Raw genomic sequence first — 48,483 nt, 5'->3', positions numbered from 1 at the left:
GCCGTACGCACTGGCTTTATTTCGGAGATGACGCTCGTACTCATATACAGCTATTCCCTAATCCAGCGTCTGATCAGATAACGATCCAGTTGTCCCGTTCTCTCAGCCGAAAGGCGACGGTGAAGCTAGTTAGTTACCAGGGACAGGTTTTACATGCTTATGAATTGAATAATATCGGTCAGTCGTATAAACTGAATCTGCCCACGCTGGCCAAAGGGGTATACCTGGTACTCATAGAGGGAGAGGAGATGCGTGAGCATGTTAAGCTCATGATACAATAATATTTCGAACGAAAAAACGCCTTCAAATTCAACAATTTGAAGGCGTTTCAGTTAATGGCAGCCAAACGATCACCTGTGAACCAACGCTAAATCATCCGTATTCAATAATGGCAACATGGGAACCCCGCCTACCGCTCTATACAATAGAGCAGACAACCTGTAAAGAGAGCTAATGGTAACCGTAGCACATATCGCAATTATCCCCATTCACTGTAACCTGGGAAGCAACCATTAATGGTAACTGAGTAAAATACAAACCTGACTGTCTTTTATCAGCGCCAATAAGAAATAACACTTATATTTAAATTATAATTAATAAATAAACTTTCCTTTCCATGATCCCCTTCATGAAATTTTTAAGCGCCACCAATTGCCCGCTTTATCGTTTTTCTTCCAGCGGTTGCCTGTCATTAACCTGCCTGATTGCATTCACCGGCGGGCTTAAAGCCCAACCATTTTTGGGAACAAATTCTTTTGCAACAGCCAGCACGGTTACCCTGGCAGCAACTGGAGCCTGTACCTCCGACCGTACTGTTACTTATCTCGGTTTTCAGTTTACCCTTCGCTCGGGCGTCAATTGCGCCATGAACAATGCTACAGGCAGCGGTAGCGACGGGCATATTAATTTTATTACAACCCCGCTAACAACGGGTATCTGGCAGGAAGCACGCATTGGTTCATCAGACGGAAGTGAGTTCCGCTTGAACAATTTCCAGTTTGCCGTATTGACAACTCCCTTTGTAGGCAAAACCATAACAGTTACCGGGTATAGAAACGGCTCAATGGTGTCGGGCGCTACCGCGGTATCTTCGGCTATAACCGCAACCGGGTTAACCAATACGGTGACTGTAGACGTTAGCGCCAATGCAGCTTTTTCCAATGTTGATGAAATTCGCCTGGTGCCATCCGGAAGCGATGCACAGGGCACGCTTTCCATTTTGTTGATGACGCTTGCAGCGCCGTCTACTTTACCCCTGCATTTTGTAAAGGTACAGGCAGCGGCTACCTCAACCGGTGTAGCTGTTCAGTTCTTTACAGCAGAAGAAAGCAATGTTAAGGAGTACGAAATACAGGTAAGCGCCAACGGCAGCGATTATACAACACAGGCCATTGTTCCGGCGAAGAACGGTGCGAATAACAGTTATCGCGCTGTTATCAACAGCCTGCCGGGTAAAAATTATATCCGCATTCAATCGACCGATATTGATGGTTCAAAGAATTATTCTTTTGTTATGCTGGTGGGTTCAAAGCAGAACCTGGAGATGGAAGTTTTTCCCAACCCCACAAAAAGGACCGTATTTATTACCGGGGCCTATAATCTGCCGTTTGTATTGTTCGATTTACAGGGCCGGATCATCCGAAGCGGCCGGGTTACAGATGGATCGCTGGATGTGGCAGATCTGCATGCCGGTATGTATTTGCTTCAGATAAACGGAAAAAGCTTTAAACTACAGAAAGAATAACCTGTTGTTCAGGGTTCGCCATGGGCAATAGCTCCATAAAAGAGGCACCCCAGGTATGCCTGAAAATCAAAAAGCCTGCGAACTGAACGATTTCGCAGGCTTTTTAGTTGAATATTGTGCAGCTATTGTTCCGATGTTAGCAGGGTGCAACCCCGCCTATTTTTTTAGTTTGCTTTTAAAAAACTCAATTCGCTTTTTATATTCTTCTTCACTTTGTTGCTTCGTCTTTAAATCCCACTCGGTTCTTTTTTGGTCTAATGAAATAGCAAGAGTAGCACAGTCAATCGCTTCTTTATATTTCATTTGTTTCTCCAGGATGTCAATTTTTTGCCGGTAGTACCAGGATTCATTTTTCATTTTAATTGCTTTATCAATGAGCATTAGAGCCCTGTCCAAATCCCTGTTCAGGAAAAAATAATACTCTGCTGCCGTAGAATACTCGTCAGGATCCGTTGACTTGTCTGTGAATAAATTTTGTTGTATAAAGTCATTCACAACTTTATCAGTTTCTGTTTCTACCTGAAATGAAATTTGGGTCTTCTCCCATGCTATGTAAACAACAGCATTGTTAGGTACCACGTCAATGTCTATTGTCAATGACTCGTAAAACCGGTTTGTTGACTGCGGCTTTGCTTTGAAACGAAGTAAATCTTTTCTTTCGTCATAAGAGGCTATTCCATATAGCGATGTGTCACTATTCAGGATTACAGTCCATTCCTTCGCATTTGGGATCGTAAAGAGCGAGTAAGTGCCTTGGTTTATTTTTATATTGTTAATAATAACAGGCTTGCTGAATGTGATCTTTGTACAATTCCCTGCCCCGGTCCTCCATAATTTTTCATATTTAACCAATTCACCAAATACTTTACGCCCCCGGGCTGCGGGGCGCTCATAGTCAACGGTGATGTTTGTGAGTCCTATCGTTTGTTCGATCCTTCCCTTCGGGCTTAAACCAGGAAAGATTGACTGAGAAAAGGAACTGGTTGACGTTACTAAAAGAACGAATGTTAAAAGTGTCTTCATTTTGTTTTTTGAACAGCTAACTTTCAATTGCACCACACCTGCTATACTTGCATTTCTACTAATATTTACTGCAAGCAGGAAACAATATTACAATTTATTCCTCATGATACTTACGTGCTTCCTTTTCGGAACAAGTCAAATACCTGGTGGGTTCTTTTGTGTAGGGTTCAGATATTACAATTTTACTGCTTAAAGACAAAGTGGTATTGTCAAATATTTTTAACTGGTCGAACCAGTTCTTTATTTCACTATACTTTTTTACTTCACCGGAGAATGATTTGCTGTCATCATCGGGTCTTATAAAGAGCAGTTTATCCGCCTCATAGTCTTTAGACATCAACTCATAAAAGGAAGTCACCATGGCGCCATAGTTCAGCATATGTTTACCCCATTTGTCAAAATAATTTTCTATTGAAAAAGAATCTTGTTCAAAAAAGTAACCTTTATAAAGGTGGCGGTCCTTATAAAGCAGTTGACCCATCGTAGTCGAACCGTAAAATATACTTTGTTTGTTGTTGTTAAAGTTGGGTAATTGATCGGTAAAAGGAATAATGTCAATTTCAATGTACTGCACAAAGAATCTTTTAATTCATTGATGACTGGAACATCAGGCCGCACTAAATGAAAATGTGAAAGCCAACAGCGTTCATATTTCCCTGAATTTCGATGGTGCCGACCAACTTGACAAACAAAAGCTCACAGCCATTGCCGATACTTACATGCAACAATGCCCAGGGAGTGCTGTATGGCATCACCTATATTGACCACCGCAATCAGTGTGATTTTAATGGTAGTGATATTGGAAAAGAATATAGTGCAAAGGCCATACAGGAACGCTGTTTACGACAGGTTGAACAACCTGAGCAAACTTTAAAACCGAAGCAAATTTTACAACAGAAATCCCAATACCAAACTATTAAGGAAAAACCGAAAGTCCTTAATAAAAATACAACTCCAAAAAGTAGCATCCTGGATGATGATTTTAAACACCAGGCTATTGAAAAAGCGGCCGACCTGTTGACTACTTTAAACCAACAAGAACAAACCGATAATCATACGCTGCCAGAATGGATAAAACGTCAAAAAAAGAAAAAACACCGGCATCGCTTGTAGATTTTAAAGTCCCGGATTGAAACATCCGGGACTAAACTTAACGGGTTAGTCTCTTAACCGACCCACCCTGCATATGTACACATTACTCCCTCGCTACATTTAAAGCGTTTTATAAATTTTTTCCAATAAAAAAACGAGAAAAACACCTTTTTATAAAATGGATTTTATATGTAGTCTAGTGTTTTATTAATGATATAAATTTCCTTTTATTAAACATTACTCAACTCATTGTTATGGAATGGAAATTCAGAAAAGATTTTCAAGTCATGCCAGGTATCTATTTAAAATACGGCAAAGGAGGAATTCATACCGAAATCAAACCCCTTGCTACTGACATAGAATTTGAAACCGAAAAACTGAAGCACAGTATTCTTAAACCTTACGAAGCACAACATGAAATCAAAAGTGCATCCATTGACAAATTAACATCCAAAGAACTGCAGGATTTTAAAGCATTGTTATTAGCCTCAGATAAGGCTTCAAATGAAACCAGTTTAATTTTAACCACAAAAACTACACTCCTAAATAATCATACACAAAAGCTAACCAACCTAAAAAAAAGCTTTTTTAAGTTTCTATTCAAAAAGAAGATTAATCTAATGGAACAAGATTTACCATTATTAAACGAAGAAGTCGAAGAACTAAAAGAGCAATTACGATATTCTTCTGTACAATTAGAGATAGATAGCGAAGATACATTCGCTGATCTTTATAAAAATGTAAAGAAGGCATTCAGCCTGCTAAACAGTTCTCAAAAAAAATGGGATTTTACAAGTTCGCGACAAACCAATCGTATCGCAGAAAGAACTTCCGCTGCAAACACAATAACCAGGTCTGAGATTAAAATTTCGGAAAGGCACCTACCAATAATACGAACAGAGGTACCTGCCCTATGCTTTCATAATATAAACGGAGGCGATCTGTTTCTATACCCAGGATTCTTGATAGTATATGAATCAAATGCTGATTTTGCAATAATAAGTTACACAGATCTCAAAATTGATTTCAATCAGGTTCGCTTTATAGAAACAGATCCGATACCGGCTGACACCAAAGTAGTGGACAAAACATGGTTTAAAGTCAACAAAGATGGGTCTCCGGACAAACGATTTTCCAATAACTACCAAATTCCAATAGTAGTGTATGGAGAAATACACTTAAAATCATCATCCGGCTTAAATGAAGTCTACTGCTTTAGTAACACAGAACTAACAAACCTATTCTATATCGCCCTAACTGAATATATTGATGCAATCCAGAAATCACAAGCATTAATCAATGAATTTAAATGAATTGCAGTTTCCAAATTCTTTACCATGGAATTAAACGAACCTTCGTTATGGTTTTTCCTTTCGAGGGCTAAGTAGTCTATCTTGTCACGCATAATGGTATTGTTATATAAGATTCAGGCAACCCTACTTTCTTCAGAAACTCTGTCGCCATTTTTCTTTTTTTAACAAAGTAGGGATCATTGGCATAATCGCTAACCGACGTATTACTGGCTACCTTGGATTTAGCCTTTATCTTTTGTTTATTTATTTTACCCATCATTAATCCTGATTAAATTAATTTTCTTAGTTGATCACTATCTGGCAACACCTGCTGTATTTCTGCTGGCGGTTCACTTGAGTTCATAAATGTGGCAACTCCCATCGGCGTATTCATGTTTCTGATAGAGTATTGTACAATTGAATTCTGTTTTTCTTTGCAAAGAATGATGCCAATACTTGGAAGTTCATCTGGAAGTTTTATTTTGTCATCCAGCACATTCAGGTAAAAATGTAATTGACCTGTGTACTCTGGCTTGAAACGGTCTTTTTTAATTTCAAAAGCTACCAGCCGTCGAAGAATACGATTGTAGAAAAGTAAGTCAATTGAAAATTCATGACCGTCAACATCGAGACGAAACTGATTACCAATAAAAGTAAAGCCTTTTCCCATCTTCAGAATAAACTCGGTTATATTGGAAACGATGCGATGCTCAATTTCGCCCTCGTTATGATCGTCGTCTAATTGAAGATAGTCCAACAGGTACTTATCTTTAAATAGCTCCGCAGCGGTAGTACTGTCAATGGCGTCAATTGTTGCATCAAAATTATGGTTCAGCTTTCCGATTTGCAGAAACAAGTTCTCTTTTATATGATGTTCGAGTACAGAAACTGACCAATACTCTTCCGCAGCCCTTTGTATATAAAACATTCGCTCTTCCTGCGCTTTACATTTATTAAGCAGAATTAAGTGGTGTGTAAAAGTAATAGAGAAAAAATTTGATAAAAGAGAATCCTCCATTTGTATGGTCGCAGTATTCCAACTGTCAGCCTTAACACCTTGTAATTGGACCGTCAGCAACGGCCCAATTATATCACTTTGTTTATCAGCACTTTGCAATTGGACCGTCAGCAACGGTCCAATTGGATGGCTTTCATATGCCGTATAGAATTGTCGCATTTTTTTGAGGCTACTAGCAGAAAACCCTCGTAAGTCGGGCATTTGCTCTTTTAAATCACTTGCTATTTGTTCTAACACTTTATCACCCCAATTTTGCTCAGTGATTTTATCATAAAGTAGTTTACCGACATTAAAATATAACATCAGTTGCTCACGGTTAACTAGCCGAGCGGCAATGTAACGACTGTGCGAAATTCGAACTTTAAGATCTTGTAATAACTGCGTATAATGTTGATTAGTTTCCATATTATTGATTATTGGTATTATTAATTAAAACAACTTAACTACCCTTCTGTACTAACCGAAATCTATCCAATTTTATCCACAGCTCCCAGTAAACGAAGCATTCAATTTTGTAGGATAATTTAATAGAGCACTATAGCGCAGCTAGTATACTAACACTAAATAAACTTACTTTTCAACCCCTTCATATCCTCCCCTATCTTCTTATCCAGGATCTTCGCATAATGCGGTGTAGTTCTTAGGTTCCGGTGGCCCAGCATCTTTGATACCGTTTCAATGGAACTGGACGAATTTGTTTCCATTAAAACATATACAGATCTGAATGCATATTTGAAAGATAAATTTATTAAAGACAAGAATAATTATTTCTTCTTAGACGAAGTGCAGGATTTCGCTCAGACAGCTGACGAATAAAACCGAGCAACAGAATATAACATCAATTACATTAACTTTATTCATCTGTGATTCGGGCTGAACGATCATGGAATACCGCCACAGTACCAAGCCCTGGCCGTTGTGCGAAATTTTCGATAAACCGTAATATGCAAAAGCAATGACCCTCGATGAAATATTAAAGAAGTATAAGGCAATTGAGATAGCGCCATTCGACCCTTTCAGCAATGCCAAGTTATTTGACAATATCCTTCATGGAACAAAAAGGTATAAAAGGCAGCTTATAATAATACTTGAAACAAAAATCAGTAAGCAAGACACACAAGACCTGGAGTTTTATTTAGCTATTGCACATCGGGATGGAATGGACGAAACCTACAAACCGATTTTAAAGCAACTTGTTCTTGCCAAATGGCATGACTATCATGAAGACGTGGTGGATTATATCCGTGAACTCAAGGACGATGATTTTACGGATGATTTGTTCACTGTTGCTGTCACGCCAGAACCTTATAGGCAGTACGACGATGAATTAGAAGCCACACTGAGGAAGTGCGTACATGCGCTAAAGGCAATCAACTCAAAAAAAGCAAACGAACGGTTGGAACAACTGAGTGCTTTAGGTAACAAGAACGTCCAATATGCTTTGGAAATGTACCATTGAAAATTCATACAATAGGGAGTTTGGCGCAAGCAGGACAATAGAACGAAGTATCACCAACTGGCTCAATACTCGGCAGCAATGCGAACCTTTCCCAACGCTGTTGCGCAAAAGAACCGTTTTTTTATACCGCGGGTATGCCAGCCTAACCAATACTTCGAACCCATTAATTATTTGATAGTCAAAGTTTTAATTCAAGAAGGGGCTAATCAAATAAAAATCATTCGAACACAAAAAAACCTTCAAATCCAAAGACTTGAAGGTTTTTCCAATTTTCAGCGGAGAGAGAGGGATTCTCGGTCATACCTTTTTATCTTATTAACTTGCTCATTTGCAACGCCTTCCAAATTTTAATTTTGTTATTCTTATGTGTTTTGTGCCGGATTTAGTGCCGGGTTTATGAATTCGCTGAAAGCCTTATTGGACAAGGGCTTCGCGAGTTTCTTATATTCATTTTTAATAGTTTTTTTGTTGGTTAATTTGAAAATTTAAAGCCTTTTATTAAGAAGTAACGTATACAGTTCTTCTTTACGCTGCTTCTTTGTTTGTGTCTTACTGCCATCTTTATTCGTAGGGTTTACACGTATTAAAAACGGGTTGTAGTCTACTTCCCTTTTGGGGTCTGTAATGGGATTCCAGCCGTTCTGTAAATCGAACTCAATTTCTTTGCGAAGTTCTGCAATAGCGGTGAGCCTGGCGCTCAACTCCATTATTCGGTTAATGCCTTCCCGGCGTTTATACCTATGTATTTTTCCTTCATTTTTGAAACGAAAGAACACATACCAATCTTTTGATAGGTCATTATTATGCCGGCAAATGACTGGTGTTGTATAACGCTTCTTCTTAAAAGAAGGCATATTTTCTTCTTATTTGCAAATATAGGCATTTGGATACATATATGTATCCATAAAATTTTATCAGTAAACGATTTTTGGCCGGTGAAAAATCCGGCATCAATAAAAGCGTTCGCAACACATCTAAGAGTACTTAGGGAAAAAGCCGGTATGTCCCAACAGGAGTTGGCTGATACAGCCGAAGTATCAAAGATTACAATTCAGCGGATTGAAAATGCAAAGTACAGCGTAACATTGGATACGCTAATTTCTATTGCAGAAGCACTAAACGTACCATTAAAAAAATTGGTTGATTATTGAGCAACTATTTACCTTTTAATTACTAATGCCTAACAATTACGGTGTAAAGTTTATTATTTGCCTAGAAATGCTTTTTGTTACCTCCCATAAAATCACGGCATCTTTAGGTTGCATTATTATGCCATGTGATTTTTCCTTAAAAGGATGAATATAATTTCTATAGTCACGCAAAACCTCACCTATATCTTTTTCAGTTTGGGAAATCCAACCAAGTTCATGAGCTACATCAATATAATTGCGTAAAACCCATTCCTTAAATTGTAAAGCGGTTCCGGTTTTGTCTTTCGGGCAACTACTTGCAGTAAAAACTTGCCTTTTATCTGAAAATTGTAAAAACCTTGTTAGAAGCAAGGATTCGAGCAACCCTCCCATCATTACCGTTGCAGATAATGGTGCTTTACTGTTCACACAAATTATACATTCACTCCACCTTCTTTCAAGTATGGTGACCATATCACTATCTCGAACAAGCGCCATAAAATCCGGAGCCTTATCATTACTGGCATTTTTTGTATCCGCCAGTTTAGTTATCGTTTCCGATCGTACTGAGGAAAGATAAGTTTTTAAATCTTTTAAATTTGTATCAAATTTTTTTCTTGAGCCAGATTTATCGCTTAGTGCTAAAATTTTTCTATATATGTTATCAATTACACTTAAAGATTCTTCCCCTATTATATTTACAAGAGGCATTCTGTGATTATTAAACCAACTCAAAGATGTGGCCTTTATTATCGCTTTTTCATCAGCACTCTTTACCTGTACTGCTTTTACTTTTTTCAAGATCGTTCTAAGCCTATCAACCTCATTAATGCATGCCTCAATCGTAGATTGTGCGTCGTTCATGTATTATTTTACTTTTTCTTACCTGCTTTTTTTGAACTCTTTTTAGTTGCGGCCCTTTTACTATTTGACTTTCCATTGGCAGAGGGCATTGTCATAGCAACTAAATTTTCGCCCACAGAGTTTATTTTGTAGGTCCCATTTTCTGCCCCTTTATCAAGCAACCCACCGTTATAGGCATTAAAAAGAGTCATTTCAGGTTTTGTTAATCTTTCAAGTCCTGCTATTCTGCATGCGTTTTGCAAATCCTCTTTAACAATAAAATGCTTTCTTTCATTTTGAGGGGCTTCAAACATATAATAATAAGCAACCGCTGCTGCCAGTTGATTATTACTTTTAGGAGATTTTTCAGACAAAAAGGTTTTTAAATCTTTTGTTAGTGATTGCCCTTGTTGAATAGCGTGTGCACCTGGTGTTACAGCAGGCTGTACAATAACTTCTTTCTGCGGTGCTGTTTGCACAACTGTTTGCTGAATAATCCCGAGCTTTTCACAAGCCCATCGAATTATTCTTTCTCTTTCCTTAGCCTCAAAAGGCTCAAGCGCTTCAATAATAGCTTTTGTTGCTTCTAAATCGTCATGCTTTTTTGTTGTTGCAGCTGTTGTAGTTGTTGACATTTTGCAGTTTTTGTTTTGGTTATAGCTGAATATTAAAATCTTAAATTTTTACAATTTTCAGAGGGGCGTTAGTAAATTTTACAATCTTAGACTTCCAAACCTAATTCTCTAAAACCATCCGCAGTTACAAAAAATTCCTTTCCCCCATCCTTTTCACAATGCCCTTTTTTAACATTTTGATTGAGGCAGTCACTTGGATTACCTAACCTGGATTGATTAGCATTTTTTAACGCTTCTACTACATCAGATGTACTTAACCGATTTTTTCCATTAAGCTGTAAAAATGCGGCGGTAGCTAAATATTTTTTTACCTGGTGTACCGTTGCATTATTTTCCTTTAAAAAAGTAGCTAAAGTGGATGACCTACTTCCGTTGCTTATTACGTTACCATTAGCCTCGTCGCCAATTCTTGAAATCCCGTTGAAAGTTTTAGGTTCAATTTTTATTAATTCAGGTACCTTTTCTAGAATTTTATCAAGTTGAGAAGTTAACCATATTTGATCACCCTCCCCTGAAAACTCTACATTACCTACTTTGATTTGAATTTTTGAATCATTCATAATATCCGTTTATATTTGATTGAAAAATAGAAACTTCTCGCTCCAAGCCTACGTGCTAAGAGCTTTTCGGTAAAGGCTTCATCCCAATAAAACTTTCTAATTTAATTATTCAGTTCAATAGATTTTATCCCCCACGTATATATAGAAACAACGAAAGCACTCATTTTTACTACTCTTTGATTAAATTTTTTTATTATTTTTTTTATTTTTTATAGGTTATGAACAACACATAGAGGGCAAAATGATAATAATTTAAAATAATTTAAATATGAAGTCTACTAGCTGTAGTAGATTACTGTTGTAGTTCTTTAACTGAATATGTATCTGTTAATCAAGACCAACCGATTTAGGCTATTGGTTGTATCTCTTCAGTTATTTTTTGTTGATTCCGTATTAGTTCCGTTTCGGTTCCGTCCCGGGTTGAATTCGACTCTCTCCGCTTACTTGTGGGTGGGAATAATAAAAAAAAGCGCTGAAATTCAGCGCTTTACGTATTAAGTTTTTATCGGCGGAGAGAGAGGGATTCGAACCCCCGGACCTGTGACAGTCAACGGTTTTCAAGACCGCCGCATTCGACCGCTCTGCCATCTCTCCGGGGCAAAAATAGGGGTAGGAATTAAACTGACAAAAAAACTATCGAAATAAATATTTTTATCTAACCATTTTTCTTTCAACAATTTGTATTAATATCCGCGCGTGTTTTTTGCACTAATTGAAGTATTTTCGCTTAACCCTTAACCAACTTTAACACCCAAACCCGTGGCAAAAAACCTTATCGATCATCAGAATGCTCTTTTGAAACCAATTACCCCCCTCCTCCACCTGATCCTGGGCACAGCCCTGATCCTATTTTCTGCATGCAAATCAACCAAAGTCGCCCAGGCGCAAAATGGCAACCAATCCAAGGCCATAAGCAGTTGCGACCAAACAATTAAATATTACTCAGAAAAAATAAGAATGGTCAATAGTGGACAGGAAAAAAGTTTCAATACAGAAATCACTATTAATCCTTCGGACAAGCTGATCAATATATCGAGCGAACCTCCGGAGCAGGAAAAAGTAAGCTTTAATGTCGTTATTGAAGGCATTGATTGCCATTTAAACTCCGATCTGACTGCAGGCCAGGTGACCTATAATGGATATATAAATCAACAGGACGGCAGCACAACACAAATAACGCTTATGGTGGAAGCCAAAGATGGAAGTTTGACTATTACAGATCCGAACTCTAAAGATGATGGCAATTTTTTAATGATCGTTTCGAAATGGGAAATCATAAAGGAATGAGCCAGCCCTGGCACCTGACCTTCGGCTTCATGAACGGGTCTCAATCAAATGTCGTCAGTCTATTGCGTTATCCGACGCCAGCATTTGAAACTGGTTCATTGAAATTAAACCGTCCCCCTACTCCTCCTTCAACCACGCCACTTTTTGCACAGCGGTATGCGGCGCCGATATGATTGCTCCGTACAACTCCGGGCGCCTGGCATTTTTATAACGATAACCGCCTGATTGCTGCAATTTTCGGGGCGTAAGCGTAGCTATGGCAATGTCATTTCCCAACTGCCGGCATTCTGCAATTATATCCCCAAAAGGATCGAGGATCATAGAACAGCCATTCTTCAGTTGATCATCATCCATACCGATAGGATTAGAAAAAACGACATAAACGCCATTATCGTACGCTCGTGCGGGCAACCATTTCATTAACCAGCCCCTACCTTTTAACCCGTCAAATTCTGCCCGCAACGTAGTTGGATCTTCTTCGCGCTTAACCCACAACGCAGGATCTACAAAGCCGGCACCTGGCCTGGGACTTGGCGTGCACATCGTTACATGCGGCATAAAAATAATATCGGCGCCCAATAAAGTTGTAGCTCGTACATTTTCAATGATGTTGTTATCGTAACAGATCAATATACCACACTTCCAACCCAACAGATCGAATACCACGTAGGAATCACCGGGTGTAAGATGCGGATTGATGAACGGATGCAATTTGCGGTACTTGGCAACCAATCCCGATCTATCAACGCATACATACGCCTTGTACAGCGTTCCATCGGTGGTCTTTTCAAATAGGCCGGCTAAAATAACGATGTCAATTTCTTTAGCGATTGTAATCAATTCCTGGATGCTCTCCCCTTCCGGGATCACTTCTGCAATGGCTGCCAGTTGAGCTTTATCTAAATGCCGGGCAAAGGAATAGCCGGTAAGGGAACATTCATGAAAAGCGATCACCTGTGCACCCTGCAATTTTGCCTGGAGCGCAAGGGCGCGGATAACGCCGAGGTTATATGCTTTATCATTATTACGATTTTCAAACTGTGCCGTTGCAATTTTTATCGGTTGCATAGTAATGTAAAATTATATGCTGTTCTGTGGGGCAGATTGTATAAATCCGACATAATTATAATTCCAGAAAATTTAATGCCAACGGACGCGCCTGGGCCTGGTATTGCTGGGGAGTAATGCCGGTATATTTTTTAAATTCCTTGATAAAATGCGCCTGGTCGAAGTAACCGCTTTCATAGGCAACACCGGTTAGTGGTTGCTTTCCCTTCATTCGTTGCATTCTTTTGGCGCTGCTGTTTAACCGAACAATATCGGTGAAACGTTTGGGTGAAATGCCAATGTGTAGTTTGAATTTTCTTTCGAGCGTTCGTTCATTCACCCATAAGCTTTGGTGCAACGATTCAACCGACACCATTCCTTCCTGCTTAATTATATGTTGTACCGCCTGAACGATCACCGGATCTGGTGGCGTTCGTTGATCAACCTGCTGTAGCAGGAAATTATCTAACAACCGAATCCGTTCATTCAATTGTTTTGCGTTCAACAATGCATTTGCTATTGAATCTATGCGAGTGCCTACTATTTCCACCGCAGGAAAGAAACAATTATACCATTCCATAGCCGGAACACCCCATAATTGGTGGGCGCCATAAGGCTGTAATACAACAACGATCCAATTGATGCTACCCGCGACGGAAAGGTTGTGAAAGGTTTTTACCTGTCCATATAACCAACAGGAATATATAGCCGGACTATTGCCTGCAGCACATAAAGCCGCATTATCTAAATTAAAAACCAATCCGGTATTACCATCTGCAAACAACCGGTGCATGCTGTTAACAGGTTGCAATTCATCCAGGATCAGGTAATGCCTGACAAGGTGAGCTAACGCCGGATGTGGCAGGATCTGCATAAAAATAAATGGTATTGGAAAGGTAGCACAATGGCCTCAAAATACCGTCTATTCACGTTTTTTATTAAATATTATTCATATACCGGCCGTGACGCAATTCAAACTACTTTACCAGTTACGTTTTTGAATTTTTAAACCTGCCGCCCAATCTAGCGCTGTTGCCTACCTCGCATGTGCGCCGGTGTTGTTTCGGGAAGCGCGCTGTACGCCTTTTTCAATCCGCCTAAACTGATCCGGATTTCATCCAATACAACACCCGGGTCTACACAATATATTCTTAAGGTATGCCGGCCTTTATTGAGCATAGGCATCTGTATTTCGCGTTCCGCCCTGTTGCTTAACACATTTCGTTTCCATTCTTCACTTCTGCCCACCGTTTTAAAATCAACGACCGTAACCGGACCATCATCTATTGAAACTGCATACCGCATGCTGAATTTGTTATTAAGCGGATGCGTAGGCAAGGTATAAACATTAACTGTGGGCGTGGCCGCAGTTACTGTATAAAAGCTGTATTCAACATAAGAGTTGTTCTTTTTAATGGTCTCCGGGTCCGTTGATACTTCTTCACCTTTTGTATTGACCGGTAATGCCTGCACCATTTTTCCACTATACCCGATACCAGGTATTATGCTCCAATGATAAGTCGATTTACTTTTTTCACTGGTGTAATTGGCCGCCAACATAGATACGAATCCATTATTTTCAACAAATTCATTGACATTAAAGCCCGGATCTTTTTCATTGCGGCACTGCACGTCTACTTTTATTTGTTTACCGCCTCCTTTAAATAAAATGCCGCCTGAAAATTGATTGCCTTTAGGCGCTTTTTCCCAATCAATGTTAACCCAGATGCGTACCTGGTTCTTCCCCCACCCTGGCGCAAGCGTTCCGTTGTTTTTTGAAAGCTGGACCCATTTATGAGATGCAGTAGCTGCCCAGGCAACTGTTTTTGGATCGTTTAGAAAAACATCTATAAAATACCGCTGCTGATTTAAATTATCAAAAGCAGGCAACTTCATTACATTAGCCGCATCTGTCAGGGAAGAGTCTTTTGTAACAAAACCTTCCGGCGCAATGCTCCAGCCCGCTGATCCATCAATAGTGATCTCCGGCAATACCGGCACCAGGTAAACGGGCAGGTTCCGCGGCTTCATCGACATCATGCCATTCCATTTGCCTCCTGCCAACCGGGTATTATAATATTCGGTTTCCCGGATAATACTATCGTATACCGCTTTTGATAAGGCGGCATAATCAGTTGCACTTAACCTGTTTTGTTTTGTATAGAAGATGGCTTTATCGCGATATAAAAATTTTTTATTTATCAGCGATGCACCCACTACGGGGTAATATACCAGTTGGTAAAATGCATCAGCCTGGTCTCCCTGCATTTTCGCCCGCAGCCCCTTTACCTGCTTTTCCAATGCTTCGTATCGATCTATTCGTCGCTGCGCTTCATCGCCATAATAGAAGTGATTGTATTGGGTGTTGGTTGTTTGCGTAGTTGGTTCAGTTCGGCTCCAACCCATAAACTCGGGCTTTCTTTCAAATGCCAGTTGATAATATTGCCAAAGCACATCGCTTATATTTTGCGCCTGGTCTTTTCCGAATATGCTACTCACCCAATTTTCCAGATGCCTTCTTACATGCCGGCTATCCTCGAAGTGTTCCGGATCGTACGCCATATGCAGGAACATGTCTATATTGTATTCGAGCGGTTTTATATCGCCCACGTTCAGCACCCATAATTTGTTGGCGCCTGTTTTCCAGGCTTTCAACATCTCTTCGCGAATAAGCGATGGATGGGTGGAACTTAACCAGAGATAATCATGCGGACGGCCCCAATAAGATGCATGATAGTAAACCCCTGCACCACCGGATCGCGATTGCTCTGCTTCATTGTTCAGGCGTTGGATGTAACCATAATTGTCATCGGGCCATACAAGCGTTATATCATCCGGGATCTTCAAACCGTTGTCATAAATATCAAGCACTTCCTTATATGCTGTAAATACCTGCGGAATTGTCGTCACTTCTTTCCCCCGGTACTTTGACAGCATTTCACGCTGCTCTTTTATAATTTGTTCCAACAAAGGCACAGCCTCTTTTGCATTTTTCACCCCTTCCATCCCACTGTCATGCACACCGCGCATACCCATTGTATAAATGGCATCTACTTTCGTCGACTCTTTTATCCTGCTCTCCCAATACTGATACACTTTTTCTTTATTGGTGATGTAGTTAAAGTGTCCCATCGTCTTTTCATCCCATTCGCCCACATTGTTGCGCAACATGGGTTCCGCATGTGATGAACCAATGACAATGGCATAGTCTTCCGCTACTTTTTTATTGCCTGGATTGTGAAAAAATGCTTTTGTACCGGGATGCATGGCCGGCCAAATAAGATTGGCTTTCAACCGCAGCAACAACTCAAACACCTTTGCATAAGTTTTCGGACCGATGTCACCGGTTTCCGGTTCAAATGTTTTTGCCGCCCAGGGTTGCAATCCCCAATCTTCATCATTGATAAAAATGCCGCGGAATTTTACAGCAGGTGGTGTTGAAATAAACTCCGGCTGTTGTATCGTTACTTCTTTTCGCTTTTGAACGGGTACATCGGCCCACCAATACCAGGGCGATACGCCCAGTTTTTCTGAAAATGTAAAAACGCCGTAAGCCGTACCGCGCACATCGCTACCGGCGATCACCAATGCTTTTGAAATATTGCCTTTCGGATTATCGATCACTTTCAACCCAAAGCATTCCCACTTCCCTTGCAGCGCTGGATGTAACGATGACTGTTGTCCAATAAATTGTTGAACAATACCTGATGCGATATTGCCGATCACAATTACATTGCCTCTTGCATTGGCAACAGCTGTAACAACCTGGGGTTGCTTGCCTGTTACCAGTTTAATGTCCCCGGCCAAACTATAAGCTGCAATGGAGTCAAGTGTTGGTCCTTCTTTGCTGTATATAATCGTTACTCCTTTTCCATTTTTTACCAGTGGAAAATCCTGCGCGGTTAAAATACAGGGAAACGAAAACAATAATGAAAGCGAAAAGCGAAACAGCAAACGCATATGGCAAATATTAATTTGAGGAGTTCTTTACAACCGCTGCAAAGAAACATTATTTAAACGAAATCAATTACGTTATCAAGGTAACGCGCAACTGTTTCATCGTAATTTCACAACCGGAATGTCCGGTACCCTAAAATTTGCGGACGTTTAACTTTTTACTTATATTTGTCCATCTTTTAGATGGACTTTTATAAAAACAAACCTTATGCTGCGCCATTCCAAGCCTTTTTCCCAATTACCTATTTGGGTAATTCCCACTGACAAACGTGCCAATTCATTTTCTTCATTTGCTTCTTTTTCGTTTCATGCCTCTTCTTTTGGCTGTTGTAATTCCTATCTCTTGAGGAATTTATTAACAGTTAAATTAATTACGCATGAACACAAAACAAACTTCACAACCATCTGATGAATTACCCAAAAAGATTGCATTAAATTTAAAAAGCCATGACTTTAAATGCATCACGCAGGCACATATATTATTATCAAAAGATCCTCCGCCCAACATCAGCATTGAAGGATTAGCCCTGGAAGTTGGCTTGAACCGAACGAAATTACAATACGGGTTCAGGCAGGTATATGGAATTAGCATATACGAGTTTCAGATCGAGAAACGAATAAAAAAAGCGAAGGAATTGTTGCTTACTACGCAAAAACCAGTGAAGGTCATAGCATCACTGAGTGGTTATAGTACCGGCAGCAGCTTTGTTTCGGTTTTTAAAAAAACGGTTGGCCTGACGCCTTTACAATTCAGGAAGCAATTCAACGGCATCGTTTAACCATCGCCATGACTATTTTGATTGTACCCGTTATACTTATTTTTTAAATTATCATTTAACCATTCACCGGGGGTTTTGTTAAAAACCTCCTTAAAGTCTTTGTTAAAATTGCCCGGGTTCCTGTAGCCGCATTGCAATGCCACTTCTTTTACACTTTCAACCTCTGAGCTTAACAGGTCCCTGGCGGCTTCCATTCTTTTGATGAGCCGGTATCGTTTTATGGTCTGCTTTGTTAATTGCTTAAATGCTGTTTGCAGTTGATTTCTGCCCACATATAAGTCGGGCACCAATTGAGTTACGCTTTTACGGCTTAATGGATTACTGTCTATTGCCTTTTGCACGGAAAGCGCAGCAAGATGAATAAAATTAGCTGTTTCCTTTCTGGTCATGAGGATAGGTTTACTATGAAGAATAAATTCCAGGAAACAGGTTTCCTGGTTATAGCAAACCTTCATTCTAATTCATTACCATATAGAAACAGCTAACTACAAATTTCCTTTATTCAAAAAATAAAATTGTTCTGAAAAATTAAAACTTCAATACACTTTGTTACGGATCTTATACAATGCATCTACCAACGCATCAATATCAGCGCAGGTGTTATACACTGCCAGCGAAGGACGCACCGTACTTTCCACCCCAAAACGGCGTAATATAGGTTGAGCACAATGATGCCCTGAACGCACCGCAATGCCTGCCTTGTTCAGGTACGCGCCTACCTCTTCTGTTTTAAATCCATCCAACACAAAAGATAACACACCGGCTTTTTCGGCAGCGGTACCAATCAGGCGTAAGCCTTTAATCTGCTTCAGTAAATTAGTTGCATATACTAACAAGTAATGTTCATACTCATTAATTAAATCAATACCAATTTTTGTTACATAATCAATGGCAGCGCCCAAACCAACGGCATCGGCAATATTGCCGGTACCAGCTTCAAAACGCGCTGGTGAATTTTGATATACGGTCTTTTCGAAAGTCACATCCTTTATCATGTTTCCCCCACCCTGCCACGGTTGCGTTTCATTCAACAAGGCTTCCTTGCCATATAATACGCCTATGCCTGTAGGACCAAAAACTTTATGCCCTGAAAATACATACCAGTCACAATTCAGCTCCTGTACATTAACGCGCATATGTGATACAGCCTGCGCGCCATCTACTAACACTTTTGCACCAACGGCATGCCCCATGGCTACTATTTCTTTTGCAGGCGTTACCGTACCCAGCGCATTAGACACTTGTGTGAATGATACTAACCTGGTTTTTGGGTTCAACAATTTTGCATATTCATCTAGTAAAAGCTGGCCATCATCGTCAACCGGAATAACACGCAGTACCAGACCCTTTCTGGCAGCCAGTTGTTGCCAGGGCACAATATTGGCGTGATGCTCCAGGTAACTGATAATAATTTCATCGCCAGCACGGAGGTTTTCATCTCCCCAGCTTTGCGCCACGAGGTTGATCGCTTCAGTTGATCCACGCACAAATACAATTTCATTTACCGATGAAGCATTCAGAAACGCCTGTACTTTTTTACGGGCATTTTCATAGGCATCTGTGGCCCTTGCAGCCAGTTCGTGCGCGGCCCTGTGAATATTTGAATTCTCATGCTCATAAAAATAACTCAACCGATCAATAACCTGTTTAGGCTTTTGCGTGGTAGCTGCATTATCAAGCCATATCAATGGCCGGCCGTTAACCCTTTCCCGAAGTATTGGAAAATCAGCCTTAATGCTTTCTACATCAAATGGCGCATGCGCATTTGCGGGTAAGCTTTTAATTGCCTGTATTGACTGTTTACCAGACAGGAAATAAAAAACCGGTTCAGAAAGATTTGAAACACCTGGCAATTGCGCATCAGGATTGTATGAACTGATATTATTCAGCACCTGCTGCAATTGAACCTCATAAGATGACAGGGTTTCAAATTGAAATGGAGAGTGTACAAAAGGTTCCTGCCTGGTGTATTGCGTTCCTGGTTGCGAATGCGCATTCGCAGCATATGTGTCAGTATTTTTTAGTGAAGGAGAAATGCCGCTACCGGCAACTGATTTGGGAATTTGCCCATCCACAAAATGAGGGTCGGGCAAACTGGTTTGTGGTTCATTTATACTAAACGCATTCCCCTGTTCTAATGCGGATGGCGAAATACCACTGCCCGCTATTGATTTTGGAATGTCCTCATTGGGTAGTACTTTAAAAAACCGGTTGGCTAACTGCTCCAGTATTTTTACATCAGGCCCCCCATTTGAATCCACCCCATTTGAATGTTGATGATTCGTGCTCATACATTAATAATTGTATTGATGATACTTTCCTACTTCAACATCATCCAGTACCGCAAGGGCATCGTCGACCAATACGGCCAATGAACAATACAATGAAACGAGATAAGAGGCAATTGCCTGGTGGTTGATTCCCATAAAGCGAACTGACAAACCAGGAGACTGTTCACCCGGCAAATTGGGCTGATAAAGCCCTACCACACCCTGGCGGCTTTCACCGGTGCGTAGTAATAATATTTTTGATTTACCATCTTCAATAGCAATTTTATCGGATGGAATTAAGGGAATGCCACGCCAGGTAAGGAACTGAGAACCAAATAATGAAACTGTGGGCGGTGGTACTCCGCGGCGGGTACATTCTCTACCAAACGCGGCTATAGCATTTGGATGCAATAAAAAGAACCCCGGTTGTTTCCAGACTTTTGAAATCAATTCGTCCAAATCATCTGGTGTAGGAGCACCAGAGCGGGTACTTATCCTTTGTTGCGGCGCAACGCTGTGTAACAGACCGTATTCGGGGTTGTTGATCAGTTCACTTTCCTGACGTTCTTTGATGGTTTCAATGATAAGGCGTAATTGTTCACCAATTTGATTGTAAGGTTTGCTGTACAGATCAGAAACCCGGGTATGCACATCCAGCACTGTGTTAACGGCGCTTAACATATATTCCCGGGGCGCCTCGATGTAGTCAACATAGGTTTGCGGCAACTCCCGTTCATCTCGAGCGGAACAATCAACCTGCACACTGCTGGCGTCCTTTACTTTATTGAGCCGGTAAATACCAGATTCCACCGGTATCCAATTAAGTAAATGCGTGAGCCAACGGGGTGTAATGGTGATCATCTGAGGAACTGTACGGGTAGCGATCGCCAATTGCCGCGCCGCTACGTCGCCAAGGGCAGTTAGTTTTTTTGTTAATTCAGCCATGACATAAAGATTATATGAAAGAATAAAAATGATCAATGTAAGATGTATAACGGCCAATCCCTTACCCCCAAAGACGAATACATATTAATTCGCATATATTGCCTACTGTTTTTGTAGGTTTCTAAAATCACAAGAGTGAACCTGATTTGAAGTTAAATAAATTAAACAAACAATTTTATTTTTTAGTCTACTATTTTTGTATACTATTTAGTAAGTTTGTTATTATTGCAGTACAAAGTTTCCTCTTAACAACATATTTATGACCATCAAGGAATTTCAAGAACTAAGCAAACACGAACAAATTCAGGTAATTAAAGAGCATGGTGTATTCCTTGCAGACAGGGTTGTATCGGGTAACAGGTTGTTTCTATATATTGTCAATACCTTTTATGTTGAACTTTTGCATGAGTTTTCGAATATCAACAGTAAGGGTATTGTGATTACGCGTGCTTTTGATAATGAATCGGAATTGGCAGATTATACAGATAAAACCGATGCCAGCAGGCCTATAAGAAAATAAATCAAGCTTATCCGGTCAGCCAAAAAGGATCATCAGCAATGATGGTCCTTTTTTAATTATACAATTACCCTTTCTGGCTTGTACTTCAAGATAAATTACATCATAACTGTAATGCTAACCTGTTTTTAAAAAAAGTGCATTCCTCATACTAAACTGTGCAGATAGCAACATTTTCGTTTTATAACTTGCATATAGAATTTAGGGACAACGAAATTTATTGATTATTTAGTCCATTTATTTTGTATAGTATTATAATAATTCCATTATCAGAATTTAACTACCATTCTATGAGCGCTATAACCTTGTCTGGCAATAAGCCAAAAAGAAAACTTGTTGCAGAAATCATTGCTTCATTGCTTTTGATCTTCTTTGTTCATACTCTAATCAGCAGTTATGTTCAGCTACAAAGCCTCAAAAATTTATTGGGCTTCTATACCTCTAACAGAGATGCAATAGCGTGGATAATGTTAGTATCTGAATTTATAATTGTGACACTTCTTTACTTCCCACAAACCAGAAAAATCGGATTTATTGCAAGTATTTTATCCTCGCTATTAGCAGGATATATAATTCTAAAGTACCCGCACTTTCCGCATGATTTCGGAGGAATAATAAATTATCTCTCCAGTTCCAAACAAATCCTGCTATATAGTTTACTGTTAGTGCTATCCATAACAGGAATTCTTCTGATAAAAAAGGAAAATAATAAAACAGAATCCGAATCTCAATCAATCGTTTATACCTGATTCATTACTAACAGCCGGCCTTAGTTATGCAAATCATTTATTTATAACCTTAAAACTTTGTTTATGAAAAAACATCTTTTCCCCTTAATTGCATTGATCCTTGGTATTGCAGGAAGTTCATTTACAACAAAATCATGTATCGACATTTATTTTATTTATATCAGCGGAGCCCAAAATGTCAGATCAAATTATACACAAACCAGCACCGCCCAATCGACAGTAGTAGGAACTGCGATCCTTATCTGGATACGCATTTGTGATGATAATGGAACAGTTACCGATACTGAATTTAATGACGCATTTGAATTTATGGACGTAACTAATGATTCGCTGAATACACTGGATGATGATGAAGAAGGCGAGGAATCATATAATGGCAGAGAATATCAAATAGAAAAAGGAGAAGAATAATACTCAAATTTTTATTGGCCAATAATCCTGACCGGGTTGGCCGGCTACGGTCAGGAAGCGATCCCTTATCGCTAATCCTTAAGGAAAAGGGGAATGCTGAAAACCTTTAAAAGAGTAGGCACAAACATTCATTAACTTTTAAACTTGATTCTTTTATGAAACGCAACCTATTAGGAATTTTAAGCTTAGTGTTAGCAATTACTATCAGCTCTTTTACTACAAAGAAAACAGTAACGGTTTACCTGGACTATAACGGTAGCGGCAATCACGACGTATTAGGCAACTACACTTATCCTGCAAGTGTACAAAACCCAATATCTGGAGACAGTTTCTTGGCTTGGATCAAAATTGTTGACGATAATGGAACTATTACTACCGATGAATTTGCAGCTGCTTATGATGTTTTGGACAGATCTACTACACCCAATTCATCTTTGAATGACGCGTCAGATACAGAAGGAACCTTTGGCAACTACCAATTAGAAAGAGAAGACTAGTAAAATAAACAAGCCGGTACAGGATTAAAACCCTAACCGGCTTATTTTATAATGCTCTATTATTTTATAACCTGAATATCATCAACATTTAAAAGAAAATAAACAACATTCCATTTTGCTTTCGGGTCCCAGTCTTCATTTCCTTTATAGGGAACTTCAACGATCGCTATATTAATCGGAATGCCTCCTTTTGCTTGTGCACTAAAAGTAGCAATCTTATACAGGCATTTCAAGCTATCCAGCTTTTTTGATAATTCAATCACTGTTCTCCTTCTATTACCATCAAATATAGTCATTTGGCTTGGGATGCTTTTCCAATCATAATTCCTCCGGATCTCTTTATATTTCTCTTCTCCTACTTGTAAAACAATTTCATTTTTTGCTTGTTCCCAAATTTCATCGATAATCAACATGGCTTTATTTTTCCAGTTTACTACTTTAACCGGCTCCTTTGATTTTAAATTTGATTGAGACTGTATCAAGTTGGCGGAAAAAAGACAAACCCAAAACAATGTTGCAAATTGCATTATTTTTTTCATAATCATTATCGGGGATTTTGTTGTAGACTACTATATTGCATAATACTCTGAGGTATCAAAAAAACGTATCTCGAATCATTAGGTATGAGGGTATAAATCTGACCATTTAGATTGCGTTTTAAAGTAATTGCCCTTCCCGGCTCTTTATTTAACCTTCTTATATCAGACCATCTGACACCTCTGTATAACATTTCCTTTTTTCTTTCTTTTAGGATAATATCCAGAGCTACCTCGGCCGAAGGGGCGGTGATTGGAACATAGGTTCCGGTTTTAAAACGCTTTACTAGTAACGTGTTTAAATCCTGCAAGGCCGCATCTTTATTTCCCAATCTTGCGTTGGCTTCTGCGCGGATCAAATACACTTCAGCCGTTCCAAGCCCTACAAATAGACCTGCGGATCCATTGTATGAACCTTTAAACCTTTTTGAACCGTCAGAATTGCTCCTTGCAAAAGCAGCCCTACGGATATCATTACTAGCGTAGGAAGTATAAATTGTCGTATCAAGCTTAGCCCTGGAACTGAAAGTGAGGGAAGCCTCGTCATTTAGATAGAGGATGATCTCAGGATTTAATACGCCCTTATTTTTAAATGGCTCCGTAAGTAGGGTATCAATCTGTTGCGGGTCATTATAGTCGATAAGCGTGGCATACAACTGTAAGCACTGATCAGCTGCGTTTCTTGCATTGGAATAGTCTCCTTTCTGCAGATATACCCTTGCCAAATAAGCCAAAGCGGCAGCCCTATTGGGCCTGGTCTTATACTGTGTGGTAATTGGCAGCAACTGTGTGGCTGCTGTAAGGTCACTTATTATTTGATCATAAGTCTGTGAGACACTTGCCCTTTTACTAGGCTTATTAAAATCGGCATCGATACGGAGGGGAATTCCAAGATCAGAATTTGCTGTAGCAGCATCATATTGAGGTGCAAATATTTGAGCAAGTTGATAAAAGCAATTGGCCCTGTGAACAAGAGCGCCGCCTTTTATTTCATCAGCCTGAGTACCAGGAGATTTGGCAGCGATGTTTGGCCAGTTATCAAGAATGGTATTTGCTAGCGAAACGTTTAAATAAAACACGTTCCAGTCTGAAATATCGTCAACATTAGTGTCCCATATGTAACCGTATTTTCGAAGCTCATCCAAAAATTCCCAATCGGAGTAGATAACATAAAACTCATCTGCTGCTGTTCCTCCCATTCGGGCTGCTCCTTTTCTGTAAAATTCACCATTGTCTAACAAGGCTTGTAAATCTGTAATAGTTTCAGGAGTAGAAAGATTTTGATTTGGCTTTTCATCCAAATATTTTTTACATGAAAAACAGGTTATTGAAAGTAAACTACAAAGTATAATGTGGAGTATATATGGGTATTTCATTTGTTTAAGGTAATTTGTCAATGAAAAGGTTGTTGTTAAAAATCCACTTTCACCCCAGCCGTAAACGTTTTGGGAACAGGATACAAAGCATTTCCAGAATTATAAATTGGGTCCAACCCCTCCTTATTAGCCCTCCAAATGATGGCCAGATTTTCTACATTTCCATACACCTGAACTTGCTTTACAGGAAAGGCTTTACGTCTCTGGGTCAGAAGATCGTAACCTATCCGGATATTTTGCAGACGGATGTGATCTCCTTTCAAAACATTAACAGAGGAATAAGCATAAAAATCATCCCTTCGGGTAGTTGAAACCGAATATGAAAGGCTTGGGATGGTGGTGAATTCCTCGTCGCCCGGATTCATCCATCTCTTTGAATAGTCTGTATGAGTAATACCGGCATTGATCAAGCCAGTATAAGTGATACTACTTTTGCGAAAATAGAATCCTAAATAATAATTAATATTCACGAGGAGTGACACCCCTTTATACTTAAAAACATTGTTGAAAAAGCCGAAGGATGTTGGTATTGCCGAACCATGATAGATAATATTTGCAGTATCAGAGTTAGGCTGGTTGAAAATTTTCAAGTAATCTTTCGATACTTTAGTTCCAAGATAACCCATAGGATCTCCGTTGGTAGGGTCAAGACCGGCAAACCGGTAACTGGAAATTGAATAAGGTGATTTCCCTCGAAATGCAGCAATCCTCATCCCACTTGAAGCAACAATGGTTGACACCGGATTATTTTTATCCAACTGGTCGGCGTCTGCATAGCCCGTTACTTTATTGGAGATATAACTATAACCTAACTCTGTGTTCCATTGAAATTTCCCGGTTAAGTTGGCAGAATTAATATTAACATCTACACCAAAACCGGTCATTGAAGCACTATTAGATTTTACTGATGTTCTTCCAGTAGTAGCATCCATTGGGGCGTCCCAAATCAAATTCTTCGACTTTTTATTGTACACATCGATGCTACCACCTACTCGGAAAGCAAGCCTATAATCAAAACCCAGATTAATTTGTCTGAGCGTCTCCCAACTAAGTTCAGGATTTGCCATACTGGAAATGTTAGCAGATATTTGATTAATGACATTACCTGGGGTATTGGCCGGTATATAGGTAATGATTGTTCTTGGAGAGAGAGAATTGTTGACATTACCCTGATAGCCAAAAGTGGCCCTGAGTTTTAGATACGTTAAAAGTTTCGATTTGTAAAAAGATTCGTCGCTAATATTCCAGGCTCCACCAACTGTCCACAAAGGCTTCCATTTGTTGTTAATGTTAACCCCAAACAAGTTGGCAGCATCCCTTCTTCCACTGGCGCTTAGGGTGTATTTCCCTCCATAAGTGTAGGCTGCATTTCCGTAAATAGATACAAACCGATCAGTAGTTAATGTACGACCTGATACATTAGGAATTTGAGAGGTACCTCTGCCTCCATAAAGATTATAGTTATTAATATAATCAACATTACCGTTTGAATACGTATTAGGATCAAAACCATAGAGCCTTTCAACCCGTATACTCATTTTTCGTTCTCTTAGCTCAGAACCTACGATAGCAGTTATCTGATGTTTTGTATTCCAGGATTTATTAAAGTTAAGTTGGGTTCTACCCTGGTGGGAGGTCAGATCCGTTACATTCGAATTCATGATACCACCGCGAGGAATATTATAGATAATATTATTCCCGCTTATCTGGCTGTACAAGTTTATTAGATTTCTGGTAAAGTACATTTCCTTACTAAGAAAATTATCCTGCGTACCGTTCGTATGCTGATATTGGTAGTTGGTTTGAATAGAAAGAAATTTCATTAGCGAGTAGTTGGCTCCCACATTAAGCAGCAAATCCTGCAATCTGGATGTATTATCTGCATTTTGCAATTCCTGAAGTGGCCGGAACTTCCAATCTAAGAGTTTGCCTGCACCCGCTGTATCAGTGTATCCTGAACGGTAATCTTTTGCGATTGCCAGTGGCAAGTCCTGATCATTAGCTAAGGAGGCGTAAGGGTACAACCTCCTGCTATCGGTGTTATAACCGTTGTCTCCAAAGTTGCCGAGGCTGTTGTTGTTGGCGCTGCTACTGGTAAATGCAATGTCAAGACTTAAGTCTAACTTTTTAATGGGTGAAAATGAATTGTTGGATCTCATCGTAAGCCGCCGGTATTGATTACCTACTTGATTGCTTTTCATTTCATCATAGCCAGCCATCAAAGAATATTTTAGTAGTGAAGCACCTCCGCTGAGGTTAACAGCATATTGATGGTTAACACCTGTCCGATAAATATATTTTTCAAAATAATTGCGAACGTCTCCACCTCGCAAAGTATCGATTTGATTTGCTGAGTCAGACGGCGAAATGGCATTGATCGTTCGCTTTCTGAGTATATCAATTACGGGAGATACTGTCGGATAATTTGGATTGGTTAAAATGCTATTAAAGTATCCAGTTTTGTAAAGCCCAATTTCAAAGTCAATGTATTGCGAAGGACTCATCGTAGGATATTTAAAAAGATCAGGTCGCTGTATGATTTGTACATTTTTCGTCAGGTTTAATTTGAAAGCCTGATTATACTTTCCCCTTTTGGTAGAAATCACAATGACTCCATTACCAGCCCTTGCACCATAAATGGATGCTGCTGAGGCATCTTTTAGAATAGTAATACTTTCTATATCGTTAGGATTAATATTATTAATATCTCCATCATAAGGGAAGTTGTCCACGACGATCAGTGGCGTCTTGATGGACTCCGTCATAGTATTCAAACCTCTAATTAGAATAGAATTTGCTGATGTAAAAATCTGATTGGGGTTTGAGGATCGTCTGTCAAATAAAACTCCTGTTGTGACACCTTCCAACCGGCTCAAAATATCTATTCCAGCTTTCCTGTTAAGTTCTTCATTGTTCACGAATTCGAAGGAACCTGTTGCTCTTTCTTTGGGAACCTGTTGATACCCGGTATTTAAGGTAACTGTAATATCGTCCAATGCGCTGATCTTAGTTTTCAAATTTATTACCAACTCCGACTTCCCACTTACCTTCAGCTCAAAAGATTCCATGCTAATATGTGTGAATACAAGTATTGCATTCGGATCAACAGTAACCAACGAAAATTCTCCATTCCGATCGGTAACCGCACTTTTGGAAGCTCCTTTAACAGTAATGGTCACCCCCTCCACCGGATCCCCTTTCTCATTTACCACCCGCCCCCTCACATCTATAAATGGAGGAGCATTTTCATTTACTTCTAAACCTGAGATGGAATGCTCTCTCTTCACCGGCCGTATCGCCACATTCTTCCCAACGATCTCATACGTTAATTGCTGGTCTTTCAGGCATATTTCCAATACCGTTTTTAAATTGGCATTGGTAATTTGAATGGTAACCTTTTTGCCTTTTACATATTGCGGCCGGTAAAGAAATGCAATATCAGTTTGCGTGGTTATTGCATTGAAGACCTGCTCAATGGGCGCATTATTAAATGAAAGGCTGATCTTTTCCTGCCCCCAACCTTTGGCAGAAACCTGGAGTGTAGCAGCCAGTAGTAAAATGCCGGTTATTCTCATAACCAATCCAATTTTTTGAATTTCTCTTTTTAGCAGAAATAGTTTCGGTTCAGTACCGGCAAAAACCGGCGCTTTGCAAGGAACAAAATCTTGCATAACTTTAGTTTGGGTTAATTAATAAATACCAGTCAGTATAGTTGGTTAACCTTTTACACCGGTGGTTTTAACGGAACTGCCGGTTTTTTTATCCTTATCAGGCAAGGTTAACTCGTAGGTTAGGTTGAAATGGTTATTATCTTCAAGTGGTTTGCAAGCGTCAGTCGATGTGGATAGGTGGGAATAAGGCTTGATTAAAATTTGAGGCGCTATGTATTACGGATCTTATTTATTGAGCTTTCAGGATCAGTTTCCGCCCTTCAATCCTGGTATTTACATCAATGGCAGCAAGGAGTTTTAAGACCTCTGAAAGATTCGAGCTTCTATGAATATTTCCACTGATCTCTATATTCGCCGCACTACCTTCAAACACAACCTCTATATTATACCAACGGGCAATATTTTTCATGGCTTCCGAAAGCTTGTCTTCTTTAAACCTGAAATATCCCTGCCTCCACGCTGTAACTTTATCTACATCTACATTATCCAGAATTTTTATTTCATTGGCGATAACCTGTGCTTGTTGTCCGGGTTTTATCTGCTTTCCCTGATCTCCTTTCGATACTTTTACCAAACCCTCAACCAGTGTAGTTTTAACAGCCTCTTCATCCTCATAAGCATTCAGGTTAAATTTCGTTCCCAACACATTTACATAAATACCTCGTGCCATTACAGTAAAAGGCTTGTCGGCATCATGAGCTACTTCAAAAAACACTTCACCCGTAATTTCCACCTGCCTTTTATCGCCTGTAAATAAAACGGGAAAGCGGATGGATGATTCGGAGTTCAACCATGCGACTGAGTTATCGCTTAACTTTAAATGATAAGTCTGCCCTTTGGCTGTTGACAAAGTATTCCAAAGAACGGCTCCCTCCTGCCCTCCCTTGTTGGGCGCGGAATAAACCAGTTCCCCTTTCTTATTTATTATCTGTGCATTACCTTGTTTGGCTAATTGTCCCAATGCTGCACTATCCAATACAATTGATCTGCCATCTGATAGTTTCAGCGTGGCTTTATGCGTACCTGGTGTAATATCTTGTTTTGCTTTTGAAGTATTAACTAAGTCGGTACCAGGTTCTTGTTTTTTTCTGAGTATATATATAGTAGTTATTGAAAGCAGCACCAGAATGGCTGCCGCAACGGAAAGCCTGGGCCAGATCGATCTTATTTTAGTTGCTGTCGTTTGTTGATCCGAATCAATCAATGCATTTATTTTTCGCTGCGCTACTTCATCCGGATCAATTTTATAAGCGTCGCTTATTGCCGATAACAAATATTCATCATTGGTTAATTTTTCAAATATGTGTTGATTGCTTTCTGATTGCGTCTTCCATTCTTCCAGCTCCTGCCTTTCCCGGCTGTTCAGTTCTTCTTTCAGATACTTATGTATCAGCAATGCGATGTCTGTCATAAAGATTAATTAACTGGCATTACAATTAGTCACAATAAGTCCTTTTCAAGGCTTATTATCAATAAGACAGTTGAAAGTCGCCGTTGTCCCGAAAAAATAAAAAAAATATAATGTTAGCTTAATGAGAGGTCAGGTTGAAGTTGGGGGATGTTGCGGATCAAGTCAATCGACCCGGTTTTAAATCTCTGTTGCTCATTCAGTAAGAGGGAGAACTTGTCCTGTATACATATTCGTACATGGGGAAAAACGAAAGATCATGTTCAAACTTATTACCTGGGCTATGACTGATGTAATATAATGTTGTAAATGTAGTGGGAGATTCGAGTGATTAAATGGCGCTATTATTCACAAAATTGTTTTGCTAAATGTGTTCCGGATCATTTCCAAATTAAAATGCGCAGAAGTAGCCGCCTGTTGATATGTAATAAACTTATTTACCACATTGTTTATTCGAATCGAGTTACGCGTAATAACATCCAGGTACATTTTAAGGTCATTGTCCTCTATTAAAGACTCAAGCATTTCAACCGATAGATTGATATGGCCCAATAGATTCCGGACTTCCTGCGCCATCAAATAAACAAATTGGCCGCGATAATATTTCAATATTGCAGGAATCAGGGGTGTAAAAATATTATCATTGTCGGTGACCATACCTCTATATGAATGGAATAAAATAGAAGGATGATAATCAGGTGCAGTCGTACCCCTAAATGAAATTGTTGGTATATTCATAATATGCTATTTTAACCAGGTATAGCAAAAGTGGCGATTTTTACTCGCAGCGCTGTTATAGCATTCTATGAATTAATTATATAATTCACACATTCAATTAATGCATTTACTCGTACCCGCTTTTAATCGTAGTCAAAATCATTTTAAACCGCCCGTTAGGCTTTATAAAATTTGGCGAATGTGCAGGTATGATAATTCCCTGGCCTGATTGGAGTAAATTAGTTATGTTATCAATAACGATCTCTGCCTTGCCTTCAATGATCTGGGCAAAAACATCAAAGGGAGATGTCTTCTCCGTTAACCCTTCTCCACTGTCGAAAGACATTATACTTATGTTTCCGGTTGATTTTTTGATAATTGTTTTGATTACCACCGAATTAGGTACATACTCAATAATTTCAACAATGATGTGTGATTTTGATTTTTCGAGTTCTATATTTTCTGATCTCTGGTTTTTATTTTCGTTATCCATAATCTGAAATTTATTTGAATGATCCTTATTTCCATAGAATCGTCATGTGAAGAAGTTGTACTATAATAAAAAAGGGCCAGGATAAAGATCCAGCCCTGATTTAATCCAATATCCTATGAAAAACCAGAACAAAGATAGTGGCCTGATTTCATGGCGCATTATATGATTATTTAAATATGTTATATAATTCACACATTACTCATTTAAAGCGGTTATTGCCTGCGCATTATGCTTCACCAATGCGCAAGGTGACATCTAATGGACTGTTTTCTCCTGCATAAGGCCTAGTAGTGCGGCAACAATTGCAACAACTAGCAGCAAGTGAAAGGCGCCCCCGGTATGAAATCCAAGAACTCCAACAAGCCATCCAATAATGAAGATGAAAGCAACGATATAGAATAAATGCCTCATAAAAACTATTTATTATTAATTAAAGAATCGTCAGTAGATAGTACTGACGAACCTGATTATTCTCACTTGCATGACGATGATCATCTTCGGTTGTGATTATTCTTCTGTTGCGTATGATCTCATTCTCCAAACTTAAGTTTGGAAAAAATCGCCGTTGGATGGATAAAACGAGCGGTTGATTGTAAAAGGAAAGGATAGCTACAGAGCCTCGATAATTTGTTGCAATTCTTCTTTGGTTTTATCCAGTTTAACCTGAAGGTTTGCTAACATTTCGTTTTTCCTGCCTATCTCAAAAAACAAATCCTTATCTGTAAGTGCAGGAAATTTCTTCTTAAGTTTTGATTTCTGGTCATTCCAGTTTCCTTTTAATCCTGAGTTGATTGTCATTTTACGTTGTTTTTTAATAAAAGCTAATTGTGTAAAGGTGAACCTGTTTTTGATGATAATTGTTACATAATTAAACAAATAAATTACATCATTCACACATATAAGCGTGGTAGCTATTTAGTGTTTGAATTACTGGAAGTCGAGTGACATTTTTTAAGTAACTTTGTTTAAATTTTCCCAGAATATAGTAAGATTGACAATACAGGGAATGATCATAAGCCCTCCTCTTTTTTTCTATTCTCCGCAAAGTTTTAATCAATCGGTTAAGTTATAAAATCATGGTTTGTGCTTTGAACGATAATTATCATCTCAAAGTTTTAATTGAACATTTAAAAACACATTATGCAAAAAGTACTGTTATTAACTTCGATTAGTTTGTTGGTTTTTTGTATGTCTGTATCTGCGCAAAAGGTGAATACAGATTCCCTTTCCTTAGTAGCTAGAATTAGCTCGGATCAATTGCAACTGGGCAAACTACAAAATCAAGTTGAACAAAAAACAAAAAACAAACAAGACGCTTCAGAGCAGGCACAGAAATCTGCGAATGAAAATTCAAACGCAGCAGATAAATTAAGCGATAACCCTGAGAATAAGAAGTTGGCCAGAAAAGCCAATAATAAAGCAGGTGCTGCCAAGAGCGATTCCAGAAATGCCAGGAGAGAATCTGACAGATTGGATAAATTGGATAAGGACATCCAGGATCTAAAAAACAGGATAGCTGATAATCAAGTCAAATTAAATAAGCACATACAAAATGGGGCTAATCGCGCAACACCCGATACGCCTCAGTATTAGTATAACTTCGAGTAATGTTTTTTTTTTAAGGAAGAATATTCATAAGAATTAAGGCACATTACGCTGTCGTAGTTTTGTCTTCTGTTTCATTCCAGTTTCCTTTTAATCCTGTTTTGATTGTCACATTATTTTTGTATTCAATAAACGTATGTAACACCTTAAGCTTTTCAATAATTTTATTTTTCAGACTACTGTGAAACCTGATTTTTTTAACTTCCTGCAGGGCGCATTCATAATTAATTACTGCTTCCTCAAAATGCCCGCTATTTTCATTCCTTAGCGCCTTAACAAATAATTCAACGGAAATATTCCTTTTCCGTAAAAACAAAGAACGAAATACAAGGAATATGATTGCTAACATTATTAATAAAAAAAAGTAGTAATAAAATGGCATATACATAATTATTAAGTGCCGATATAGACACCTGTAAAGGTGAGCACTTTTATTTTAATACTTGTTACATTTGCGTACGAAAGAATTACATGATTCACACATGCATAAAAAAGGTTACAATTTCACTTATCGCCCGGCCTGGAGCGTCGGTTATCCTCAGGCTGTTTAAAATCATAGGCTGGTCCAATAAAACGGATTTGTTGGACGCTCAGTAAATATTGTTACTATTATCGCTGTTAACCTGAATAATGTCCGGCTCTTTTACGTAACTGTTATTGTACCTGAAACGCAGGTTGGTATCAATGGTGAGTTTGAAAGCATTGTGCTGTAGTGATTTTCGGGGAAAATACATGAACCGTAATTCTATTGTACCAAACAATATATTCTCATTGCGTGTTCGTATACCCCCGCCTACACCAAAATAAAAGCCTGAATTTTCAGTATTTTTATGTTCAGGAGTGAAGAGTGCAATATCGGCAGATACAAATGTTGCGAATTTAAAGCCCAACATTTTGTATTTTAGAAAAAAGAATGTTTCTGAGTGCACACTCGAACGCTGGTGCCCGCTTGCTGAATCAGAAGAAATATATTGAAGTCCAAATACATTATTGATCCCCAGCGGTTCAAGACCAATGCGGTTAAATTGCTTCGTATAACTCAATCGCAGGTATTGCCGTATTTTTAAGTTTCTGTAGCTAAAAATACGGCTGAAGATGCTGGCGCCCATTAAAATGGTTGCATCCTGAATTTTGCTTTTGTTTAAAAATGTTTCTGTTCGTAAAAAGTACTGCCTCACATATCCCCTATTAGTTACATCATACAGATTGGCGTCGATTCCGGTATAGAGCCTTTCCATGTGCAACTGTTTATACCAGCCTGTAGTTAAAGCAATATTATAACCGTAAGGAACATCTTCTGTAATTCCAAAACCAAAAACGTAATTGGTTTTATAAAAATTTTGCTTAAAAAAAGTGAACTGGGCCAGGATGGCTTCCCGATTGTTGAACCTGAAATTGAATCCGTCGTTTACCTGGTAGGGAACCCGGTTAAACCTGTTTCGAAAATAACGAACGCTGATGAATTGCCTGTTCAGTATATTTTTAAGGAACAGGAATTTATGTACGCCCAGGTTATACCCAATCCATGCATCATACGTATCATAATGATAATAATAGAACAGACTATCAGGCTTTACGTAGTTATTATAAGTTTGGCTATGAGCAAGCTTAATAGCACCAGCAACATGCAGGTATTGTGATACCAGTGGCCTTTCGATGGCTATACGCCACGAATGTTCATGCGTGGTACCGTCGTACAGATCAGATTGGATCTTTGAATAGCCAATGGTTGCATTAATGAACGTTCTGCCGATACTATTTTTTTTGTATAGTATTTCATAACCAAAATGCGGATAGCGATTTTTTTCGAGCAACGTTGTAAACTGAATTTTTTGTGCCGTTCCCATTATATTGGCATCCCCTACTCTTGCTTTAAACCGTTCTTTGGTAGCGCGGCTGAGTTGAAATGTAATACTAAGGAAGTCTTTGGTAACAACTATCAAATCGATAGAATCAGGTTCATTCGCAATCGTATCTACGAATATGCGTGCATCATGTATATAATCCAGTGAACGAAGATATCGTTCATTATCTGCGACTAAATTAGCAATGAGCGCAGTTTTTTCTTTAATGAAAAGATTGTTGCGTATTATCCTCTCTTTTGTGATCCTATGCAGGTGTTTTACAAAATCTTTACCGAAATAACTGATTTCTTTTGCCGTATCTGTAAGTGTTTTATCAAACCCGAATTCTTTGATCTGTATATGCCTGATGCCTTTGCCCTGGTGAGGCAGAAAAGACGACTCATTTTTACTGATGAGCATACCCCGTTGCATGGATGTATCTACATTTCTTCGTATTATTATATTTAATAGAAACCGAGAAAAGGATATATTCTTTTTGGGTAAGTGATGTACCGTAGAATCCTTTATTTGAGCATACGAACAACAATAAGGAAGCAATGTAAAACAGAAAGCTATGCAAAGGCAAACAATATTTTTCGCCGTAAACATATTCAGTGAAGTTTCCTTTCCGGGGCGAATTACCTTAAATACGAAATGGTTCTATTATTGTTACAATCTTTTTAAAATAGTGCCTGAACTCTAAATAAGTTACATTTCATAAATCGTCCAACATGGAACGTCGTTTGTTCTTGAGTTGTTTGAAATGCGAAGGAGTGAGGCCGGTTACTTTCTTAAACTGAGCCGAAAGATGCGCCACACTGCTGTAATGCATTTTGTAAGCGATTTCCGTAAGATTCAGTTCATCATATACAAGTAATTCTTTTACCCGCTCAATTTTGTGAGCGATTAAGAATTGTTCAATCGTGGTGCCCTGCACTTCTGAAAAAAGATTGGCAAGATAGGTGTAATCGTGGTTTAATTTCTGGCTTAGAAATTCAGAAAAATTTATGGCCAATGGTTCCTCTGAATAATGCACCAATTCAATAATAACATTTTTTATCTTCTGTATCAATACACTCTTTTTGTCGTCCATTAATTCGAGGCCCGATTTCAACAACGCTGCCCTGATCTGATCATGTTGTTCGGTTGAAATTTTTTCCAAAACTTCTGCTTCCCCTAATTCCACTGAAGTATAATGCAATCCCAATTTTGTCAGCTCCTCTTTCACTACCATCTTGCAGCGGATGCAAACCATATTTTTAATGTATAGTTTCAAAGAAGATTGTTTATTAAATTAATATGGGTATACATATATGCCAGTCTGGATGGGAGGGAATCTGATAGACCGGATATGAGGCGGTCCGTACTTAAATGTACGTAAAATCTTCGTTATAATCTACTTAGGCAAGTAATTGATACTGATATGGGGCTATCTTGATTTTAAACTCATACCACGAGGTGCGGAACCCTCATTAATCCGCATGCCAGCAAATGTGTGAATGATATAACTTAATTATCTAATTGTATAACAGTTGTTTGGACTAATAGACTCAGTTTTGCATCATGTTGTAATGTGTAATAGTAATAGTAAAATTAAAAAGATGTAAGAATCATTGCAGCACATCAAAATCATGAAAAAGTTTATAGGTATTTCAATCCTGGCCCTGCTGGTAGGATTTTTTTCGGCCAATGCACAGGATACAGCTAAAAATGTAACAACAAAAGTCAAAGAAAGTGCGGTGAAAGTTGGCGATAAAACAGCCGAACTGGCTTCAAAAGGCAAAAATGCTATTACCGACAAAGTTTATAAGGATAAGGAAGGCCCAAATGGTGAAACCATTTATATTGACAAGCATTCAAAATATTATTGGATCGATAAAAAAGGACATAAAGTGCCTATTAGCAAGAACAAATTAATAAGCAAACAATAGATATTCGGGCAAACTAGTTTAGACAACGGGAAACCGTCCTGAATTAAATTTTGGGGCGGTTTTTTCCAACCGGCAGCAAACAATAAAACCATTGCAATACTTCCAAAAACAACCCACTCTGAAAGTTATTTGTAGATTTTCCATCATTTTATCAATCAAACCTTATTTATGTCAAACAATATCAATAGTACCATTATTAAGGACCTCGAGAAGTTTAGTCCTGCAAACTATCCAAAAGCGTTTCATGAACTCTCCGTTTTAAATCAGGGGATATCACATATCGCCATTTATTTCAAAGTTGAGATCATTATATCTTACCTAAAAGACCACTCCCTGAAAACCGATTGGGTTGAAGCCAACCCTGCACTCTCCCGAATTATTACTTCCGGTTTTTTCAAAACTTCAAATTTGGAATCGTTATTTGAATCGTGCCGTAACAATAAAGCTTTCCTTACAGATTTTGAAAACCACATTAGCAAAGAACTTTTGGCGGGAAGAAATTAAATTCTTTAGCATTCAGGATCTATTTATGTTTAATTAAGTTTTACATTACAAAATAATCGTTTGCTTTACTATCGCCTTTGCTTATTTCTTCACTTAGCAACTGCCTGATATTTATTTCAATTGTATTTGCTATATCTGTTACAGGTATATCACTTGGAAGATTTCTGAAAGGATCCTGTAAATGATAGGCTATTTTTTCTATACAAAAGAACCCAGCAGAAATTAATAACAGAAGAGGTATAACAAAGGTATTATTGGTTCCTTTTAAAGAAATAGCAAGTGTTATAACGAAAAGGTAAATTATAAAATGAAGAATTAAACGGTATGTAGATGGAAAAACTGTTTTACTGATCCTTTCTGCACCCCCCATTGAGTCTGTCAGGCGGATAATTGTTTCCTGCAGGTGAATATGACCATGCATATCAATAGCATCATTCAATCGTAATTCCTTTATATCTGCTGCGGTTAATTGCAATATAGCGAGGTTGTAATTATTGTGTTTTGAAATTTGAGCCTGGTCGGTTTTAGTAATCAAATGATCTAAATTTTCAATCGAATTAAGGTTGCCTCTCAATGATCTTCCAAGTGAATAACACCATGCGATTTGCCGATAGGAGATTCTCTTAATATTATCAGTCTGATCAGAATTCAGAAACGATTGTAACTGAATCACCAAACTCCTCGAATCGTTGACAATTGCTCCCCATACTTTCCTGGCCTCCCACCACCTGTCATAAGACTGATTCATCTTAAAAGAAAGGAGTACTGAAATGGACGTTCCCAGAAAAGCTGGTATGGCAAGCGGCATCTCGGGAAGAAACGCGGTAAGTCTTATGGCACTAAAATGGGTTAATATTCCTACCGTCAATACTATTATCAACTCATACTTAACAATGCCAATCAAATATTTAAAAGGTAATTTAGACTCAAGTATCATACTTTTGCAAATTTGTTATAATTGATGGGAACAGCAAAACAGAGTAGTCTTATTTTATCGGCGTCGGATAGCTGGAAAACGCATAGGCTTTTTAGCAGGTCTTTCATCACCTAATAGCACGCCCCATTTTTTAAATTGCTCAGTGCGGTCGAATATAATTTTTAAAATCGCCATGATCGGTAACGCGAGAAACATACCGGATATACCTGTCATAACTCCGGCAATGAAAATACCTATTATTGAAATGAGCGGATTGAGCTTTACCTGGGAACCTACGATACGTGGCATTAAAATATTATTATCGAGGAATTGTACCACGGCTATAGAACCCACAACAAACAGGATGTCAACAATACTTTCCGATGAAGCCAATGTAATCAATACGCCTAAAATGTTACCTATCAATGCGCCGAGGTAGGGGATGAGATTTAAGAAAGCGAAGACAATACCTATTAACAGTGCGTGTTTAATACCGAAAACAGCCAGTATTCCCCATAGCAGAATAGTAATATAACAAAGCTGAATCAACAAGCCTAACAGGTATCTTTTACCCATCTTTTCAATTTGTTGCATAACGGCCTCTATATTTTCATGTTCTTTGGGCTCAAAACACATTAAGATGAATTTCATAAAAATACTTCTGTACATTACTAACAGAAAGGTGTAAATAGGCAATAATCCAAAGAATATCAATATGCCTGTTGCTGAGCCGGCTGCACCGCTTAGAATATTGGCTGCATAGTTAAAAAGTTTGTTGCTTTGCTGATTGATAAAATTTAATTGATCTGCGGGCGAGAAGCCGAAAACCTGGCTGATCCATAAACTCAGCGCATTAAGATGTATGGTTAAATTTTGCTCTATTTTCTGATAATCGTGCAGGAGAAATCTCATCTGGTTGTAGAATAGCCATACTATAAGTGCGGCTATGATGATTACTAATAATATCGGTAAAAGAATAGCTATTGTTTCAGATAATTTTCGTTTTCTGAAGAAGCGGAAAACCGGTAGCAGCATAATACTGATGAAAAAAGACATCAGCAGGGGCATTATGATTACTTTTCCAAGTACAATTATCACTCCAATCAGAAAAACCCCGAGGATTTCAAGCGAACGTTTTATGGTGACAGGGATTTCTTTCATATGGCTTATTCAATACCGGGCTATAGGCTCTTTATTTAATGAGCAGATTTATAATGGATGAATAATGGAAATGCTTTACTTTATTTTTATGGCCATTTTTTGAATCAAATCGGCATATCCATCATTCGTATGATTTGTATACACACCATACGCATCCAGACTATAGCCAATAACGCTATCACGAGCCATAATGAGATATATTATAGCTGCGTCCGCAGGGTCAGACTCTCCCTCAAAACGGTAAGTTTTAATAATTTTAATGTCATGCTGATTATAAGATTTCCCATTGAGGCTTAACTGTCCTGTTCCATTAATTAGAAATTCATTGTCCTGTTTTTTTAGTTTTAGCATATTAAGGACAGTACTTATGGTATCCATATCTCGGTTTGACATATTAAATATATTTAATCCCGGAATCCAGTAACTTTTAGAAGCATAATTCCTGTAAAGGTGAGCTTCTTTCTGTGCCTTAATATTATATAATTTTAGAAAAGAATTACATGATTCACACTTTAAAATGCATTTCCTAAAAAGTAGTGGAAATTGTTCTGCAATTGATTGATAATGCTCAATCAGCCATTTACCAATGGCGTATATAAAATACAATTTACAACAGCTAAGGCAGCCGTTTTATCATTTGTACCAGCATCAAAATGCCACTTAGTTGTAAACCCTTGCTTTCGAGGTTTTTCTTGATGGTCTTTAAGGCTATGGACTTTAAATTTCTAACGGTTTTGTCGCTTATGCTTAGTCTTTCGGCAATTTCTGCATTTTCATAGCCTTCAAAATACGACAGGGTGAATACGGTTCTGCAGGTGTCGGGAAGGTTATCTACTTCCGTTTTGATCAGGCTAATGAGCTCTGATTCTATTTGTGATTGCAGGATCATTTCCTGTTGCCGTTCCAGGAAGCCGGCAATTTCCTTTTGCTTATCGGACCTTGTCTTTTGCTGTTTCAGAAAATTCAGGCAGCCATTACGAGCCGAAACGTACAAAAACGCCTTTACATCGTTTATGGTGTTCCATTGCTCCCTGAATTTCCACAACCGCACAAAAACATCTGATGTAATGTCTTCGGCATCATCAAGGGGTACCATATACTTGCAAAACGTAATAATGGGTTTTCGGAGTTGCAGGTAAATAGTATTGAACGCGGCACGGTCGCCCTGTCGAAATGCCACAATAATATCGTCTTGAACATCAAGCATATTCAATCATGTACGCTTCAAATGGCTTACAATCTTTTCTTGTTTTATTTGTAACGAGGCTGGATAGGGTTTGAAATGAATGGATAAGACTTAAGGGGAAAGTTTAATGGACTGGTAAACTAAATTTAGGGAAAAACCGCATTTCACCCTGGCTTCCTTGATCTCAATCAATCTTTGGGGTTATCGCAGTTCAGTTGCCGCAGTTAAAATAATGGGTTTTAAGACAATAAACAAAAATGTGGGGAATTAAGACAATCCTCTGATCCACCCCCTTCTTCCCCATCTGCTCCTGTTTCCGTTGAACCGGGAATAATATCTTTGCGCTTACAGAAAAGCATTGTATGAATACCGGCAATACCTGTACGCTGCAAAAAGCGGAAACGAAAATGGATTTTGAAAATGGGAAACGGCTTTTTATGCAGTATATCCGGTCACTGGATTTTGAACTGACCTTCCAGGATGTGGACAGAGAAATGCAACAAATTGCCATTGAATACAACGCCCCTACCGGCGTATTATTATTAGCCTATGATGGCGATAAAGCCATTGCCTGTGCGGGCGTTCGAAAGATCGACGACAATACCGCTGAACTTAAAAGAATGTTTGTTGATGCCGGTTACCGCGGCCTTCAACTCGGGCAACAACTGATGCAACTGGCGCTCGATGAAGCCAAACAAATGGGCTATCGTTCCATCCGGCTCGATACCGTTCCCTCCATGCGCGCCGCCATCAAATTGTACCAATCGTTCGGTTTCCGGGAAATTGAACCTTATCGCTTCAACCCCATACCCGGCGCTATTTATATGGAGAAGGAATTATAGCGCGTAACAGCAACACACCTGCCTGTTATAGCTACCACTAACGTGGTATTGCATGGCACTTGTTTAAATACTACTTTCACTTCACCAACCTGCCCCTTTTCGAAAGACGCTGTTCGATCCCCACACCCCAGTCATCCAAAATACGTGAAAAACACGCCTTTTTATTTATCCTGATTGATGTAATATTAGACTAACATTTATCGTAACGCCTGTTCCTCTCTGATTGATAGCATTTTTCTCCCATACCTCCCGAAAACGCCATTTAGTAATCGCTAAAAAATGTATTGACATGGCTAAATCATCAAAAAGTACCCCAACTATGAATACTGCTGTGGTACAAACAAATCAAATTATTACCACCGAAGTAACTACCCGCCTAACCAGTTACATACCCGTAACAAAAAGCCGGAGCGCTACCGGTGAAAAAAAGCTTACTCCCATGGACCCTAAGCTGCAACAAGCCATCCTGCTGCACCGTAGCGGCATCCGCAAATCACCTACCAGTTCTACCAGCGAAAATGAACTGGCGGTTATTGCAAGCGTAACCGATACAGAAAGCTGGAATAATCAACAAGAAGTCAGAAACCCCACTTTAATTACCAGGGCAAGGGGTAATGAACCAGCCATTGTAACCGGCCGCATCCCCATTCAACGCATTGAACACATTCGTAGCCTGCCTTTTGTAAAAAGCCTGAAAGCGGCCCGCAAAGTAACAGAGGCTGTGCACAAAACAGTTCCCGATGTGGGCGCCAACAAATATGCTTCTACCCCGGCAAAACAAACCGGCGGCAAGGGCGTTTTGGTTGGCATCATCGATTTCGGCTGCGATTTCGCACACCAGAACTTTTTGGATAAGAACGGCAAAACCCGCCTGGTAAAATTCTGGGACCAAACAGCCAGCACCAACGGCAACGGTGTTCCTTACGGCCGTTTACACTTACCGAACGATATAAACAAAGCCATCAAAAGCGCTAAGCCTTATGAAACCCTCGGCCATCTATTGCATCCCGGCGCCCATGGCACGCACGTAATGGATATTGCCGCCGGTAATGGTAAAGGCTCCGGCTTCCCGGGCGTTGCACCTGCCGCCGACCTGATCTTTGTTCAGCTCAGCACCAGCAATATTCCCTGGGAAGGCCCTGATGTTGTAGGCAAAAACTTTGGCGATTCGGTAAACCTGGTTGAGGCCATCCGCTTTATTTTTGATGAAGCCGGCGACAAACCCTGCGTTATCAATATCAGCCTCGGCACTAACGGCGGGCCGCACGACGGTTCTACCCTCGTTGAAAAAGCCATCGATGGCATGCTGCAGGAAAAGCCTAACCGCGCGGTAGTAATAGCCGCTGCCAATTCGCATGAAGATGGCATTCATACTGCCGGCCAGGTGCCCGGCAACGGTACGTACGATGTTAGCTGGCTGGTAGACGGTAACGATTTTACCGAAAATGAATTGGAGATCTGGTACAAAGGCTCTGACCAGCTATTGGTTGAAGTGATTGACCCTACCGGACAAAGCCTGGGAACGGTGGAACCCGACGAAACCGGGCAGGTAAAAGATTCCAACGGTAAGGTTCAACTGGTGATCAGCAACCGCCTTAATGATCCCAATAACCACGATAATGTGATTGGCATCTGGCTAAAAGAACACAACCCCGGTAACTGGACCGTTCGACTCATCAACAACAATTCTAAAGCAGTACCATTCCATGGCTGGATAGAACGCGACGACCGCGGCCCATCTACATTCGGCGGCGCCCGTGACAACTCCCATACACTGGGTTCTATTTCGTGCAGCCATAAGTCCATTACCGTTGCTTCATATGACGCCACCAAAAAAGGCTCTCCAATTTCCTGGTTCAGCAGTGAAGGCCCCACACGTGATGGCCGGCATAAACCTGAAATTTCAGCACCGGGCAGCAATATACTGGCCGCTAATTCAACCACTAAAAAAGAGCGAACACTGATGTCGGGCACCAGCATGGCTGCACCCGCTGTTACCGGTTGTATTGCCCTGTTATACGCAGCCGCTGCCGCCGCCGGAAAAAAGCTTACTATTGATGAACTGCGTACTATTATTACGAAGAAAGGCCGGTTAAACCCGCCCGATGCAGCATGGGATAGCCGGTTCGGTTATGGTCGCATTTTTGTGCCAGATATGATCGGCTTACTATCAGGCGTAAAGACTGCCGCGGTAAAGGCATTTGATGCTACGCCGGGCGAACTGATCAAAAAGCAACCCAAGAAAACGCCACCTAAAACCGCCAAGAAATCGAGCCGCACAAAGCGGAAACGGGCATTATAAATCAATGCATTACATAATCAACGGGTATCCATTGCGATACCCGTTTTTTTTTGTAAATTAGGATATGGATAAGCACAAACTAAGCAAGTCGAAAGTGACGGGTAAGGTGTCGGCAAACGATGCCAACCCGGTGTTGAATGTCATTATTAATGTGCGCGAACCCAACTATGTACCGTCCTGGCTGTCACTGCGCAAAAAAATAACGGCAAATATTTTTACTGCAGATATTAAGAAAACCGACCTTCCCAAACTGGAAGCCGATGGCCAGGTTATTTCCGTTGCTATCAACGAGCAGCTGAATTCACTGTAAATAATAGTGTTTCAACGCCTAATAACAGGATTGCCCCCTTTTGTTGTACTCAACGGGGCAATCTTTTTTCCTGCCCGGTCAGGGCGAATAACCGGCCGCCCGCCACCAGTTCAAAAAAAATTTAAAAATAATTTTCCGAGCCTGTCCAATTTGGTTTGTCCCGGTCATTATTGATGTATAAACACAACATTCAATAATGATAAATTCAAAACAAATGAGCCAAACCATTAACGTACACGAAAAAGGACAACGCGCATTGAAATCTTTGAACAGCCTGGGCGCCTATCTGCACAAATCAGTAGTAGAACAGCCTCTTTTACATTTAATTTATTACCGGGTGTCGCAGCTCAATGGTTGCGCTTTCTGCCTCGACATGCATTCGAAAGACCTGTTGGCAGGTGGCGAAACCACACAACGCCTTCTTGTACTGGATGCCTGGCGCGAAGCCCCCTTTTACACCGAACGCGAACGGGCTGCATTGGCATTGGCCGAAGCGTTGACAAAACTCAAAGGCGGACATGTAGATGCGGCCACACATGAAGCTGCCCGCGAACAATTTTCTGATGAAGAACTGATCGACCTCACCTTTGCCATAATAGCCATCAACAGCTATAACCGGGTAAACATTGCATTCCCTAACCCTGCTATGGTGGGCACATACACTCCGGGGCAATATGCCTAACGGGGGTTCTTGTTCTTAGTTCACAATTTTCCATTGCCTATTGCAAATTGTTTATTACAAATTGATCCTGGCTTGCATTCCGCATTTGCTTTAGGCATTCAACTGTATTTGCTTGCAGCGTGCAACTTGTAGCTTTTTCCCTGGTACTTATCTTTTGCTTTAGGGAACTTGTTTTTTGGTTCTTGTGATTTGCTTTTTGGTTCTTTTAATTACTAACTTGCCCCGTCGAAAAGCGGGACTATAAATAAAAAAAATTATGAAAGAGTTCATGTTATTATTCCGTCAACCCAGCTATGACTACAATAATGTTTCGCCTAAAGAAATGGAGACGCTTACGAAAAAATGGCAGGACTGGGTAGGTGGCATTGCCGCACAGGGAAAATTAGCTACTACCGGTATCCGCCTGGCTACCGAAGGCAAAGTGCTGAAACCCGGTGGTGTTATTACCGATGGCCCTTTTGTTGAGATCAGGGAAAGACTTGGCAGTTTTTTGGTTGTAAAAGCAGAAAATATAGAAGACGCGCTCACATTGGCGCATGGCTGTCCGGCCCTGGATGCCGATGGCAGTGTTGAAGTAAGGCCGGTATTTCAATAATTTAAAAAGGTGAGTTTTCGCAAGCGGAAAGCTCACCTTCTCTTTTCCTATGAAGAAAGAACACGAATCACTCAAACAATTATTTCAGCAGGAGTTTGCTAAAATGGTGGCGGTTATCAGTAAGCAATATGGCTTGGAACATATTGAAATTGCTGAAGATATCGTGAGTGAAACTTTTTTGGCAGCATCTGAAACCTGGGGCATAAAAGGCATACCACCCAACCCGGCTGCCTGGTTGTATACTGTGGCCAAACAAAAAACGCTGTATCATTTCAGGCGGCATAAGATCTACGAACAAAAAGTAGTCCCCGAAATTAAAGCCCAACAACCAACAGAAGAAGAAGCCGAAGCAGTGAACTTCTCACAACAGAATATCAAAGACAGCCAGTTACAAATGTTGTTCGCCATTTGTAACCCGGCCATTGCCAGCGAAGCGCAGATCGGGTTAGCCTTGCGCATTCTTTGCGGTTTTGGCATCGATGAAATTGCCGAAGCTTTCCTAACCAATAAAGAAACCATCAACAAACGATTATTCCGGGCCAGGGAAAAACTACGGAATGAGAACGTGCAACTGGTTCCTATTGATGGCGGCATGCCCGACCAGGAATTGGTTAACCGGCTCGATAACGTATTGCACATCATTTACCTGCTTTTCAGCGAAGGGTATTATTCCCAGACGGAAAACACCATTCTACGCAAAGACTTTTGCCTGGAAGCTATGCGCCTCGGCGTTATGCTTACTGAATACGAGCGCACCAACCGTCCAAGAACAAATGCGCTGCTGGCGCTCATGAGCTTTCACGCGTCGAGGTTCAATGCCCGGGAAAATAACAATGATACACTGGTGCTGTACGAACAGCAGGATACTGCCTTGTGGGATACAGCGCTCATCAACCAGGGTATTCATTTTTTAAATAACTCCGCTAATGGTGATGAAGTAAGCTCTTATCATTTGGAAGCAGGCATCGCCTATTGGCATTGCATCAAGGAAGATACCCAGGCTAAATGGGAAAACATCCTGCATTTATACGACCAGTTGTTGCTGATAAATTATTCACCGGTGGTAGCGCTGAACCGGATATTTGCTTTATATAAGGCAAAAGGAAAAGAAGCTGCCATACAGGAAGCGGAACAATTACCGCACGCCAATAATCATTTTTATTATCTGCTGCTGGGTGAATTATACCACAACCTCAATGATCAAAAAGCCCTATCCTATTATAAAAATGCGTATGACCTGGCGAAAACACAAACAGAAAAACAAAGTATTCAGGGGAAAATAGATACCCTTATATGAAAAAAATATCTGTATAATACCCTTTGCTACCACTGTCATCTTGCTAATTTTAGGCCTTATTAAAGGCATACCATGAACGAAACTTATTTTGAAGACCAGGTATTTGAAAGCATACCTTTTACTTCCGGCAAACTAACCAAAGGCCATTATGAATATTGTTCTTTTGTGAACTGCGACTTTTCAACTGGCGACCTGTCGGGTTTTAAATTCACCGAATGCACATTCACCACCTGTAACCTGAGCAATATCAAAGTGCTGAAAACCTCGCTCAATGATATTAAATTCACCGGCTGCAAAATGCTGGGCATTAACTTTGAGAATTGCGATCACTATTTGTTCTCCGTGAGTTTCGATACCTGCGTGATCAATTATTCATCATTCTATAAACGGCCTTTAATAAAGACGCAGTTTATCAACTGCACTATGCAGGAAGTTGACTTTACGGATGCTGACCTTACCCAAAGCATCTTTGACAAATGCGATCTCACCAATGCAAAATTCGAGAACACGAATTTAGAAAAAGTTGATTTTCGTACTGCCTTCAATTATATCATTGACCCGGATATGAACCGGATTAAAAAAGCACAATTTTCTTATCCCGGCGTTATAGGATTGCTAAATAAGTATGATATTGCGATCAAATAACCGTTTCTGAAACCCCAATACCTTATGAAATTTCATTTGCTGATCGTGTATCCTGTTATTGTAGCTGTTTTGTACGGTAGCCTGCATGTTGCCTTTAATTCGCCTGGAAACGGCAAGACAAACAGCACCACAAAAAAAGACTCCCTTCTGAGAACACCGGTATTCTCCATAGAAGATGTAGAACGCATAAAGCAATTTTTCATCGCCAACGCTTCGCTGGAAGAACAACCCAAAGATTCAAACTGGCGGCCCGGTTTCCGGCATAAATGTATTAATACGGTAAGGGCGGGGTTAGACATGCTGCTTTTTGGCGAATCGTCCATACCCGATAGCCTCTATAGCCGCAAGGCGGTTTTAAACGGCAACTTCCTCAACAATGACATTAACGCACTGGCCAAACGGTTAAAAGATAGTTTTTACATCCGCAGTTACGATACCGTTCGCTTTTTATCTATGCGTAAAGGCGAGTGGGTGCCCATTACAAAAGCCGATCCTGTAAGCCGCGGCTTACAACCGGTTGCCATGGAAAGAAGTTTATGGAACACGTTGCTTTCGCGGGTGGGCAAAGAACGGGGCTTTAGTGTATTTATCGTCTCTGTGTGCGATGGCTATCATGCCGCGCTGTTAACCCTGGATCACAGGAACACCTCAGACCTGAAAGTGTATTGGGCCGATCAAACCCACAAACATCCCTGGCGCTTTTATGTGAACAATAAATTGGAAGAAATACCCGGTCAGTTCGGCTGGGAAGTAATGCATGCAAGCGGTCCTGATACGCTAATTAAAGGTACCGCCAGAGGACTGGATGCCTACATGCTGTATGCCAATAAAAAGTTCTGGTGCGATTGCGGCCGGCCTAAACAGAAACCGGAAGATTGTTGCGCAGGCAATTGCTTTCCGTACATACAGATCTGGCGACTGCAAAAGCAAAGATGACCCTTATAAGCGCAATGACACAAATCACGCTTTCAAAATACGTGAAAAACACGGCCGATTCACGATTGCCGATTGCCGATTCCCCTCAACCCTTCTTCACCTTTCCCGGCGGAAGACCAAACTTTTTCCGGAAGGCGCTGTTGAAGTGTTGCACGGAAGAATACCCCAGTTGGTCAGCCACTTCTTTAATGGAACTTTTACTAACAAGCAGATCCCGCGCCTGGTTTAATTTATAATCAGAAAGGTAACCAAACACGGTGTTATTGTACAA

The 48,483-nt window shown here is 39.8% G+C and carries 54 protein-coding genes and 1 tRNA gene (1 of these 55 cut by a window edge); 24 read left to right on the top strand and 31 right to left on the bottom strand.

What is annotated here, in order from left to right:
* Window positions 1–44 precede the first annotated feature (44 nt).
* Both FAM09_RS11585 and FAM09_RS11580 read left to right on the top strand, forming a co-directional pair.
* Window positions 45–281 (top strand): T9SS type A sorting domain-containing protein, encoded by a 237-nt coding sequence (locus FAM09_RS11585; RefSeq protein ID WP_262711655.1) that lies wholly within the window; start codon window positions 45–47, stop codon window positions 279–281.
* A 335-nt stretch (window positions 282–616) separates the two neighbouring features.
* Entirely contained in the window at window positions 617–1,744 is a 1,128-nt protein-coding gene (locus FAM09_RS11580; RefSeq protein WP_136577245.1) for a T9SS type A sorting domain-containing protein, read from the top strand.
* Between the two features lie 156 nt (window positions 1,745–1,900).
* Here the strand turns inward: FAM09_RS11580 and FAM09_RS11575 are convergent, their stop codons facing one another.
* Window positions 1,901–2,767 (bottom strand): DUF2911 domain-containing protein, encoded by an 867-nt coding sequence (locus tag FAM09_RS11575; protein ID WP_136577244.1) that lies wholly within the window; start codon window positions 2,765–2,767, stop codon window positions 1,901–1,903.
* A 94-nt stretch (window positions 2,768–2,861) separates the two neighbouring features.
* Window positions 2,862–3,341, bottom strand: coding sequence for a hypothetical protein (locus FAM09_RS11570; protein ID WP_136577243.1), 480 nt, complete (start codon window positions 3,339–3,341; stop codon window positions 2,862–2,864).
* Window positions 3,342–3,396: 55 nt separating this feature from the next.
* On the opposite strand from FAM09_RS11570, the gene FAM09_RS31550 reads away from it, so the two are divergent.
* The 3 genes from FAM09_RS31550 to FAM09_RS11560 all read left to right on the top strand — a co-directional run bounded on the left by FAM09_RS31550 (window position 3,397) and on the right by FAM09_RS11560 (window position 5,172).
* Window positions 3,397–3,531, top strand: a complete 135-nt coding sequence (locus FAM09_RS31550; RefSeq protein WP_394347805.1) for a hypothetical protein — start codon at window positions 3,397–3,399, stop codon at window positions 3,529–3,531.
* On the top strand, window positions 3,473–3,880 hold the full coding sequence (locus tag FAM09_RS11565) for a hypothetical protein (RefSeq protein WP_136577242.1): 408 nt from the start codon (window positions 3,473–3,475) through the stop codon (window positions 3,878–3,880). The genes FAM09_RS31550 and FAM09_RS11565 overlap by 59 nt, the downstream gene beginning before the upstream one ends.
* 233 nt (window positions 3,881–4,113) lie before the next feature.
* On the top strand, window positions 4,114–5,172 hold the full coding sequence (locus FAM09_RS11560; protein ID WP_136577241.1) for a hypothetical protein: 1,059 nt from the start codon (window positions 4,114–4,116) through the stop codon (window positions 5,170–5,172).
* A 268-nt stretch (window positions 5,173–5,440) separates the two neighbouring features.
* Here the strand turns inward: FAM09_RS11560 and FAM09_RS11550 are convergent, their stop codons facing one another.
* Together FAM09_RS11550 and FAM09_RS30675 are read right to left on the bottom strand one after the other, a co-directional pair.
* Window positions 5,441–6,574 (bottom strand): PDDEXK nuclease domain-containing protein, encoded by a 1,134-nt coding sequence (locus FAM09_RS11550; protein WP_136577240.1) that lies wholly within the window; start codon window positions 6,572–6,574, stop codon window positions 5,441–5,443.
* Between the two features lie 155 nt (window positions 6,575–6,729).
* On the bottom strand, window positions 6,730–6,873 hold the full coding sequence (locus tag FAM09_RS30675; RefSeq protein WP_153825449.1) for a hypothetical protein: 144 nt from the start codon (window positions 6,871–6,873) through the stop codon (window positions 6,730–6,732).
* A gap of 251 nt (window positions 6,874–7,124) precedes the next feature.
* Between FAM09_RS30675 and FAM09_RS11545 the strand changes: the two genes are divergently transcribed.
* Complete coding sequence (locus tag FAM09_RS11545) at window positions 7,125–7,628, top strand: hypothetical protein (RefSeq protein ID WP_136577239.1); 504 nt, start codon at window positions 7,125–7,127, stop codon at window positions 7,626–7,628.
* Window positions 7,629–8,113: 485 nt separating this feature from the next.
* On the opposite strand, the gene FAM09_RS11540 is transcribed toward FAM09_RS11545, so the two are convergent.
* On the bottom strand, window positions 8,114–8,482 hold the full coding sequence (locus tag FAM09_RS11540; protein ID WP_166437059.1) for a hypothetical protein: 369 nt from the start codon (window positions 8,480–8,482) through the stop codon (window positions 8,114–8,116).
* Here FAM09_RS11540 and FAM09_RS31545 point away from each other — a divergent pair.
* On the top strand, window positions 8,432–8,779 hold the full coding sequence (locus FAM09_RS31545) for a helix-turn-helix domain-containing protein (protein WP_136577237.1): 348 nt from the start codon (window positions 8,432–8,434) through the stop codon (window positions 8,777–8,779). The two genes, FAM09_RS11540 and FAM09_RS31545, sit on opposite strands and share 51 nt — an antisense overlap.
* Before the next feature lie 36 nt (window positions 8,780–8,815).
* Here the strand turns inward: FAM09_RS31545 and FAM09_RS11530 are convergent, their stop codons facing one another.
* The 4 genes from FAM09_RS11530 to FAM09_RS11515 all read right to left on the bottom strand — a co-directional run bounded on the left by FAM09_RS11530 (window position 8,816) and on the right by FAM09_RS11515 (window position 11,390).
* Window positions 8,816–9,622 carry a hypothetical protein gene (locus tag FAM09_RS11530; RefSeq protein ID WP_136577236.1) on the bottom strand — a complete coding sequence of 269 codons (807 nt, stop codon included), beginning with the start codon at window positions 9,620–9,622 and terminating at the stop codon, window positions 8,816–8,818.
* Between the two features lie 8 nt (window positions 9,623–9,630).
* On the bottom strand, window positions 9,631–10,236 hold the full coding sequence (locus FAM09_RS11525; protein ID WP_136577235.1) for a hypothetical protein: 606 nt from the start codon (window positions 10,234–10,236) through the stop codon (window positions 9,631–9,633).
* Between the two features lie 86 nt (window positions 10,237–10,322).
* The gene (locus FAM09_RS11520) at window positions 10,323–10,796 is read right to left on the bottom strand and encodes a hypothetical protein (protein WP_136577234.1); all 474 of its coding nucleotides are present in this window, start codon (window positions 10,794–10,796) and stop codon (window positions 10,323–10,325) included.
* 509 nt (window positions 10,797–11,305) lie between these two features.
* A tRNA-Ser gene (locus tag FAM09_RS11515) sits at window positions 11,306–11,390 on the bottom strand.
* A gap of 165 nt (window positions 11,391–11,555) precedes the next feature.
* Here FAM09_RS11515 and FAM09_RS11510 point away from each other — a divergent pair.
* Window positions 11,556–12,083 carry a hypothetical protein gene (locus tag FAM09_RS11510; RefSeq protein ID WP_136577233.1) on the top strand — a complete coding sequence of 176 codons (528 nt, stop codon included), beginning with the start codon at window positions 11,556–11,558 and terminating at the stop codon, window positions 12,081–12,083.
* A gap of 117 nt (window positions 12,084–12,200) precedes the next feature.
* On the opposite strand, the gene FAM09_RS11505 is transcribed toward FAM09_RS11510, so the two are convergent.
* From FAM09_RS11505 to FAM09_RS11495, 3 genes are all read right to left on the bottom strand, one after another.
* The gene (locus FAM09_RS11505; RefSeq protein ID WP_136577232.1) at window positions 12,201–13,151 is read right to left on the bottom strand and encodes a nitrilase family protein; all 951 of its coding nucleotides are present in this window, start codon (window positions 13,149–13,151) and stop codon (window positions 12,201–12,203) included.
* Window positions 13,152–13,206: 55 nt separating this feature from the next.
* On the bottom strand, window positions 13,207–14,004 hold the full coding sequence (locus tag FAM09_RS11500) for a helix-turn-helix transcriptional regulator (RefSeq protein ID WP_136577231.1): 798 nt from the start codon (window positions 14,002–14,004) through the stop codon (window positions 13,207–13,209).
* A gap of 149 nt (window positions 14,005–14,153) precedes the next feature.
* Window positions 14,154–17,090, bottom strand: a complete 2,937-nt coding sequence (locus FAM09_RS11495; RefSeq protein WP_136577230.1) for a glycosyl hydrolase 115 family protein — start codon at window positions 17,088–17,090, stop codon at window positions 14,154–14,156.
* Between the two features lie 374 nt (window positions 17,091–17,464).
* Between FAM09_RS11495 and FAM09_RS11490 the strand changes: the two genes are divergently transcribed.
* Window positions 17,465–17,866: a helix-turn-helix domain-containing protein gene (locus FAM09_RS11490; RefSeq protein ID WP_136577229.1), complete on the top strand. Its 402-nt coding sequence runs from the start codon at window positions 17,465–17,467 to the stop codon at window positions 17,864–17,866.
* Here FAM09_RS11490 and FAM09_RS11485 read toward each other — a convergent pair.
* The 3 genes from FAM09_RS11485 to FAM09_RS11475 form a co-directional block, all read right to left on the bottom strand.
* Window positions 17,863–18,255, bottom strand: coding sequence for a helix-turn-helix domain-containing protein (locus tag FAM09_RS11485; RefSeq protein WP_166437102.1), 393 nt, complete (start codon window positions 18,253–18,255; stop codon window positions 17,863–17,865). The two genes, FAM09_RS11490 and FAM09_RS11485, sit on opposite strands and share 4 nt — an antisense overlap.
* Before the next feature lie 147 nt (window positions 18,256–18,402).
* The gene (locus FAM09_RS11480) at window positions 18,403–20,157 is read right to left on the bottom strand and encodes a family 2A encapsulin nanocompartment cargo protein cysteine desulfurase (RefSeq protein ID WP_136577227.1); all 1,755 of its coding nucleotides are present in this window, start codon (window positions 20,155–20,157) and stop codon (window positions 18,403–18,405) included.
* A 3-nt stretch (window positions 20,158–20,160) separates the two neighbouring features.
* Window positions 20,161–21,081 carry a family 2A encapsulin nanocompartment shell protein gene (locus FAM09_RS11475; RefSeq protein ID WP_136577226.1) on the bottom strand — a complete coding sequence of 307 codons (921 nt, stop codon included), beginning with the start codon at window positions 21,079–21,081 and terminating at the stop codon, window positions 20,161–20,163.
* Between the two features lie 259 nt (window positions 21,082–21,340).
* Here FAM09_RS11475 and FAM09_RS11470 point away from each other — a divergent pair, with 259 nt between their 5' ends.
* The 4 genes from FAM09_RS11470 (at window position 21,341) to FAM09_RS11455 (ending at window position 23,255) form a co-directional block, all read left to right on the top strand.
* Window positions 21,341–21,601 carry a hypothetical protein gene (locus FAM09_RS11470; RefSeq protein ID WP_136577225.1) on the top strand — a complete coding sequence of 87 codons (261 nt, stop codon included), beginning with the start codon at window positions 21,341–21,343 and terminating at the stop codon, window positions 21,599–21,601.
* A gap of 287 nt (window positions 21,602–21,888) precedes the next feature.
* Window positions 21,889–22,347 carry a hypothetical protein gene (locus FAM09_RS11465; RefSeq protein WP_136577224.1) on the top strand — a complete coding sequence of 153 codons (459 nt, stop codon included), beginning with the start codon at window positions 21,889–21,891 and terminating at the stop codon, window positions 22,345–22,347.
* A gap of 63 nt (window positions 22,348–22,410) precedes the next feature.
* A complete protein-coding gene (locus FAM09_RS11460) occupies window positions 22,411–22,758 on the top strand; it encodes a hypothetical protein (RefSeq protein ID WP_136577223.1) in 348 nt (115 codons plus the stop codon).
* Window positions 22,759–22,913: 155 nt separating this feature from the next.
* Window positions 22,914–23,255: a hypothetical protein gene (locus tag FAM09_RS11455; RefSeq protein WP_136577222.1), complete on the top strand. Its 342-nt coding sequence runs from the start codon at window positions 22,914–22,916 to the stop codon at window positions 23,253–23,255.
* Between the two features lie 59 nt (window positions 23,256–23,314).
* Here the strand turns inward: FAM09_RS11455 and FAM09_RS11450 are convergent, their stop codons facing one another.
* The 8 genes from FAM09_RS11450 to FAM09_RS11415 all read right to left on the bottom strand — a co-directional run bounded on the left by FAM09_RS11450 (window position 23,315) and on the right by FAM09_RS11415 (window position 32,254).
* Window positions 23,315–23,794 carry a hypothetical protein gene (locus FAM09_RS11450; protein ID WP_136577221.1) on the bottom strand — a complete coding sequence of 160 codons (480 nt, stop codon included), beginning with the start codon at window positions 23,792–23,794 and terminating at the stop codon, window positions 23,315–23,317.
* A 5-nt stretch (window positions 23,795–23,799) separates the two neighbouring features.
* Window positions 23,800–25,167, bottom strand: coding sequence for a RagB/SusD family nutrient uptake outer membrane protein (locus tag FAM09_RS11445; RefSeq protein ID WP_136577220.1), 1,368 nt, complete (start codon window positions 25,165–25,167; stop codon window positions 23,800–23,802).
* Between the two features lie 35 nt (window positions 25,168–25,202).
* A complete protein-coding gene (locus tag FAM09_RS11440; RefSeq protein ID WP_136577219.1) occupies window positions 25,203–28,838 on the bottom strand; it encodes a SusC/RagA family TonB-linked outer membrane protein in 3,636 nt (1,211 codons plus the stop codon).
* Window positions 28,839–29,067: 229 nt separating this feature from the next.
* Window positions 29,068–30,249, bottom strand: a complete 1,182-nt coding sequence (locus FAM09_RS11435; RefSeq protein WP_136577218.1) for a FecR family protein — start codon at window positions 30,247–30,249, stop codon at window positions 29,068–29,070.
* A 345-nt stretch (window positions 30,250–30,594) separates the two neighbouring features.
* Entirely contained in the window at window positions 30,595–30,984 is a 390-nt protein-coding gene (locus FAM09_RS11430) for a histidine kinase dimerization/phospho-acceptor domain-containing protein (RefSeq protein WP_136577217.1), read from the bottom strand.
* A 106-nt stretch (window positions 30,985–31,090) separates the two neighbouring features.
* Complete coding sequence (locus FAM09_RS11425; protein ID WP_136577216.1) at window positions 31,091–31,456, bottom strand: cupin domain-containing protein; 366 nt, start codon at window positions 31,454–31,456, stop codon at window positions 31,091–31,093.
* A gap of 255 nt (window positions 31,457–31,711) precedes the next feature.
* Window positions 31,712–31,867 carry a lmo0937 family membrane protein gene (locus FAM09_RS11420; RefSeq protein ID WP_136577215.1) on the bottom strand — a complete coding sequence of 52 codons (156 nt, stop codon included), beginning with the start codon at window positions 31,865–31,867 and terminating at the stop codon, window positions 31,712–31,714.
* 198 nt (window positions 31,868–32,065) lie between these two features.
* A complete protein-coding gene (locus FAM09_RS11415; RefSeq protein WP_136577214.1) occupies window positions 32,066–32,254 on the bottom strand; it encodes a CsbD family protein in 189 nt (62 codons plus the stop codon).
* Between the two features lie 342 nt (window positions 32,255–32,596).
* Here FAM09_RS11415 and FAM09_RS11410 point away from each other — a divergent pair, with 342 nt between their 5' ends.
* Window positions 32,597–33,049: a hypothetical protein gene (locus FAM09_RS11410; RefSeq protein ID WP_136577213.1), complete on the top strand. Its 453-nt coding sequence runs from the start codon at window positions 32,597–32,599 to the stop codon at window positions 33,047–33,049.
* A 58-nt stretch (window positions 33,050–33,107) separates the two neighbouring features.
* Here FAM09_RS11410 and FAM09_RS11405 read toward each other — a convergent pair whose 3' ends face one another.
* The 3 genes from FAM09_RS11405 to FAM09_RS11395 all read right to left on the bottom strand — a co-directional run bounded on the left by FAM09_RS11405 (window position 33,108) and on the right by FAM09_RS11395 (window position 36,181).
* Window positions 33,108–33,443, bottom strand: coding sequence for a hypothetical protein (locus FAM09_RS11405; RefSeq protein ID WP_136577212.1), 336 nt, complete (start codon window positions 33,441–33,443; stop codon window positions 33,108–33,110).
* A 208-nt stretch (window positions 33,444–33,651) separates the two neighbouring features.
* Window positions 33,652–35,337: a hypothetical protein gene (locus FAM09_RS11400; protein ID WP_136577211.1), complete on the bottom strand. Its 1,686-nt coding sequence runs from the start codon at window positions 35,335–35,337 to the stop codon at window positions 33,652–33,654.
* A 283-nt stretch (window positions 35,338–35,620) separates the two neighbouring features.
* On the bottom strand, window positions 35,621–36,181 hold the full coding sequence (locus FAM09_RS11395; RefSeq protein ID WP_136577210.1) for a helix-turn-helix domain-containing protein: 561 nt from the start codon (window positions 36,179–36,181) through the stop codon (window positions 35,621–35,623).
* A 355-nt stretch (window positions 36,182–36,536) separates the two neighbouring features.
* Between FAM09_RS11395 and FAM09_RS11390 the strand changes: the two genes are divergently transcribed.
* Window positions 36,537–36,836, top strand: coding sequence for a hypothetical protein (locus tag FAM09_RS11390; RefSeq protein ID WP_136577209.1), 300 nt, complete (start codon window positions 36,537–36,539; stop codon window positions 36,834–36,836).
* 168 nt (window positions 36,837–37,004) lie between these two features.
* Complete coding sequence (locus FAM09_RS11385) at window positions 37,005–37,340, top strand: hypothetical protein (protein ID WP_136577208.1); 336 nt, start codon at window positions 37,005–37,007, stop codon at window positions 37,338–37,340.
* 40 nt (window positions 37,341–37,380) lie between these two features.
* Here FAM09_RS11385 and FAM09_RS11380 read toward each other — a convergent pair whose 3' ends face one another.
* The 4 genes from FAM09_RS11380 to FAM09_RS11365 form a co-directional block, all read right to left on the bottom strand.
* Window positions 37,381–38,277, bottom strand: a complete 897-nt coding sequence (locus FAM09_RS11380; protein WP_136577207.1) for a bestrophin family protein — start codon at window positions 38,275–38,277, stop codon at window positions 37,381–37,383.
* Window positions 38,278–38,331: 54 nt separating this feature from the next.
* Complete coding sequence (locus FAM09_RS11375) at window positions 38,332–39,417, bottom strand: AI-2E family transporter (RefSeq protein ID WP_136577206.1); 1,086 nt, start codon at window positions 39,415–39,417, stop codon at window positions 38,332–38,334.
* Between the two features lie 75 nt (window positions 39,418–39,492).
* Window positions 39,493–39,810 (bottom strand): hypothetical protein, encoded by a 318-nt coding sequence (locus FAM09_RS11370; protein WP_136577205.1) that lies wholly within the window; start codon window positions 39,808–39,810, stop codon window positions 39,493–39,495.
* 223 nt (window positions 39,811–40,033) lie between these two features.
* Window positions 40,034–40,624 carry an RNA polymerase sigma factor gene (locus FAM09_RS11365; RefSeq protein WP_136577204.1) on the bottom strand — a complete coding sequence of 197 codons (591 nt, stop codon included), beginning with the start codon at window positions 40,622–40,624 and terminating at the stop codon, window positions 40,034–40,036.
* 341 nt (window positions 40,625–40,965) lie between these two features.
* Between FAM09_RS11365 and FAM09_RS11360 the strand changes: the two genes are divergently transcribed.
* From FAM09_RS11360 to FAM09_RS11325, 8 genes are all read left to right on the top strand, one after another.
* Entirely contained in the window at window positions 40,966–41,445 is a 480-nt protein-coding gene (locus FAM09_RS11360) for a GNAT family N-acetyltransferase (protein ID WP_136577203.1), read from the top strand.
* A 289-nt stretch (window positions 41,446–41,734) separates the two neighbouring features.
* Window positions 41,735–43,747 carry a S8 family peptidase gene (locus FAM09_RS11355; protein WP_136577202.1) on the top strand — a complete coding sequence of 671 codons (2,013 nt, stop codon included), beginning with the start codon at window positions 41,735–41,737 and terminating at the stop codon, window positions 43,745–43,747.
* A 64-nt stretch (window positions 43,748–43,811) separates the two neighbouring features.
* Window positions 43,812–44,057 carry a hypothetical protein gene (locus FAM09_RS11350; RefSeq protein WP_136577201.1) on the top strand — a complete coding sequence of 82 codons (246 nt, stop codon included), beginning with the start codon at window positions 43,812–43,814 and terminating at the stop codon, window positions 44,055–44,057.
* A gap of 214 nt (window positions 44,058–44,271) precedes the next feature.
* The gene (locus tag FAM09_RS11345) at window positions 44,272–44,739 is read left to right on the top strand and encodes a carboxymuconolactone decarboxylase family protein (protein ID WP_136577284.1); all 468 of its coding nucleotides are present in this window, start codon (window positions 44,272–44,274) and stop codon (window positions 44,737–44,739) included.
* Between the two features lie 256 nt (window positions 44,740–44,995).
* Window positions 44,996–45,334 (top strand): YciI family protein, encoded by a 339-nt coding sequence (locus FAM09_RS11340; RefSeq protein ID WP_136577200.1) that lies wholly within the window; start codon window positions 44,996–44,998, stop codon window positions 45,332–45,334.
* A 49-nt stretch (window positions 45,335–45,383) separates the two neighbouring features.
* On the top strand, window positions 45,384–46,631 hold the full coding sequence (locus FAM09_RS11335; protein ID WP_136577199.1) for an RNA polymerase sigma factor: 1,248 nt from the start codon (window positions 45,384–45,386) through the stop codon (window positions 46,629–46,631).
* A 72-nt stretch (window positions 46,632–46,703) separates the two neighbouring features.
* Window positions 46,704–47,276 (top strand): pentapeptide repeat-containing protein, encoded by a 573-nt coding sequence (locus FAM09_RS11330; protein WP_136577198.1) that lies wholly within the window; start codon window positions 46,704–46,706, stop codon window positions 47,274–47,276.
* A gap of 24 nt (window positions 47,277–47,300) precedes the next feature.
* The gene (locus tag FAM09_RS11325; RefSeq protein WP_136577197.1) at window positions 47,301–48,212 is read left to right on the top strand and encodes a hypothetical protein; all 912 of its coding nucleotides are present in this window, start codon (window positions 47,301–47,303) and stop codon (window positions 48,210–48,212) included.
* Window positions 48,213–48,297: 85 nt separating this feature from the next.
* Here the strand turns inward: FAM09_RS11325 and FAM09_RS11320 are convergent, their stop codons facing one another.
* Window positions 48,298–48,483, bottom strand: partial view of a helix-turn-helix transcriptional regulator gene (locus tag FAM09_RS11320; RefSeq protein WP_136577196.1) — the 3' end only. 810 nt of this gene lie beyond the right edge of the window; 186 of the gene's 996 nt are visible here — the last part of the coding sequence; its start codon lies off the right edge, out of view — the gene reads right to left on this strand; it ends in the stop codon at window positions 48,298–48,300.

The organism is Niastella caeni, assembly GCF_004834005.1.
In the GTDB taxonomy this organism is placed as follows: domain Bacteria; phylum Bacteroidota; class Bacteroidia; order Chitinophagales; family Chitinophagaceae; genus Niastella; species Niastella caeni.
This window is presented reverse-complemented; position numbering and strand designations above follow the sequence as displayed.

Bases quoted from the DNA above. Each gene is read 5' to 3' on its own strand.
- FAM09_RS11485 (WP_166437102.1), bottom strand. From the start codon at position 18,255: ATGACCAGAAAGGAAACAGCTAATTTTATTCATCTTGCTGCGCTTTCC.
- FAM09_RS11380 (WP_136577207.1), bottom strand. From the start codon at position 38,277: ATGATACTTGAGTCTAAATTACCTTTTAAATATTTGATTGGCATTGTT.
- FAM09_RS11490 (WP_136577229.1), top strand. From the start codon at position 17,465: ATGAACACAAAACAAACTTCACAACCATCTGATGAATTACCCAAAAAG.
- FAM09_RS11410 (WP_136577213.1), top strand. From the start codon at position 32,597: ATGCAAAAAGTACTGTTATTAACTTCGATTAGTTTGTTGGTTTTTTGT.
- FAM09_RS11405 (WP_136577212.1), bottom strand. From the start codon at position 33,443: ATGCCATTTTATTACTACTTTTTTTTATTAATAATGTTAGCAATCATA.
- FAM09_RS11375 (WP_136577206.1), bottom strand. From the start codon at position 39,417: ATGAAAGAAATCCCTGTCACCATAAAACGTTCGCTTGAAATCCTCGGG.
- FAM09_RS11460 (WP_136577223.1), top strand. From the start codon at position 22,411: ATGAAAAAACATCTTTTCCCCTTAATTGCATTGATCCTTGGTATTGCA.
- FAM09_RS11475 (WP_136577226.1), bottom strand. From the start codon at position 21,081: ATGGCTGAATTAACAAAAAAACTAACTGCCCTTGGCGACGTAGCGGCG.
- FAM09_RS11325 (WP_136577197.1), top strand. From the start codon at position 47,301: ATGAAATTTCATTTGCTGATCGTGTATCCTGTTATTGTAGCTGTTTTG.
- FAM09_RS11540 (WP_166437059.1), bottom strand. From the start codon at position 8,482: ATGCCTTCTTTTAAGAAGAAGCGTTATACAACACCAGTCATTTGCCGG.
- FAM09_RS11330 (WP_136577198.1), top strand. From the start codon at position 46,704: ATGAACGAAACTTATTTTGAAGACCAGGTATTTGAAAGCATACCTTTT.
- FAM09_RS11495 (WP_136577230.1), bottom strand. From the start codon at position 17,090: ATGCGTTTGCTGTTTCGCTTTTCGCTTTCATTATTGTTTTCGTTTCCC.
- FAM09_RS11345 (WP_136577284.1), top strand. From the start codon at position 44,272: ATGAGCCAAACCATTAACGTACACGAAAAAGGACAACGCGCATTGAAA.
- FAM09_RS11390 (WP_136577209.1), top strand. From the start codon at position 36,537: ATGAAAAAGTTTATAGGTATTTCAATCCTGGCCCTGCTGGTAGGATTT.
- FAM09_RS11480 (WP_136577227.1), bottom strand. From the start codon at position 20,157: ATGAGCACGAATCATCAACATTCAAATGGGGTGGATTCAAATGGGGGG.
- FAM09_RS11530 (WP_136577236.1), bottom strand. From the start codon at position 9,622: ATGAACGACGCACAATCTACGATTGAGGCATGCATTAATGAGGTTGAT.
- FAM09_RS11450 (WP_136577221.1), bottom strand. From the start codon at position 23,794: ATGAAAAAAATAATGCAATTTGCAACATTGTTTTGGGTTTGTCTTTTT.
- FAM09_RS11430 (WP_136577217.1), bottom strand. From the start codon at position 30,984: ATGAATATACCAACAATTTCATTTAGGGGTACGACTGCACCTGATTAT.
- FAM09_RS11505 (WP_136577232.1), bottom strand. From the start codon at position 13,151: ATGCAACCGATAAAAATTGCAACGGCACAGTTTGAAAATCGTAATAAT.
- FAM09_RS11575 (WP_136577244.1), bottom strand. From the start codon at position 2,767: ATGAAGACACTTTTAACATTCGTTCTTTTAGTAACGTCAACCAGTTCC.
- FAM09_RS11415 (WP_136577214.1), bottom strand. From the start codon at position 32,254: ATGACAATCAACTCAGGATTAAAAGGAAACTGGAATGACCAGAAATCA.
- FAM09_RS11465 (WP_136577224.1), top strand. From the start codon at position 21,889: ATGAGCGCTATAACCTTGTCTGGCAATAAGCCAAAAAGAAAACTTGTT.
- FAM09_RS11365 (WP_136577204.1), bottom strand. From the start codon at position 40,624: ATGCTTGATGTTCAAGACGATATTATTGTGGCATTTCGACAGGGCGAC.
- FAM09_RS11420 (WP_136577215.1), bottom strand. From the start codon at position 31,867: ATGAGGCATTTATTCTATATCGTTGCTTTCATCTTCATTATTGGATGG.
- FAM09_RS30675 (WP_153825449.1), bottom strand. From the start codon at position 6,873: ATGGAAACAAATTCGTCCAGTTCCATTGAAACGGTATCAAAGATGCTG.
- FAM09_RS11580 (WP_136577245.1), top strand. From the start codon at position 617: ATGATCCCCTTCATGAAATTTTTAAGCGCCACCAATTGCCCGCTTTAT.
- FAM09_RS11525 (WP_136577235.1), bottom strand. From the start codon at position 10,236: ATGTCAACAACTACAACAGCTGCAACAACAAAAAAGCATGACGATTTA.
- FAM09_RS11445 (WP_136577220.1), bottom strand. From the start codon at position 25,167: ATGAAATACCCATATATACTCCACATTATACTTTGTAGTTTACTTTCA.
- FAM09_RS11520 (WP_136577234.1), bottom strand. From the start codon at position 10,796: ATGAATGATTCAAAAATTCAAATCAAAGTAGGTAATGTAGAGTTTTCA.
- FAM09_RS11470 (WP_136577225.1), top strand. From the start codon at position 21,341: ATGACCATCAAGGAATTTCAAGAACTAAGCAAACACGAACAAATTCAG.
- FAM09_RS11455 (WP_136577222.1), top strand. From the start codon at position 22,914: ATGAAACGCAACCTATTAGGAATTTTAAGCTTAGTGTTAGCAATTACT.
- FAM09_RS11335 (WP_136577199.1), top strand. From the start codon at position 45,384: ATGAAGAAAGAACACGAATCACTCAAACAATTATTTCAGCAGGAGTTT.
- FAM09_RS11550 (WP_136577240.1), bottom strand. From the start codon at position 6,574: ATGGAAACTAATCAACATTATACGCAGTTATTACAAGATCTTAAAGTT.
- FAM09_RS11360 (WP_136577203.1), top strand. From the start codon at position 40,966: ATGAATACCGGCAATACCTGTACGCTGCAAAAAGCGGAAACGAAAATG.
- FAM09_RS11425 (WP_136577216.1), bottom strand. From the start codon at position 31,456: ATGGATAACGAAAATAAAAACCAGAGATCAGAAAATATAGAACTCGAA.
- FAM09_RS11370 (WP_136577205.1), bottom strand. From the start codon at position 39,810: ATGTCAAACCGAGATATGGATACCATAAGTACTGTCCTTAATATGCTA.
- FAM09_RS11385 (WP_136577208.1), top strand. From the start codon at position 37,005: ATGTCAAACAATATCAATAGTACCATTATTAAGGACCTCGAGAAGTTT.
- FAM09_RS11400 (WP_136577211.1), bottom strand. From the start codon at position 35,337: ATGCAACGGGGTATGCTCATCAGTAAAAATGAGTCGTCTTTTCTGCCT.
- FAM09_RS11440 (WP_136577219.1), bottom strand. From the start codon at position 28,838: ATGCAAGATTTTGTTCCTTGCAAAGCGCCGGTTTTTGCCGGTACTGAA.
- FAM09_RS31545 (WP_136577237.1), top strand. From the start codon at position 8,432: ATGCCGGCAAATGACTGGTGTTGTATAACGCTTCTTCTTAAAAGAAGG.
- FAM09_RS11355 (WP_136577202.1), top strand. From the start codon at position 41,735: ATGGCTAAATCATCAAAAAGTACCCCAACTATGAATACTGCTGTGGTA.
- FAM09_RS11340 (WP_136577200.1), top strand. From the start codon at position 44,996: ATGAAAGAGTTCATGTTATTATTCCGTCAACCCAGCTATGACTACAAT.
- FAM09_RS11350 (WP_136577201.1), top strand. From the start codon at position 43,812: ATGGATAAGCACAAACTAAGCAAGTCGAAAGTGACGGGTAAGGTGTCG.
- FAM09_RS11560 (WP_136577241.1), top strand. From the start codon at position 4,114: ATGGAATGGAAATTCAGAAAAGATTTTCAAGTCATGCCAGGTATCTAT.
- FAM09_RS11545 (WP_136577239.1), top strand. From the start codon at position 7,125: ATGACCCTCGATGAAATATTAAAGAAGTATAAGGCAATTGAGATAGCG.
- FAM09_RS11500 (WP_136577231.1), bottom strand. From the start codon at position 14,004: ATGCAGATCCTGCCACATCCGGCGTTAGCTCACCTTGTCAGGCATTAC.
- FAM09_RS11435 (WP_136577218.1), bottom strand. From the start codon at position 30,249: ATGACAGACATCGCATTGCTGATACATAAGTATCTGAAAGAAGAACTG.